Origin of the sequence: Mesorhizobium sp. B2-6-2 (assembly GCF_006440615.1) — a bacterium.
Classification (GTDB): Bacteria; Pseudomonadota; Alphaproteobacteria; order Rhizobiales; family Rhizobiaceae; genus Mesorhizobium.
Genome location: NZ_VFUG01000003.1, coordinates 110,851 through 167,564 on the forward strand (window position 1 = coordinate 110,851; position 56,714 = coordinate 167,564).

Annotated in this window: 52 protein-coding genes, 1 tRNA gene and 1 riboswitch (2 of these 54 only partly in view); of the genes, 31 read left to right on the plus strand and 22 right to left on the minus strand. The window is 64.7% G+C overall.

Features of this window, described 5'->3' with window-relative positions; genetic code table 11:
• The 4 genes in view from cobA to cbiE are tightly spaced (each overlapping or abutting the next) and all read right to left on the minus strand, a layout consistent with a single transcriptional unit that may run on beyond the window.
• Positions 1-271 carry the 5' portion of a uroporphyrinogen-III C-methyltransferase gene (gene cobA, locus FJ419_RS08615; RefSeq protein WP_140689713.1) on the minus strand. The gene continues 545 nt to the left of window position 1, outside the view, so the window shows 271 of its 816 coding nt (coding positions 1-271); its start codon is at positions 269-271; its stop codon lies off the left edge, out of view.
• Entirely contained in the window at positions 268-1,032 is a 765-nt protein-coding gene (gene cobM, locus FJ419_RS08620) for a precorrin-4 C(11)-methyltransferase (RefSeq protein WP_140689715.1), read from the minus strand. The genes cobA and cobM overlap by 4 nt, the downstream gene beginning before the upstream one ends.
• The gene (locus FJ419_RS31120; RefSeq protein ID WP_246679152.1) at positions 1,029-1,529 is read right to left on the minus strand and encodes a cobalamin biosynthesis protein; all 501 of its coding nucleotides are present in this window, start codon (positions 1,527-1,529) and stop codon (positions 1,029-1,031) included. Before FJ419_RS31120 ends, cobM begins: the two co-directional genes overlap by 4 nt.
• Positions 1,526-2,767: a precorrin-6y C5,15-methyltransferase (decarboxylating) subunit CbiE gene (gene cbiE, locus FJ419_RS08635; RefSeq protein ID WP_140689717.1), complete on the minus strand. Its 1,242-nt coding sequence runs from the start codon at positions 2,765-2,767 to the stop codon at positions 1,526-1,528. Before cbiE ends, FJ419_RS31120 begins: the two co-directional genes overlap by 4 nt.
• A 1-nt stretch (position 2,768) precedes the next feature.
• Between cbiE and FJ419_RS08640 the strand changes: the two genes are divergently transcribed.
• A complete protein-coding gene (locus FJ419_RS08640; protein ID WP_140689719.1) occupies positions 2,769-3,536 on the plus strand; it encodes a cobalt-precorrin-6A reductase in 768 nt (255 codons plus the stop codon).
• Here FJ419_RS08640 and FJ419_RS08645 read toward each other — a convergent pair.
• The 8 genes from FJ419_RS08645 to FJ419_RS08680 form a co-directional block, all read right to left on the minus strand.
• Entirely contained in the window at positions 3,500-4,264 is a 765-nt protein-coding gene (locus FJ419_RS08645) for a precorrin-3B C(17)-methyltransferase (RefSeq protein ID WP_140689722.1), read from the minus strand. The genes FJ419_RS08640 and FJ419_RS08645 overlap by 37 nt on opposite strands.
• Positions 4,261-5,010, minus strand: a complete 750-nt coding sequence (locus tag FJ419_RS08650; protein ID WP_140689724.1) for a precorrin-2 C(20)-methyltransferase — start codon at positions 5,008-5,010, stop codon at positions 4,261-4,263. Before FJ419_RS08650 ends, FJ419_RS08645 begins: the two co-directional genes overlap by 4 nt.
• Positions 5,007-5,639, minus strand: a complete 633-nt coding sequence (locus tag FJ419_RS08655; protein WP_140689726.1) for a precorrin-8X methylmutase — start codon at positions 5,637-5,639, stop codon at positions 5,007-5,009. Before FJ419_RS08655 ends, FJ419_RS08650 begins: the two co-directional genes overlap by 4 nt.
• The gene (gene cobG / locus FJ419_RS08660) at positions 5,640-7,127 is read right to left on the minus strand and encodes a precorrin-3B synthase (RefSeq protein WP_140689728.1); all 1,488 of its coding nucleotides are present in this window, start codon (positions 7,125-7,127) and stop codon (positions 5,640-5,642) included.
• A complete protein-coding gene (locus tag FJ419_RS08665) occupies positions 7,124-10,876 on the minus strand; it encodes a cobaltochelatase subunit CobN (RefSeq protein WP_140689730.1) in 3,753 nt (1,250 codons plus the stop codon). Before FJ419_RS08665 ends, cobG begins: the two co-directional genes overlap by 4 nt.
• 18 nt (positions 10,877-10,894) lie before the next feature.
• On the minus strand, positions 10,895-11,932 hold the full coding sequence (cobW, locus tag FJ419_RS08670; protein ID WP_140689732.1) for a cobalamin biosynthesis protein CobW: 1,038 nt from the start codon (positions 11,930-11,932) through the stop codon (positions 10,895-10,897).
• On the minus strand, positions 11,929-12,360 hold the full coding sequence (locus tag FJ419_RS08675) for a DUF1636 family protein (protein ID WP_140689734.1): 432 nt from the start codon (positions 12,358-12,360) through the stop codon (positions 11,929-11,931). The genes cobW and FJ419_RS08675 overlap by 4 nt, the downstream gene beginning before the upstream one ends.
• 39 nt (positions 12,361-12,399) lie before the next feature.
• Positions 12,400-12,603, minus strand: a riboswitch (cobalamin riboswitch).
• Between the two features lie 30 nt (positions 12,604-12,633).
• A complete protein-coding gene (locus tag FJ419_RS08680; RefSeq protein WP_140689736.1) occupies positions 12,634-13,833 on the minus strand; it encodes a winged helix-turn-helix domain-containing protein in 1,200 nt (399 codons plus the stop codon).
• Between the two features lie 333 nt (positions 13,834-14,166).
• Between FJ419_RS08680 and FJ419_RS08685 the strand changes: the two genes are divergently transcribed.
• The 23 genes from FJ419_RS08685 to FJ419_RS08795 all read left to right on the plus strand — a co-directional run bounded on the left by FJ419_RS08685 (position 14,167) and on the right by FJ419_RS08795 (position 39,253).
• Positions 14,167-14,532, plus strand: coding sequence for an NADH-quinone oxidoreductase subunit A (locus tag FJ419_RS08685; protein ID WP_042643187.1), 366 nt, complete (start codon positions 14,167-14,169; stop codon positions 14,530-14,532).
• Positions 14,523-15,104, plus strand: a complete 582-nt coding sequence (locus tag FJ419_RS08690) for an NADH-quinone oxidoreductase subunit B (RefSeq protein WP_015317338.1) — start codon at positions 14,523-14,525, stop codon at positions 15,102-15,104. The genes FJ419_RS08685 and FJ419_RS08690 overlap by 10 nt, the downstream gene beginning before the upstream one ends.
• A gap of 4 nt (positions 15,105-15,108) precedes the next feature.
• Entirely contained in the window at positions 15,109-15,711 is a 603-nt protein-coding gene (locus tag FJ419_RS08695; RefSeq protein WP_140689738.1) for an NADH-quinone oxidoreductase subunit C, read from the plus strand.
• An 8-nt stretch (positions 15,712-15,719) separates the two neighbouring features.
• On the plus strand, positions 15,720-16,910 hold the full coding sequence (locus tag FJ419_RS08700; protein WP_140545668.1) for an NADH-quinone oxidoreductase subunit D: 1,191 nt from the start codon (positions 15,720-15,722) through the stop codon (positions 16,908-16,910).
• Complete coding sequence (locus tag FJ419_RS08705; RefSeq protein ID WP_140689740.1) at positions 16,911-18,233, plus strand: NADH-quinone oxidoreductase subunit E; 1,323 nt, start codon at positions 16,911-16,913, stop codon at positions 18,231-18,233.
• 10 nt (positions 18,234-18,243) lie between these two features.
• On the plus strand, positions 18,244-19,548 hold the full coding sequence (nuoF, locus tag FJ419_RS08710; protein ID WP_140689742.1) for an NADH-quinone oxidoreductase subunit NuoF: 1,305 nt from the start codon (positions 18,244-18,246) through the stop codon (positions 19,546-19,548).
• Between the two features lie 75 nt (positions 19,549-19,623).
• Complete coding sequence (locus FJ419_RS08715) at positions 19,624-20,307, plus strand: NADH-ubiquinone dehydrogenase (RefSeq protein ID WP_140689744.1); 684 nt, start codon at positions 19,624-19,626, stop codon at positions 20,305-20,307.
• A gap of 74 nt (positions 20,308-20,381) precedes the next feature.
• Positions 20,382-22,463, plus strand: coding sequence for an NADH-quinone oxidoreductase subunit NuoG (gene nuoG, locus FJ419_RS08720; protein ID WP_140689745.1), 2,082 nt, complete (start codon positions 20,382-20,384; stop codon positions 22,461-22,463).
• A 2-nt stretch (positions 22,464-22,465) separates the two neighbouring features.
• Entirely contained in the window at positions 22,466-23,509 is a 1,044-nt protein-coding gene (gene nuoH, locus FJ419_RS08725) for an NADH-quinone oxidoreductase subunit NuoH (protein WP_140689747.1), read from the plus strand.
• Positions 23,509-24,000 carry an NADH-quinone oxidoreductase subunit NuoI gene (gene nuoI / locus FJ419_RS08730; protein WP_095764866.1) on the plus strand — a complete coding sequence of 164 codons (492 nt, stop codon included), beginning with the start codon at positions 23,509-23,511 and terminating at the stop codon, positions 23,998-24,000. The genes nuoH and nuoI overlap by 1 nt, the downstream gene beginning before the upstream one ends.
• A 230-nt stretch (positions 24,001-24,230) precedes the next feature.
• Positions 24,231-24,851, plus strand: coding sequence for an NADH-quinone oxidoreductase subunit J (locus FJ419_RS08735; RefSeq protein ID WP_140545674.1), 621 nt, complete (start codon positions 24,231-24,233; stop codon positions 24,849-24,851).
• A gap of 1 nt (position 24,852) precedes the next feature.
• Entirely contained in the window at positions 24,853-25,161 is a 309-nt protein-coding gene (nuoK, locus tag FJ419_RS08740) for an NADH-quinone oxidoreductase subunit NuoK (RefSeq protein WP_027168992.1), read from the plus strand.
• An 11-nt stretch (positions 25,162-25,172) separates the two neighbouring features.
• Positions 25,173-27,146 carry an NADH-quinone oxidoreductase subunit L gene (gene nuoL, locus FJ419_RS08745; protein WP_140689749.1) on the plus strand — a complete coding sequence of 658 codons (1,974 nt, stop codon included), beginning with the start codon at positions 25,173-25,175 and terminating at the stop codon, positions 27,144-27,146.
• Positions 27,146-28,651: an NADH-quinone oxidoreductase subunit M gene (locus FJ419_RS08750; RefSeq protein WP_140689752.1), complete on the plus strand. Its 1,506-nt coding sequence runs from the start codon at positions 27,146-27,148 to the stop codon at positions 28,649-28,651. The genes nuoL and FJ419_RS08750 overlap by 1 nt, the downstream gene beginning before the upstream one ends.
• A 14-nt stretch (positions 28,652-28,665) precedes the next feature.
• On the plus strand, positions 28,666-30,102 hold the full coding sequence (gene nuoN / locus FJ419_RS08755) for an NADH-quinone oxidoreductase subunit NuoN (protein ID WP_140689754.1): 1,437 nt from the start codon (positions 28,666-28,668) through the stop codon (positions 30,100-30,102).
• A 4-nt stretch (positions 30,103-30,106) separates the two neighbouring features.
• Positions 30,107-30,928 (plus strand): biotin--[acetyl-CoA-carboxylase] ligase, encoded by an 822-nt coding sequence (locus tag FJ419_RS08760; protein WP_140689756.1) that lies wholly within the window; start codon positions 30,107-30,109, stop codon positions 30,926-30,928.
• A 95-nt stretch (positions 30,929-31,023) separates the two neighbouring features.
• Positions 31,024-32,694 (plus strand): ribonuclease J, encoded by a 1,671-nt coding sequence (locus FJ419_RS08765; protein ID WP_140689758.1) that lies wholly within the window; start codon positions 31,024-31,026, stop codon positions 32,692-32,694.
• Between the two features lie 106 nt (positions 32,695-32,800).
• The gene (gene mce, locus FJ419_RS08770; protein WP_140542006.1) at positions 32,801-33,205 is read left to right on the plus strand and encodes a methylmalonyl-CoA epimerase; all 405 of its coding nucleotides are present in this window, start codon (positions 32,801-32,803) and stop codon (positions 33,203-33,205) included.
• Entirely contained in the window at positions 33,202-33,486 is a 285-nt protein-coding gene (locus FJ419_RS08775) for a DUF1467 family protein (protein ID WP_095764873.1), read from the plus strand. The genes mce and FJ419_RS08775 overlap by 4 nt, the downstream gene beginning before the upstream one ends.
• Positions 33,487-34,060: 574 nt before the next feature.
• Entirely contained in the window at positions 34,061-35,389 is a 1,329-nt protein-coding gene (proS, locus tag FJ419_RS08780; protein WP_140689761.1) for a proline--tRNA ligase, read from the plus strand.
• A complete protein-coding gene (locus FJ419_RS08785) occupies positions 35,386-36,672 on the plus strand; it encodes a lipoprotein-releasing ABC transporter permease subunit (protein WP_140689763.1) in 1,287 nt (428 codons plus the stop codon). Before proS ends, FJ419_RS08785 begins: the two co-directional genes overlap by 4 nt.
• On the plus strand, positions 36,669-37,352 hold the full coding sequence (locus tag FJ419_RS08790) for an ABC transporter ATP-binding protein (RefSeq protein WP_176476897.1): 684 nt from the start codon (positions 36,669-36,671) through the stop codon (positions 37,350-37,352). The genes FJ419_RS08785 and FJ419_RS08790 overlap by 4 nt, the downstream gene beginning before the upstream one ends.
• Positions 37,353-38,002: 650 nt before the next feature.
• Entirely contained in the window at positions 38,003-39,253 is a 1,251-nt protein-coding gene (locus tag FJ419_RS08795; protein WP_140689765.1) for an SRPBCC family protein, read from the plus strand.
• Positions 39,254-39,265: 12 nt separating this feature from the next.
• Here the strand turns inward: FJ419_RS08795 and lipB are convergent, their stop codons facing one another.
• Positions 39,266-40,009 carry a lipoyl(octanoyl) transferase LipB gene (gene lipB / locus FJ419_RS08800; protein WP_140691043.1) on the minus strand — a complete coding sequence of 248 codons (744 nt, stop codon included), beginning with the start codon at positions 40,007-40,009 and terminating at the stop codon, positions 39,266-39,268.
• Between the two features lie 295 nt (positions 40,010-40,304).
• Here lipB and FJ419_RS08805 point away from each other — a divergent pair.
• Positions 40,305-40,389 (plus strand) — tRNA-Leu (locus FJ419_RS08805).
• A 155-nt stretch (positions 40,390-40,544) separates the two neighbouring features.
• Here FJ419_RS08805 and FJ419_RS08810 read toward each other — a convergent pair.
• The 6 genes from FJ419_RS08810 to FJ419_RS08835 all read right to left on the minus strand — a co-directional run bounded on the left by FJ419_RS08810 (position 40,545) and on the right by FJ419_RS08835 (position 48,527).
• Positions 40,545-43,226: a phosphoenolpyruvate carboxylase gene (locus FJ419_RS08810; protein ID WP_140689768.1), complete on the minus strand. Its 2,682-nt coding sequence runs from the start codon at positions 43,224-43,226 to the stop codon at positions 40,545-40,547.
• A gap of 198 nt (positions 43,227-43,424) precedes the next feature.
• Positions 43,425-44,324, minus strand: a complete 900-nt coding sequence (gene sucD / locus FJ419_RS08815; protein WP_140689771.1) for a succinate--CoA ligase subunit alpha — start codon at positions 44,322-44,324, stop codon at positions 43,425-43,427.
• Positions 44,325-44,337: 13 nt separating this feature from the next.
• Entirely contained in the window at positions 44,338-45,525 is a 1,188-nt protein-coding gene (locus FJ419_RS08820; RefSeq protein WP_140689773.1) for a malate--CoA ligase subunit beta, read from the minus strand.
• Positions 45,526-45,543: 18 nt separating this feature from the next.
• Positions 45,544-46,521 (minus strand): CoA ester lyase, encoded by a 978-nt coding sequence (locus FJ419_RS08825; RefSeq protein WP_140541999.1) that lies wholly within the window; start codon positions 46,519-46,521, stop codon positions 45,544-45,546.
• A 10-nt stretch (positions 46,522-46,531) separates the two neighbouring features.
• Entirely contained in the window at positions 46,532-47,722 is a 1,191-nt protein-coding gene (locus FJ419_RS08830) for an aminotransferase class V-fold PLP-dependent enzyme (RefSeq protein WP_140689775.1), read from the minus strand.
• Positions 47,723-47,855: 133 nt separating this feature from the next.
• Entirely contained in the window at positions 47,856-48,527 is a 672-nt protein-coding gene (locus tag FJ419_RS08835) for a response regulator transcription factor (RefSeq protein ID WP_246679153.1), read from the minus strand.
• A gap of 356 nt (positions 48,528-48,883) precedes the next feature.
• On the opposite strand from FJ419_RS08835, the gene mgtE reads away from it, so the two are divergent.
• Together mgtE and FJ419_RS08845 are read left to right on the plus strand one after the other, a co-directional pair.
• Positions 48,884-50,302, plus strand: coding sequence for a magnesium transporter (gene mgtE, locus FJ419_RS08840; protein ID WP_140689779.1), 1,419 nt, complete (start codon positions 48,884-48,886; stop codon positions 50,300-50,302).
• Positions 50,303-50,443: 141 nt separating this feature from the next.
• Positions 50,444-50,830 (plus strand): MerR family DNA-binding transcriptional regulator, encoded by a 387-nt coding sequence (locus FJ419_RS08845; RefSeq protein WP_027168973.1) that lies wholly within the window; start codon positions 50,444-50,446, stop codon positions 50,828-50,830.
• A gap of 323 nt (positions 50,831-51,153) precedes the next feature.
• On the opposite strand, the gene FJ419_RS08850 is transcribed toward FJ419_RS08845, so the two are convergent.
• Positions 51,154-51,633, minus strand: coding sequence for an isoprenylcysteine carboxylmethyltransferase family protein (locus FJ419_RS08850; RefSeq protein ID WP_140689782.1), 480 nt, complete (start codon positions 51,631-51,633; stop codon positions 51,154-51,156).
• Entirely contained in the window at positions 51,630-52,631 is a 1,002-nt protein-coding gene (locus tag FJ419_RS08855) for a DUF1624 domain-containing protein (RefSeq protein ID WP_140689784.1), read from the minus strand. Before FJ419_RS08855 ends, FJ419_RS08850 begins: the two co-directional genes overlap by 4 nt.
• 227 nt (positions 52,632-52,858) lie before the next feature.
• Here FJ419_RS08855 and FJ419_RS08860 point away from each other — a divergent pair, with 227 nt between their 5' ends.
• Positions 52,859-54,058 carry an MFS transporter gene (locus FJ419_RS08860; RefSeq protein ID WP_140689786.1) on the plus strand — a complete coding sequence of 400 codons (1,200 nt, stop codon included), beginning with the start codon at positions 52,859-52,861 and terminating at the stop codon, positions 54,056-54,058.
• Here the strand turns inward: FJ419_RS08860 and FJ419_RS08865 are convergent.
• Positions 54,027-55,217: an aromatic ring-hydroxylating dioxygenase subunit alpha gene (locus FJ419_RS08865; protein WP_140689788.1), complete on the minus strand. Its 1,191-nt coding sequence runs from the start codon at positions 55,215-55,217 to the stop codon at positions 54,027-54,029. The genes FJ419_RS08860 and FJ419_RS08865 overlap by 32 nt on opposite strands.
• A gap of 103 nt (positions 55,218-55,320) precedes the next feature.
• Between FJ419_RS08865 and FJ419_RS08870 the strand changes: the two genes are divergently transcribed.
• From FJ419_RS08870 to cobO, 3 genes are all read left to right on the plus strand, one after another.
• Positions 55,321-56,007: a gamma-glutamylcyclotransferase gene (locus FJ419_RS08870; protein ID WP_140689790.1), complete on the plus strand. Its 687-nt coding sequence runs from the start codon at positions 55,321-55,323 to the stop codon at positions 56,005-56,007.
• 129 nt (positions 56,008-56,136) lie between these two features.
• Positions 56,137-56,682, plus strand: coding sequence for a bifunctional adenosylcobinamide kinase/adenosylcobinamide-phosphate guanylyltransferase (gene cobU / locus FJ419_RS08875; protein WP_140689793.1), 546 nt, complete (start codon positions 56,137-56,139; stop codon positions 56,680-56,682).
• Between the two features lies 1 nt (position 56,683).
• A protein-coding gene (gene cobO / locus FJ419_RS08880) for a cob(I)yrinic acid a,c-diamide adenosyltransferase (RefSeq protein WP_140689795.1) crosses the window boundary here: on the plus strand, positions 56,684-56,714 show its beginning. Its footprint extends 599 nt past the window's final position; only the first 31 of its 630 coding nucleotides appear in the window; the start codon lies at positions 56,684-56,686; its stop codon lies beyond the right edge, outside the window.

Consider the following 56,714-nt stretch of genomic DNA (forward strand, 5'->3'; position numbering starts at 1 on the left):
TCATCGAAGGCTGGCCGCCGCGTTTTCCGGCGTAGAAAAGCTCGGCACCTTGAGCGACCGCCACGACGTCGGGCGAGACCAGCGCGTCATAGACCAGCGCGTCGCATTGCCCGAGCGCGGCCAGCACTTCCAGCGTCAGGCAGCCGGGGTCGCCGGGGCCGGCGCCGGCCAGCCAGACATGGCCGGGTTCCAGCACGCGCGGCTTGAAGTTCAGCCGCGCCAGCGCCTGCTCCACATTTGCCCGTCCGTTCGTATTGGCGCTGCCGTTCACAATCCGTCCCGTCCGCGAAAACGCCGCTGGTAGTGGGCGTCGTACAATGAGCTTTCGCCGAAATCCTGCGCTGCGAGCGCGCTGCCGACGAAAATGATCGCCGTGCGCTCCATCGGGTTTTCCGCCAGCTGTGCTTCGATGGTGCCCAGCGTGCCGGTCAGAATGCGCTCGTCCGGCCAGGAGGCGCGAAAAACGACCGCGACCGGGCATTCGGCGCCGTAGAGCGGCGTCAGATCCGCGACTATGCGGTCGATGGCATGGATGGCAAGATGAATGGCAAGCGTGGCGCCGGTGCGGCCGAAGCCGGCCAGCGTCTCGCCCGGCGGCATTTTCGAGGCGCGGCCGGAGACGCGGGTCAGCACCAGGCTTTGCGCGAGCTCGGGAATGGTGAGCTCGCGGCGAAGTGCGGCCGCCGCCGCCGCGAAGGAGGGCACGCCAGGTGTCAGCGTGTAGGGGATGCCGTGCTTTTCCAGCCGCCTGATCTGTTCGGCCACCGCGCTCCACACCGAAAGGTCGCCGGAATGCAGGCGGGAGACATCCTGGCCGGCCTTGTGCGCGGCGACATATTCGGCCTCGATCTCGTCGAGCGACATCGGCGCGGTGTCGATCAATCTGGTGCCTGGCGCGCAATGCTCGAGCAGCTCCGGCGCGACGATCGAGCCGGCATAGAGGCACACCGGGCAGGATGCCAGCAGCCGGCTGCCGCGCAAGGTGATGAGGTCGGCCGCGCCCGGGCCGGCGCCGATGAAATGGACCGTCATGGCGCATCTCCGCTGATGGCGATGGCGCAGGTGACCGGACCGAGCACCGTGCGGGGCCCGAGCAGTCTCGCGCCGGCCCCGGCAACCGCGAGCGCCGACGCCTCCGAAACCGACGGTGTGCCGGCGAGTTCTTGCGAAAGGTTGCGTGAGGCGGCCCCCTCATCCGGCCCTTCGGGCCACCTTCTCCCCGGTGGGGAGAAGAGACTGGCGCCAGCGCTGGTAGCCTCCTCTCCCCTCGGGGAGAGGTCAGCCGAGCGAAGCGGAGGCTGGGTGAGGGGGAGCGGTGGTTCGGAGCCAGCGGCATCCACCACTATCACCGGGAGGCTGAGCCTACGACCGGCGGCAAAAATGGCTTCTTCGTTGCGTTTGAATTCGGTTGTCGCCAAGGCGGACAATGCCGTTATGGTCAGGCCATGCGCTTCGAGCGCGGTCTCGATCGCCGCCAGCACTTCTTCGACGCTCACGCCTTTGCGGCTACCGATGCCTGCGACCATCATGGCTTGACCCAGCTCCACTGCGTGACCGGCATGGCCGGTCGCCATGCCTGCATCGAGCCGACAGGCGCTGCGCGCGACAGCGCAATTCGGGTGAGGTCGCCGCCACGCCTGTTGTGCTGGTCGAGCAACAGCGCCTCCATCTCCAGCGTTACCGCATTGGCGACCAGCCGGCCGTCGGGACGCAGCGCCTTGATCGCCTTCTCCAGCACGCCGGCATCGCTGCCGCCGCCGCCGATGAAGATCGCATCGGGCGTCTCCAATTTTGCCAGCGCCTTCGGCGCGGCTCCTTCGATCACGACGAGGCCGGGCACGCCGCAATGCGCGGCGTTGCGGTGGATGCGGGCGGCGCGCTCGCTATTGGCTTCGATGGCGATGGCGCGCAGGGAGGAATGAGCCAGCATCCACTCGATGCCGATCGAGCCGGAACCGGCGCCGATGTCCCACAGCAGCTCGCCGCGCCGCGGCGCCAGCGCCGACAGCGTGATGGCGCGGATCTCGCGCTTGGTGATCTGGCCGTCATGCTCGAACAGATGATCGGCAAGGCCGGCGGTCAGAGGCAGGACGCGGGCATCCGGTGTCGATTCAATTTCAATCGCCAGCACGTTGAGCGGGTTGACGTTTTCGAGATCGAAGGCTTCGGCGCGAACGGTGCGGCGTGCCTCATCCATACCGCCGAGCGCTTCGAGGACCGTCAACCGCGAAGGGCCGAAACCGAGCTCGTCGAGCAGTGCAGCGATAGCCGCCGGAGTGTCGGCGTCGGAGGTGAGCGCCAGGATGCGCGCGCCGGGATGGAGCAGGGGCCGGATCAGGTCGATCGAATGGCCGTGCAGCGAGATGGTCTCCACGTCCTGCAAAGCCCAGCCGAGGCGGGAGGCGGCCAGCGACAGAGACGAGGGCGCCGGCAGGACGAGCATTTGCTCCGGCTTGACCTTGCGGGCCAGCGTTACGCCGACACCATGGAAAAATGGGTCGCCGGACGCGAGCACGCAGATTTTTTTACCCTTGAGTGCCAGCACGTCGCGCATTTCAGCATCGAAGGGCGTCGGCCACGGGCGCGCTTCGCCCTTGGCCAGCGACGCAACAAGGCCGAGATGCCGCTTGCCGCCGAAGACGATCTCGGCCTCGGCAATCCGCTGCTTGGCCTCGTCGCCGAGACCCGCTACACCGTCCTCGCCGATGCCGACGATGGTGAGCCATTTTGAGGCTGGCTTGGCGGCGCGCGGACCCTTAGCAGGCATGATGACCCACCGTATCCTGATCCTCGGCGGAACGACGGAAGCCCGGCAGCTGGCCGGGAAGCTCGTCCGTCGCTCGGATTTGTCGGTCACACTGTCGCTTGCCGGCCGCACTGAAAGCCCGGTCGCGCAAAGCGTGCCGGTGCGTGTCGGCGGCTTTGGCGGTGCCGACGGGCTGGCTGCCTATCTTCGCGAAGAACACGTCGATCTGCTGATCGACGCCACGCATCCATACGCCGCGCGTATTTCGGCCAATGCCGCCGAAGCGGCAACGAAATCCGGCGTGCCGATCCTTGTGCTGCGCCGTCCCGGCTGGGAGCCCGTGGCCGGCGATCGCTGGACGCTGGTGGACAATGTCACCGAGGCGGCACGTGCGCTCGGCACGGCGCCGCGCCGCGTTTTCCTGGCGATCGGCCGGCAGGAGGCAGGCGGCTTCGAAGCCGCTCCGCAGCACCGCTACATCATCCGCAGCGTGGATCCGGTCGAGCCGAAGCTTGGCGTGCCCGATGCGTTTTACCTCCTGGCGCGCGGACCGTTTCCGGAAGCGGATGAACGGGCGCTGCTCGAAAAATACGGCATCGATGTCGTCGTTTCCAAGAACAGCGGCGGCCAGGCGACCTATGGCAAGATCGCCGCTGCGCGGGCGCTCGGCATCGACGTGGTCATGATCCGCCGACCGCCTTTGCCGGACGTTCCTTCGGCCGAAACCGTCGATGCGCTGGCGGCAAAAGTCGATCATCTTTTCGACCCCGTTGCCGAACGCGGCGTGTAGACCAGCGCGGGTTTTTCGCCGCGCTTGATGATGCGGGTCTCGGGCGAGCCGATGATGATGCAGGTCGCCATGTCGGCCTTTGCCGCATCGGCATCTGCCAGCAGGAAAACCTCGATACGCTCGTCGGGCCGGCCGGCGGCGCGGCCGAAGATCACCGGCGTGGTGCCGGGCAGGATCGCCTTCAGGCATTCGAAGGCGCGGCCGAGCTGCCAGGGGCGAGCCTTGCTGATGGGATTGTAGAGCGCGATGACGAAGCCGGCCCCGGCCGCCGCCAACAGGCGCAGCTCGATCAGCTCCCAAGGCTTCAGATTGTCGGAGAGCGAGATGGCGCAGAAATCATGGCCGAGCGGCGCGCCGATGCGGGCGGCAACAGCAAGCATGGCGGTGACGCCGGGGACGACCGACAGGTCGATGGCGCGCCATTCGGCCGGGCCTGCTTCGATCGCCTCGCAAACCGCCGCCGCCATGGCGAAGACGCCGGGATCGCCGCCGGAAACGACGGCGACATTGTGGCCCTCGGCCGCCTTGGCCAGCGCTTCGTTGGAGCGGGCGAGCTCCTCGCGATTGTCCGAAGCGATGCGGGTCTGGTCCGGCCGCAGCTCCAGCCGGTCGAGATAGGGCTTGTAGCCATAGAAGAAGGAAGCCTCGGCCACAGCATTGGCAGCCTGCGGCGTGACCTGGTCGGCATTGCCGGGTCCGAGACCGATGACGGTAAGACGGCCGCTCATGCCTTGGCACCCGGGCGAGCCGACCAGCCGGCAACCAGCACGATGGCGAAATAGGGCGCCTTGTCGTCCAATTTTTCGGCCAGCCGCATCGAGACGCTGCCCGGCATGGTGCCGCGCTCGACATAGACGGCCTTCGCCAGCTTGCCGGTCGCTTCCAGCGCGCGGCGGATTTTTGGCAGGTTGCGGCCGACCTTCATGATGACGGCGGCGTCGGTGTCGGCCAGCCGACGCGTCAGCTCGAACTCGCTCATGGTGCCCGGCAGCACACTCAGCACGTCGTCACCCTGGACGATCGGCAGGCCCGTGCTCGACCAGCAGCCCGACATGGCGGTGATGCCAGGAATGACCTCGGTCGGGAAGCGGTGCGCCAGGCGCACATGCAGATGCATGTAGGAGCCATAGAACAGCGGGTCGCCCTCCGACAGCACCGCCACCATCCTGCCGGCGCCGAGATGCCCGGCGACCTGTTCGGCCGATTGCTCGTAGAAATCGGCGATCTGCGCGCGGTAGTCGTCGTGATCTTTGTCGATCTCCGTCGTCACCGGATAGAGCAGCGGCAGCTCGATCATGTCCGGCCGGAAGCGCGCCTCGACGATGGCACGCGCGTTGCTGTTGTTGCCGCGCTTGGCGAAATACGCGACGACGTCGGCCTCGGCCAGCACGCGCGCCGCCTTCAGCGTCAGAAGCTCCGGATCGCCAGGGCCGGTGCCGACGCCGACGAGACGGCCTTTCATGATCGCGTTCACAGGCCGGGCCTCGCCAAAGAATTGAGCGCGGCGGCGGTCATGGCGCTGCCGCCGAGCCTGCCGCGCACGATGGCATAGGGCACACCATAGGAATTCTCGGCCAGCGCATCCTTGGATTCGGCAGCACCGACGAAACCCACAGGCATGCCGATGATCGCGGCCGGCTTCGGCGCGCCGTCGCGCAGCTTCTCCAAGAGATAGAAGAGCGCGGTCGGCGCATTGCCGATGGCGACGACAGAGCCGGCCATGCGCTCGCCCCAGAGGTCGATCGCGGCAGCCGAACGGGTGTTGCCGATTTCCCTGGCGATGTCGTGCGTGCGCGGATCGCGCAGCGTGCATATCACCTCGTTGCCGGCCGGCAGCCGGGCGCGGGTGACGCCGTGCGCCACCATCTCGGCATCGCAGAAGATCGGCGCGCCAGCGGCGAGCGCGGTCCGGGCGGCGGCAACGAAATTGTTCGAGAAGACGAAATGGCTGGCGGCTTCGACCTGGCCGCAGGCATGGATCATGCGGATCGCGACATCGGCCTCCGCTTCCGAGAAGCGAGACAGGTCCGCCTCGGCGCGGATGATGGCGAAAGAGCGCTCGTAGATCGCCGTCCCGTCGTGGATATAGTCGTAGGCGGCCATTCACTGGTTCCGTCGATAGAGTTCGGCGATGCCGGCAGCGCCAAGCCTTGCCAGGCAGGCGGCGGCGGTTTCGCCCTGATGTCGTCCGTCGCGGATCGCGGCAAGGATGCCGGCGACCCCGCGCGCGGCGTCATAGCCCGGCCTGTACGCGGCAGGAAGAGCCTTCGCAGTCCCGTCCACGACAAGTCCGGCTCCGTTTTCGCCGCCGACCAGGGTGAGCGCGGCGGTGCCGGGATGCGCGCAGCCCTTGGCGCAGCCGGAGATGTGCAGGGTCAGCGAGGTGTCGAGAAGGTCCGCGCTTTCCTTTGCGATGGTTTCGGCGATGGCGCGGGTGGCGATGCGGCCGGACGCGCAAGCCGGCGTGCCGGGGCAGGCGGCTATGCGGGTGCGCGGATCGGCGGGGTCGGTGACGAAGCCGAGAGCGGCGGCTGAGGATTGAAGCGAGGAGGGCACGGAGAGGCCGAGGAAGAGCAAGGCGCGGCCTGGGGCAAGGCGGATTTCGGAGGCGCCGAGGTTTGCGGCTTGGGTGGCGAGATCGATGAGGGACTGCGCCGGCATGCTGCCGTAGGGCAGGGCGATGCCTAGGGTCTGGCCGACGTTCATTTTGAAAAATCCAATCGGCAAGCGAGGGCGCTCTACGGCGCCCCCCTCTGTCCTACCGGACATCTCCCCCACAAGGGGGGAGATTGGCAGCTCCGCCGATGGCGCCCTGCCTGCAACCTTGCTGCTCGGCTCGACCTTGATGATTGGTGAAACCGGCGGCGACGGCTCAATCTCCCCCCTTGTGGGGGAGATGTCCGGCAGGACAGAGGGGGGCGCGAAGGAATGCCAGCCTGCGAGAGAGGCCAACTGCCGCTCCGACAAATCTCTTGTGTGAGCCTCACGACCTCGCTCAGCGACCATCCTCAACGCTGCAACAGCGATATCACGTGCAGCATCCGCATCGACTGTCGCAAGCCACCTTGCACTGCGTCCGTCGTCGGCAACCGATACGCCCCAACGAACATCCTCGCCGGCCCGCATCGCTTTCAGCCGAACGTCGGCCGTCAGCGCATTCATCGTCAGCTGCCCACCTCCATCGACTACCACCGACACCTTCGGTCCCACCCTTGTCGTCAGCCCGGCCGCTTCAATCGCCGCGCTTATCCGCTCAGCCAGCGGACGCGGATCGGCGTTCTCTTCCGGATCGATCCCAGCCAACGGCCCCGTCTCGACCGGCACCCCCGTCCGTACTTCGATGCCCAGCGCATCCACTTCGTCCGCCAGCAGCCGGGCGCTTTCGGCCGTCAGCCCGCGGATCTGCAGGCTGCCGCGCGCCGTCACCTCCATGATGCCGTTGCCGTGGCGCAAGGCGGATTCGCCGAGTCCGATCAGCGACTTGGGCGCGAGTCCTCCTGCGACCGGATTGAGCCGCACGAGCAGCCCGTCGCCGGTCTGCATCGGCGCGCTGAGGGCCGGGCAGGCGCCGCGCCGCGAGAAGGCGTTCATGCCGCCACCTCGCTTGCCTGGGCCTCGGCGATCAAGGCCGCGAGATCGTCGTCGATGGAATTCCTGAGCGGATGCCAGAGACCGCGCCGACGCGCGGCGAGGAACCGTTCGGCGATGACCTTGGCAGCCGCCGGATTCTCGCGCAGCAGGAAGGCACGGACGTCCGGGTCGCCAACATAGGCATCATGGACAGCCTCGATCAGCGCGCCCGGAATGGCATGGGTGGTTTCGGCGAAGCCGACCAGACGGTCGACCGTTTCGGCGAATTCGGAGGCGCCGCGCGGTCCGTGGCGCATCTGACCGGCGATGAAGCGCGGGTTGACCGCGCGGGCGCGAACCACACGGGACACGGCTTCGCCGACCGAACGCGGCTTTGGCTTCTTCGGGTCGGTCGTGTCGAGCACGATGACGTCGGCATTCCGGCCAAGTGCTGCAAGGGCGGCCGAAAAGCCGCCGATGAAGGCGACGTCGGCCGAGCCTTCGAGGATGTCGCGGCCCGGATCGTCGCCGGTGTGAACGAGAAGATCGGCTTCGGCGATCCGGCCTTCGAAAGCGCCGGGCGCCGAGATCGCTTCGCCATCGGCGCCGCCATAGGCATGGGAGGTGGCGTCGAGATAGGCGCGGCCGATCTCTTCGCGCGCGCCCCATTCACCGCGCGACAGCAAGTCCTCGACGCCGGCGCCATAAGTTCCCGGCGAGGTGCCGAAAATGCGAGGTCCGACCTTGCCCTCCGCGCGGGTCGCCGCGGCGAGCGGGTTCTCGGTATCGTCCTCGTCGCGACTGGCGACCGCGTTGGCAGCGGCGTCGATCAACGCGATCTGGGTCGGAAACATGTCGCGGAACAGGCCTGAGATGCGCCAGGTGACGTCGACGCGCGGGCGGCCGAGCGCGGCCGGCGGCAGCACCTCGATGCCGGTGACGCGGCCGGTGGCACCATCCCATTGCGGCCGGCAGCCCATCAGCGCCAGGCCTTGCGCGATTTCCTCGCCGCCGGTGCGTAGCGAGGCCGAGCCCCAAAGGTCGATGACCAGCGAGCGCGGCCAGTCGCCATGGCTTTGCATATAGCTGCGCACCACTTCCTCCGCCGCCGCCTGGCCGAGGTCATAGGCGGTCGGTGTCGGCATGGCGCGCGGATCGGAGGTGAAGAGATTGCGGCCGGTGGGCAGCACATCGGAGCGGCCGCGCGCCGGCGCACCGGCAGGTCCTGCCTTGACGTGACGGCCGTCGAGCGCGGCAAGCAGAGCTGCCCGTTCCGCCTCGGCGCTTTGCCGGCGCAGCGGATCGGCCTCGCCCTCCGGCGCGCGGCCATAGACATGCAGCCCGTCCTTGACGGCGAAATCCTTGAGGTCGCAGAGCCAGGCGTCGATGCGGCGCAGCGCTTCGTCCGGAGCGTCTGTGCCGGCAACGCCGGCTTCGGAGGCAAGGCCGGTCTTTTGCGCTGTCTCGACAATCAGCTTTGCAAGCTGGTCGCGGCGGCGGCGGTCGAGGCCGTCGGCCTGAGCATATTCGTCGACCAGCCTTTCGAGCTTTTGTTGCGCCTCGTCGAGGCCGGCGCCGGTCAGCGGCGGCGGCAGATGGCCGAGGGTGACGGCCGAAATGCGGCGCTTGGCCTGCGCCGCCTCGCCCGGATTGGAGACGATGAAGGGATAGATGACGGGCAGCGATCCGGTGACGATCTCGGGGAAGCAGGTTCCGGAGAGGGCCACCGTCTTGCCCGGTAGCCATTCGAGCGTGCCATGCGCGCCGACATGGATGATGGCGTGGACGCCGAGCGATTTTTGCAGCCAGAGGCCGAAAGCGATCAACTCGTGGCGCGGGGGCAGCGTCGGGTCGTGGTAGTCGGCGCGGCGGTCGGCGGAGCGGCCGCGGTCGGGTGCCAGCGCCACGGTGACGTTGCCGAAGGTGGCGGCGCGGAAGGGGAAGGTTGTTTCGCCCGCTAGCTGCGAAGGCTGGCGTTCTGTCGCGCCCCCCTCTGTCCTACCGGACATCTCCCCCGCTAGGGGGGAGATTGGCAGTTCGGGCGCCGGCGCTCCACCTGCAACGCTGGCGATTGGCGAAAGCGGTGGCGACAGGGCAATCTCCCCCCCTGAGGGGGAGATGTCCGGCAGGACAGAGAGGGGGGGCTCGCGCAGCCCTATCTCGTCACCCCATGCGGCCTTTACGGCATCGCGCGCTCCCTCGGGCAGATCTGCCGAAAGGGCGAGATAATCCATCAAGGCAAGGCCAAGCCCACCCACCTCCAGCGCATCCAGCAATCTCCGCGGCGATTGCGGAATCCCCTCAACCGCATAGCCCTGTTCCTTCAGGTCATGCAGCATCGCAAGCACACTGGAGGGCACATCGAGCCCAACGGCGTAACCGGTTCGCCCTGGCGCGCTCGGATAATCAGGGATCAGGATGGCAAGCTTGCGTTTGGCCCGCTCGGTACGCTGCAGGCGGACAAACGCCGCCACCCGCTTGGCGACCTGCGCGACGCGGTCCGCCTCCGGCCGGTTGGCGAAGGCGCGGAAGGCGAGCGCCGGATCGGTCTCGACCTCGCCCTTGAACGAGATCGCGCCGGCCAGGATGCGGCCGTCGAGCTCGGGCAGGACCACATGCATGGCAAGGTCGGCAGGAGCCAGGCCGCGCTGGTTCTTTTGCCAGACCTCGCGCCTGGTGGTGGCGACGATGACCTGGAAGACGGGCACGCCGGCGCGGTCGAAGAGGGTTTCGGCGCCGGGTTCCGCACCGGAGGCGAAAGCCGTGGCGGTGACGATGGCGGCCGGGTTCAGGGAGCTGAGGGCGTTTTCTACGAAGGCCAGGGATGCCGCGTCTTTGAGGCTGGACACGAAGATCGGTACCGGGGTGAGCCCTTGCAGCTTCAACGCTTCCACGAGAACGTCGATCGGCGCCACGTCGGCGGCCAGCAGCATCGAGCGGTAGAAGAGGATGGGAATAACCGGGGCGCTGAAGTTGGTGGCGTCGAGTTCTGTCGCCCCCCCCTCTGTCCTGCCGGACATCTCCCCCTCAAGGGGGGAGATTGAGCTGCCGTCGATGGTTTCGCCAATCGCGGATGCTGCGAGGTGTTCTATTGCTGAGTTAGCGGAAGAGGCGCCAGGGTCGATGACGGCTGATCTCCCCCCTTGCGGGGGCCGGCAGGACAGAGGGGGGGGCGACGGAACGCCGACCTTTAAAAGGTTCGGCTTCTCGACGACGCCAACTCTAGGCAGATAATACCCCGCCTTCGGTACGCTGACCGGTTCGGCCACGGCCGCATCCGATCCGGCCAGCTTTGCCAGCCTCTGCACCAGGGCAGCCATATTCTCAGGTCCGCCTTCGCGGAAATAGCCGAGCAGGGCGTCGAGCTCGGCGCGCGGCAGGGTCGAGGCTTCGATCAGCCGCAGGTCCTCGTCATGGCTTTCGCCGGGCAGCAGCGCCAGCTTGATGCCGCGCTCGCGCGCGACCGCGGCGAGTTGGTCGCAGCCGTAGCGCCACCAGTCATAGCCGCCGAGGATGCGCACCAGCACCACCCTGGCGTGGCGGGCGACGCTGTCGATCCACAGGTCCACCGACATCGGGTGGCGAAGGTCGCGCAGCGCCGCCAGCCGCATCGATGGCAGCCGCTCCGCATCGGCCTTCCAGGCGGTGGCCAGGCCGGCGAGATCGCTGTCAGTGAAGGACAGTGCCACGACATCCGCAGGCGCCTGCCTGAGGTCGATCGGCTCGGCGAGATCGTCGAGCGAAGCGGATGTGGTGGCGAGGATGTGCATCGCTTTTTCGTGTTGGCCTCAGCCGGCGAGGATACGCTCGATCGCCGGGCGGTTCAGCCCCTTGAGGCCGATGACGACCAGCCGCGAGCGGCGATCGTCCTCGGCCGTCCAGGCGCGGTCGTAATAGTGATTGACGCGCGGGCCGACGGCTTGGAGCAGGAGCCGCATCGGCTTGCCGCCGACCTCGACGAAGCCTTTGACGCGCAGCACGTTTTCCTGCTCGGCGGCAATGGCGACGCGCTTGGCCAACTCGTCGGGATTGGCGATCGAGGGGATATCGATGACGAAGGAATCGAAATCGTCATGCTCGTGGTCGAGCTCGTCGTCATGATGGGTCTTGCGGTTCTCAATGTCGTCCTCCACCGCAAGGCCAAGGCCGAGCAACACGGAGGGATCGACCTTGCCCTGCGCTGTCGGCACGATCTTAACGGCACGCGCGACATGATCGCCGATGACGGTGTTGGCACGGGCGGAGCCTGCCGCATCCATCAGGTCGCTCTTCGACAGGATGATCAGGTCGGCGCAGGCGATCTGGTCCTCGAACACCTCCTCGACCGGATCGTCATGGTCAAGGGAATCGTCCGCCGCACGCTGCGCCTGCAGCGCATCCATATCGGAAGCGACCCGGCCGTCGGCGAGCGCCGGGCCGTCGACCACGGCGATGACGCCATCGACGGTGACGCGGCTCTTCACGCTCGGCCACTGGAATGCCTGCACCAGCGGCTTCGGCAGAGCGAGGCCCGAGGTCTCGATCAGAATGTGGTCGACCTTCGGGTTGAGCGACAGAATCCGGTCGAGCGCCGGCACGAAATCGTCGGCGACGGTGCAGCAGATGCAGCCATTGGCGAGCTCGACGATGTTCTCCTCCGGACAAGAGTCGATGCCGCAACCTTTGAGAATCTCGCCGTCTATGCCGACATCGCCGAACTCGTTGACGATGATCGCCAGCCGCTTGCCCTTGGCGTTCTCGAGTAGGTTGCGGATCAGCGTCGTCTTGCCGGCGCCGAGGAAGCCGGTGACGACGGTGCAGGGCACACGGGAAACGGATGCGTTCATGGTCGGTCCTTCAGCATGTCGAGAGGAGGGATGCGGGCAACCAGGCCGCGCTTGAGGGAATCGGGCCGGCCGCGCCAGGGGATCAGGCCATCGGTCGAGGTGGCGAAGAGTTTCGCGCCGGCGACGAGATCGGCGCCGCTGGCGGTGTCCAGATCGCCGAAGACGTAGCTCCAGCAGCCGTCGCGCAGCAGCGCCGCGCTTAGCCGGCGCTTGCAGTTGCCGAGGCATTCGACAGTACGGATGTCGATCTTTTCGCCGCAAGCCGCCCGACGCGTGTCTTCGGCAAGCAGCGCGCCGGCGCGCGGATGCCCATCCGACCCGGTCTCGTCGCGGCAGGATGAGCAGACGATGACGGTGATGCCGGCCAAAGCGTCGGGCTCGGACGGAACGTCCGCACTGTTTGCCGGGAAACTGCCGTTGCGATCCAAAACCACGCTCCTTGCCCGGAAAACCCGCCGGGCATTCGGATACTTAAAGTCTCAGACGGCAGGTCTCCTGGCTCGCGGGTCGTCGCCCTGAATGCCGCCTTCCCGGGAACATCCCAGTGGTTTTCGGCAGAGGCTCGTCGCTTACAGTTGCGGGGACAGCCGCGGATTTGGGTTTTGGCCCGCACCGCATTCCCTCTTGGCTCCTCCCTTTGCCGGGAGAAGACCGTCTGGGTCAGGATTTAGGCTTACGGCTAGTTCCCTGTCAACGCGCAGCTACGACACCGCGATGTCGGCCAGCGCCGGTCCGAGGTCGCCGGCCGGCGTCACTTCGATCGCCTCCAGGCCGAGCCAGGCCTGCATCTGCTTCAACTCATCGAAGAGCTGGGCGGCCGTTTCAGGCGGGGCGCCGGCCTCGGCATAGGTGGCGTGGACGCGCAAGATGCTGGCCGGGCGGTCAGCTCTCAGATCGACGCGGGCGACGATCCGGTCGCCGAGCAGGAAGGGCAGCACGTAGTAGCCATATTGGCGTTTCTCGGCCGGCGTGTAGATCTCGATGCGGTAGCGGAAATCGAAAAGCTTTTCCGTCCGGGTGCGCTCGAAGACGACCGGATCGAAGGGGGCAAGCAGGGCGCGCGCCTCGATCCGGCGCGGGGAACGGGCGTCCTTGTGGAGATAGGCTGTCCTGTCCCAGCCTTCGACCTTCACCGGCAGCAATTCGCCGGCATCGACCAGTTCCTCGATGCGATCCTTCGTGTCGCCCGGCGCGAGACGAAAATAGTCGCGCAGGTCGCCATAGGTGGCAATGCCATGGGCGCGGGCGGAAATGCGCAGCAATTCGCGATGCGCGTCCTCGACCGAGGGTACGGGCAGGTCGAGCACCGCCTGCGGCAAAACGCGCTCGGGCAGGTCGTAATAGCGTTCGAAGCCGCGGCGGTAGGCGGTGGTGATGCGCCCGGCCCAGAACAGCCATTCGAACGCGTGCTTGGCCTCGCTCCAGCCCCACCAGCCGCCATTGCCCTTGTGGCCTTCGATATCAGACGCGGCGATCGGACCGCGATCGGCGACCTCTCTATATATCTCGTCGATCATTTCCTTGCGTTCACGGCCCCATTTCGCCAGGCCGAGATACATCTCGTCGCCCTGCTCGGCGCGCTGCATGCGCCAGCGCATCAGCGGGTACGTCTCAACGGGCAGGAACGACGCCTCATGCGCCCAGTACTCGAACACGGCGCGCTTGCGGGTGACCGCGGCATTGTCGAGCAGCGTAAGCGGATAGGGGCCGAGGCGCGAATAGAGCGGCATGTAATGCGCGCGCACCACCGCGCTCACGGAATCGATCTGCAAGAGGCCGGTTCGCGAAAGTACCCGCGCAAGGTGGCGGCGATCCGGAACACCACTGGGCCTGGGGTCGTTGAACCCTTGCGCGCCGAGCGCAATACGCCTCGCCATGGCCAGCGAAATCTTGTCCTTCATCAGGTGTCCTTGCCCGATCGTCTGCTGGATTTTTAGCCGGTGATTCCTGTCATGCTAGCAGGCAAATGGCGGGAGATATGTCAGGAGAGAAAAGTGGAGTGAAAGCTGAAGGAAATCAAACAGGAGCGGATCGGACCAGTTTCTTCCGATAAGGCGTCCAGGGCCGCGATTTGAACAACGTTTGACTTGCGTCACCGAAACCGCTGCGCTAACCCTCGCCGCGTTGCAGCATGGGCCTCCTAAAACGGTTCAGCGGTTAAACTGTCACGCTTCCGCATTAGAGTTCGTTGCTGTAATCAAAGTGAACTGCCCCCGCCGAAGGAAAGTCGCCGCATGAGCGCACTCCTAAGTTCGTACCTGCCTATCGTGCTGTTCATCGCCGTGGCGATGATCGTCGGTCTGGCGCTCATCATCGCTCCGTTCCTTGTGGCCTACCGCAATCCCGACCCGGAAAAGCTTTCCGCCTATGAATGCGGGTTCAACTCGTTCGACGACGCCCGCATGAAGTTCGACATCCGCTTCTACCTGGTGTCGATCCTGTTCATCATCTTCGATCTCGAGGTCGCCTTCCTGTTCCCGTGGGCGGTGTCCTTCTCGAAGCTCGGCATGCTCGGCTTCTGGTCGATGATGGTGTTCCTGGCGGTGCTGACCATCGGTTTTGCCTATGAATGGAAAAAAGGAGCGCTGGAATGGGATTGAACGACAGTTCAGGCACCCTCGTCGCGCCGAAGCCCAAGGGCATCATCGACCCCAACACCGGCAGGCCGGTGGGGGAGGACGATCCCTTCTTCCTCGAAATCAACAATGAGCTGGCCGACAAGGGTTTTCTCGTCACCTCGACCGAGGCGCTGATCACCTGGGCGCGCAGCGGCTCGCTGATGTTCATGACTTTCGGCCTCGCCTGCTGCGCGGTCGAGATGATCCACACCTCGATGCCGCGCTATGACTCGGAGCGCTTCGGCGTCGCCCCGCGCGCGTCGCCGCGCCAGTCCGACATCATGATCGTCGCCGGCACGCTGACCAACAAGATGGCGCCGGCGCTGCGCAAGGTCTACGACCAGATGCCGGAGCCGCGCTACGTCATCTCGATGGGCTCCTGCGCCAATGGCGGCGGCTACTACCACTATTCCTATTCGGTGGTGCGCGGCTGCGACCGCGTCGTGCCGGTCGACATTTATGTGCCCGGCTGCCCGCCGAGCGCGGAAGCACTGCTCTACGGCATTCTCCTTCTGCAGAAGAAGATCCGCCGCACCGGCACGATCGAACGGTGAGCCGATGACCCTGGCGTTGAATGAACTCTCCACCTATCTCGGCGAGAAGCTCTCCGGCCGCATCGGCCACGCCGTGATTGCGTATGGCGAGCTGACGGTTTCGGTGGAACCGGGCAATCTGATCGAGGTGGCGACCTTCCTGCGCGACGATCCGCGCTGCCAGTTCATCTCGATCATCGATGTTTGCGGAGCGGACTATCCGTCGCGCGCCAGGCGCTTCGACGTCGTCTATCACCTATTGTCGCCGAAGCAGAATGCACGCGTCCGGCTCAAGGTCCAGGCCGACGAGGAGACGCTGGTGCCGTCGCTGACCGGCGTCTATCCGGGCGCCGACTGGTTCGAGCGCGAGACCTACGACCTTTACGGCGTGCTGTTCTCGGGCCATCCGGACCTGCGCCGCATTCTCACCGACTATGGTTTCGAAGGCCATCCGCTGCGCAAGGATTTCCCGCTGACCGGCTTCGTCGAGGTGCGTTACGACGACGAGGCCAAGCGGGTGATTTACGAGCCGGTCGAGCTCAAGCAGGAATTCCGCAATTTCGATTTTCTTTCTCCCTGGGAAGGGACGGACTACGTCCTGCCGGGGGATGAGAAGGCGAAGCAGTAGGGCGAGCCATGGCTGAAACCTCCGTCCGCAATTTTAATATCAACTTTGGGCCTCAACACCCTGCGGCACACGGCGTTTTGCGCCTGGTGCTGGAGCTGGACGGCGAGGTGGTCGACCGCGTCGATCCGCATATCGGCCTGCTGCATCGCGGCACCGAGAAGCTGATCGAGGCCAAGACCTATCTCCAGGCCGTGCCCTATCTCGACCGGCTCGACTATTGCGCGCCGATGAACCAGGAGCATGCCTTCGCGCTCGCGGCCGAGCGCCTGCTCGGCATCGAAGTGCCGAAGCGGGGCCAACTGATCCGCGTGCTCTATTCCGAGATGGGCCGCATCATGTCGCACATCTTGAATGTGACGACGCAAGCCATGGACGTCGGCGCGCTGACGCCGCCGCTGTGGGGCTTCGTCGAGCGCGAAAAGCTGATGGTGTTCTATGAGCGCGCCAGCGGCTCGCGCATGCATGCGGCCTATTTCCGGCCGGGCGGCGTGCACCAGGACCTGCCGCAGAAGCTGGTCGAGGACATCGGCAAGTGGATCGACCCGTTCCTGAAGTCGATCGACGATCTCGACGCGCTCTTGACCGGCAACCGCATCTTCAAGCAGCGCAATGTCGATATCGGCATCGTGTCGCTGGCCGATGCCTGGGCCTGGGGCTTTTCGGGCGTGATGGTGCGCGGCTCGGGGGCTGCCTGGGACCTGCGCAAATCGCAGCCCTATGAATGCTATTCGGAGATGGATTTCGACATTCCGATCGGCAAGAACGGCGACTGCTACGACCGTTATCTGGTGCGTATGGAAGAGATGCGCCAGTCGGCCAGGATCATGCGCCAATGCGTCGATCTCTTGCTCGGCAAGGAAAGCGCCGGCCCGGTGTCGAACCTCGACGGCAAGGTCGTGCCGCCGAAGCGCGCCGCGATGAAGCGCTCGATGGAAGCGCTGATCCATCATTTCAAGCTCTATACCGAGGGCTACCGCGTGCCGGCCGGCGAGGTTTATGCGGCCGTCGAGGCGCCGAAGGGCGAATTCGGCGTCTACCTGGTCTCCGACGGCACCAACAAGCCCTATCGCTGCAAGCTGCGCGCGCCTGGTTTTGCGCATCTGCAAGCCATGGATTTCCTGTGCCGCGGCCACATGCTCGCCGACGTTACGGCCGTGCTTGGCTCCCTCGACATCGTGTTTGGTGAGGTCGATCGCTAAATGTCAGTCCGCCGTCTTGCAGAAGCTAGCCTCCAGCCCGCCACCTTCGCCTTCAACAAGGAGAACGCGGCAGCGGCACAGCAGTGGATCGCCAAATATCCGAAGGGGCGCGAGCAGTCGGCGATCATCCCGTTGCTGATGATCGCGCAGGAGCAGGAAGGCTGGGTCACCAAGGCGGCGATCGAGACGATCTCCGACATGCTCGGCATGCCGCGCATCCGCGGCCTCGAGGTCGCGACCTTCTACACGCAGTACCAGCTCAATCCGGTCGGCACGCGCGCCCATATCCAGGTCTGCGGCACCACGCCCTGCATGCTGCGCGGCTCGGAAGCGCTGATGGATGTGTGCCGGTCGAAAATCCATCACGACCAATTCCACACCAACGACAAGGGCACTCTGTCGTGGGAGGAGGTCGAATGCCTTGGCGCCTGCGTCAACGCCCCGATGGTCATGATCTTCAAGGACACTTTCGAGGACCTGACGCCAGAGCGGCTGGCCGAGATCATCGATCTCTACGACGCCGGCAAGGGCGCCGAGGTGAAGCCTGGTCCGCAGAACGGCCGCCACGGGTCCGAGCCGGCTACCGGGCTGACGACGCTGACCAGCGAAAAGGCGATCCTGAAGTCGACGCGCGACAAGGAAGCCAGGGCGGCGGCGAAAGCGGCCAAGGAAGCTCTCGCGTCGGCGCCGCCTGCAACTCCCGCCGCAGCCCCGGCACCCGCTGCGCAGGCAAGTTCGGCGACGGCTCCGGCCGTCTTGGGCCCCGTTGGGCCGTCGAAATCCAGCAAGCCGAAGACCCATGCGGCTGAAACCAGCCCGGCGCTCAACACGCCGTCGCCGGTCAAGGTCGCCCCGGCCACCGAGAACGGCGCCAGCGTCAGGGCGCCGCGCCATTCGGCCGCCAACGCCAATCAGGCTTCTCCGGAGGTCGAGGCCGTTTCCAAGCCGCGCAGCGGGCCGAAGACGAAGGCCGAACCGGCCACGGCTTTCAAGGCGCCGGAAACCAAGCAGCCGGTCGCCAAGACGGCGAAACCTTCGCTCGACGACAAGAACCGGCCGGCCGGCATCGAGCGCCCGGCAACGGTCGACGATCTCAAGCTGATCTCAGGCGTCGGCCCGAAGATCGAAGGCACCCTGCATTCGCTGGGCATCTACACTTTCGCGCAGGTCGCCGCCTGGAAGAAGGCCGAGCGCGAATGGGTCGACGGCTATCTCAATTTCCGCGGCCGCATCGAGCGCGACGACTGGGTGAAGCAGGCCAAGGCGCTCGCCAAGGGCGGCGTCGCCGAATACATCCGCGTCTTCGGCAAGAAGCCGGTCTGAGGGACGAAAAATGCTTCAGGACAAAGACCGCATCTTCACCAACATCTACGGCCTGTTCGACAAGTCGCTGGCCGGCGCGCAGTCGCGCGGCATCTGGGACGATACGCCAGGCCTCGTCGCCAAGGGGCGCGACTGGATCGTCAACGAGATGAAGGCGTCCGGCCTGCGCGGCCGTGGCGGCGCCGGCTTCCCGACCGGGTTGAAATGGTCGTTCATGCCCAAGCAGAGCGATGGACGGCCGAGCTATCTCGTCATCAACGCCGACGAATCCGAGCCGGGCACCTGCAAGGACCGCGATATACTGCGCAACGATCCGCACACGCTGGTCGAGGGCGCGCTGGTCGCCGGCTTCGCCATGGGCGCGATCGCAGCCTACATCTATGTGCGCGGCGAGTTCATCCGCGAACGCGAGGCGCTGCAGCGCGCCATCGACGAGGCTTACGCAGCCAAGCTGATCGGCAAGAACAACACGTCCGGCTATGACTTCGACATCTACATGCATCATGGCGCCGGCGCCTATATCTGCGGCGAGGAGACGGCGCTGCTCGAAAGCCTGGAAGGCAAGAAGGGCCAGCCGCGGCTGAAGCCGCCATTCCCGGCCAATGTCGGCCTCTATGGCTGCCCGACCACCGTCAACAACGTCGAATCGATCGCGGTGGCGCCGACCATCCTGCGCCGGGGCGCCGCCTGGTTCTCGTCCTTCGGCCGTCCGAACAATGCAGGCACCAAGCTGTTCTGCGTGTCCGGCCACGTCAACAATCCGTGCACCTTCGAAGAAGCGATGTCGATCCCGTTCCGCGAGCTGATCGAGACGCATTGCGGCGGCATCCGCGGCGGCTGGGACAATCTGCTCGCGGTCATTCCGGGCGGCGCTTCGGTGCCGCTGGTGCCGGCCGAGCAGATCATGGACGCGCCGATGGATTTCGACGCGCTGCGCGACCTGAAATCCGGCCTCGGCACGGCCGCCGTCATCGTCATGGACAAGTCGACGGATATCGTGAAGGCGATCGCCAGGCTTTCCTATTTCTACAAGCATGAGAGCTGCGGCCAGTGCACGCCGTGCCGCGAAGGCACCGGCTGGATGTGGCGGGTGATGGAACGGTTGGTGCGCGGCGAGGCGCAGAAGCGCGAGATCGATATGCTGCTCGACGTCACCAAGCAGGTCGAGGGCCACACGATCTGCGCGCTGGGCGACGCGGCTGCCTGGCCGATCCAGGGCCTGATGCGGCATTTCCGCGGCGAGGTGGAACGCCGCATCGACGAGTTTTCGCGCAACGCGCACCGGGTCGAGCCGGTGATGGTGGCGGCGGAATAAGACTACGAAATACGGGCTTGGCCCGAAGACTAAAAAACTGGGGCGGGCATACGAAGAAACGACCAGGAGATCTCTATGGCGCCGTATTCGATACCCTATCCGTTCGTGCCTGATTTGGACCAACTCGAGAAGATGAACCAGGACCTGACCAAGATGATGCCGAAGGAGATGGCCAGCGCCGTCAACCTTCTGGCGCATCCAGTCGCGGGTGCCGCCGCGATGTCGGCGCTCAGCATCGGTCTGGCCAACCACGCCGTCGGCATGTGGATGGGCGCGTTCACCGGCGCGCTGGAGGCTTCGCAGCGCATGTTCCAGCCTTTCCTCGACGATCTCGAGGCGCAGCACGAAGCGGCCGCCAACGCCTCCAAGGCGCGCAAGGCGACCGAGACGTTGATCGCCAGGGCTCAGACCTTCGCCCAGGATGTGACCGACATAGCGGCGAACGCGACCGAGAAGGCGCTCGACGCGACCGGGGCAGATATTGTCGCCCAACCGGCCGCAACGGGGCTGATGCCCGAGGATTTCAGGCAGCCGAAGGCCGTCGACAAGCCGGCGAAGCCGTCGGACCTGAAGGCGATTTCGGGTGTCGGGCCGAAGCTGGAAAAGGTGCTCAACGGTCTCGGCATCTGGACCTATGGCCAGATCGCCGCCTGGACGTCGGAAGAGATCGCCTGGGTGGAAGATTACCTGTCGCTCGCCGGCCGTATCGGCCGCGACAACTGGACTGCCCAGGCCGCGGCGCTCGCCGCGAAAAAGTGAATTGAAATGCCGGGCGCGGCTTCAGTCGCGCCCGGAAGGATAGATTGCGGGACATCCGCAGAGGTTTGAGGCGAATGGCAAAGCTAAAGGTCGACGGGAAAGAGATCACGGTACCCGACCATTACACGCTGCTGCAGGCGGCCGAGGACGCCGGCGCGGAAGTGCCGCGCTTCTGCTTCCACGAGCGGCTGTCGATCGCCGGCAATTGCCGCATGTGCCTGATCGAGGTAAAGGGCGGTCCGCCCAAGCCACAGGCCTCCTGCGCCATGGGCGTGCGCGACCTGCGTCCCGGCCCGAATGGCGAGCCGCCGGAAATCTTCACCAACACGCCGATGGTCAAGAAGGCCCGCGAAGGCGTGATGGAATTCCTGCTGATCAACCATCCGCTCGATTGCCCGATCTGCGACCAGGGCGGCGAATGCGACCTGCAGGACCAGGCGATGGCCTTCGGCGTCGATTCCTCGCGCTATCACGAGAACAAGCGCGCGGTCGAAGACAAGTATATCGGCCCGCTGGTCAAGACCGTGATGAACCGCTGCATCCATTGCACGCGCTGCGTCCGCTTCACCACCGAGGTCGCCGGCATTTCCGAGCTCGGCCTGATCGGCCGCGGCGAGGATGCCGAGATCACCACCTATCTCGAACAGGCGATGACGTCGGAGCTGCAGGGCAACGTCATCGATCTGTGCCCGGTCGGCGCGCTGACCTCCAAGCCGTTCGCCTTCCAGGCACGGCCGTGGGAGCTGACGAAGACGGAATCGATCGACGTCATGGACGCCGTCGGCTCGGCGATCCGCGTCGACAGCCGCGGTCGCGAAGTGATGCGCATTCTGCCGCGCGTCAACGAGGCGGTGAACGAGGAGTGGATCTCCGACAAGACGCGCTTCATCTGGGACGGCCTGCGCACGCAGCGCCTCGATCGCCCTTACGTGCGCAAGAACGGCAGGCTCGTTTCGGCGAGCTGGGCGGAAGCCTTCGCAGCGATCAAGGACGAGGTTGCAAAGACCGCGCCCGAGCGGATCGGTGCCATCGCCGGCGATCTCGCCGCGGTCGAGGAAATCTACGCGCTCAAGCTGCTGATGGCCGCGCTCGGCTCGAAGAACGTCGACTGCCGCCAGGACGGCGCCGCGCTCGATCCCTCGCTCGGCCGCGCCAGCTACATCTTCAACCCGACCATCGAAGGCATCGAGCAGGCCGATGCGGTGCTGATCATCGGCGCCAATCCGCGCTTCGAGGCCTCGGTGCTCAACGCCCGCATCCGCAAGCGCTGGCGCGTCGGCAATCTGCCGGTCGGCGTCATCGGCGAGATCGGCGACACACGCTACGACTATGAGCTGATCGGCGCCGGCCCGGAATCGCTCAAGGACCTTGCCGAAGGCAACGGCAAGTTCTTCGAGGTGCTGAGCAAGGCCACGCATCCGCTGATCATTGTGGGCCAGGGCGCGCTGGCGCGCACCGACGGCGCAGCGGTGCTCGGCCAGGCAGCCAGGCTCGCGGCTGCCGTCAACGCGGTCACGGCCGAATGGAACGGCTTTGCGGTGCTGCACAACGCAGCGGCAAGAGTCGGCGGCCTCGATGTCGGCTTTGTGCCGGGCGAGGGCGGCAAGAACGTCGCCGGCATGCTGGGCGAGACCGATGTGCTCTTCCTGCTCGGCGCCGACGAGATCGACATGGCCAAGACCGGCGGCGCCTTCGTTGTCTATATCGGCACGCATGGCGATGCCGGCGCGCACCGCGCCAATGTCATCCTGCCGGCCGCGGCCTACACCGAGAAGTCGGGCACCTATGTCAACACGGAAGGCCGCGTGCAGCAGACCAACCGCGCCGGCTTCGCCCCTGGCGAGGCGCGCGAGGACTGGGCGATCCTGCGGGCGCTCTCCGACGTGCTCGGCAAGAAGCTGCCCTTCGATTCGCTGGCGCAGCTGCGTGCCAAGCTCTATGGCGAATTCCCGCACCTCGCCCGCATCGACCAGGTGCAGGCGGGCAGCGGCGACGACATCGCCAAGGTGGCGAAGCTCGGCGGCCGGCTTAACAAGGGCACCTTCACCTCGCCGGTGAAGGATTTTTATCTGACCAACCCGATCGCGCGGGCGTCGGCCGTGATGGCCGAATGCTCGGCGCTGGCCAAGAGCGGCTTCAAGCAGGCGGCGGAATAAACATGGACACCTTCTTCTCCTTCTATGTGCTGCCGACGCTGCTGATCCTGTTGAAGTCGGTCGTGCTGATCGTCGTGCTTCTGATCGGCGTCGCTTATCTGCTTTATGCCGACCGCAAGATCTGGGCGGCGGTGCAATTGCGGCGTGGGCCGAACGTCGTCGGTCCGTGGGGAACGCTGCAGGCCTTTGCCGACCTTCTGAAATTTGTCTTCAAGGAGCCGGTGATCCCGTCGGGCGCCAACAAGGGCGTGTTCCTTCTGGCGCCGCTGGTCTCGGCGGTGCTGGCGATTTCGGCCTGGGCGGTCATTCCGGTCAATGAGGGCTGGGCGATCGCCAACATCAATGTCGGCATCCTTTATGTCTTCGCCATCTCCTCGCTCGAGGTCTATGGCGTGATCATGGGCGGCTGGGCGTCCAACTCGAAATATCCGTTCCTCGGCGCGTTGCGCTCGGCCGCGCAGATGGTGTCCTACGAAGTCTCGATCGGCTTCGTCATCGTCACCGTGCTGCTCACCGTCGGCTCGCTCAACCTCTCCGACATCGTCATGTCGCAGCAGGACGGTCTCGGCACGCGGCTCGGCCTGCCCAACACCTTCCTCGACTGGCATTGGCTGTCGCTGTTGCCGATGTTCGTGGTGTTCTTCATCTCCGCGCTTGCCGAGACGAACCGCCCGCCCTTCGATCTCGTCGAGGCTGAGTCGGAACTGGTCGCCGGCCATATGGTCGAATACTCGTCGACGCCGTTCCTGCTCTTCTTCCTCGGCGAATATGTCGCCGTCGTCCTGATGTGCGCGCTGGCGACCATCCTGTTCCTCGGCGGCTGGCTGCCGCCGTTCAACTTCGCGCCTTTCACCTGGGTGCCGGGGGTGATCTGGTTCGTGCTGAAGATCTGCCTGATGTTCTTCATGTTCTCCATGGTGAAGGCTTTCGTGCCGCGCTACCGCTACGACCAGCTGATGCGGCTGGGCTGGAAGGTGTTCCTGCCGATCTCGCTGTTCATGGTCGTCGCCACCGCGGCCTTCCTCAAGATCACGGGGTTTGCGTGATGTCCGCTCTGGCCCAGGCCGCAAAATCGCTGCTGCTGAAGGATTTCGTCAGCGCCTTCTTCCTGTCGATGCGCCAGTTTTTCGCGCCGAAGGAAACGATCAACTATCCGCATGAGAAGGGGCCGATCAGCCCGCGTTTCCGCGGCGAGCATGCGCTGCGCCGCTATCCGAACGGCGAGGAACGCTGCATCGCCTGCAAGCTCTGCGAGGCGATCTGCCCAGCGCAGGCGATCACCATCGAGGCCGGCCCGCGCCGCAATGACGGCACGCGCCGCACCGTGCGCTACGATATCGACATGGTGAAGTGCATTTATTGCGGCTTCTGCCAGGAAGCCTGCCCGGTCGACGCCATCGTCGAAGGGCCGAATTTCGAATTCGCGACCGAGACGCGCGAGGAGCTCTACTACAACAAGGAAAAGCTGCTCGCGAACGGCGATCGCTGGGAGCGTGAGCTGGCGCGCAACATCGCGCTGGATGCGCCGTATAGGTGATTAGCGTGCTTCTCCCCGTTTACGGGGAGAAGATGCCGGCAGGCAGATGAGGGGCGGCGCCAGCTTCTGGAAACTTGGCGTACCCCTCATCCGGCCCTTCGGGCCACCTTCTCCCCGTAAACGGGGAGAAGGAACAAGAAAGTGGACGGCGCAACGCCGTCCGTCTAAGGAACACGCGGTTTCGAACCGGAGGCGGGTCGGAGTCGGAATTTGGAACCCCGGGGGAACCCATGCTGAGTGGACTAGAGGCGGCCTTTTTCTACCTCTTCGCCTTTATCGCCGTGGCGTCGGCCTTCATGGTCATTTCGTCGCGCAACCCCGTGCATTCCGTGCTGTTCCTGATCCTCACCTTCTTCAACGCCGCGGGGCTGTTCATGCTGACCGGCGCCGAGTTCCTGGCGATGATCCTGCTGGTCGTCTATGTCGGCGCGGTTATGGTGCTGTTCCTGTTCGTCGTCATGATGCTCGACGTCGACTTCGCCGAGATGAAAGAGGGCGCGCTGCAATACGCGCCGATCGGCGCGCTGGTCGGGCTGATCCTGGCGGCGGAGCTGATCGTCGTGCTCGGCGGCTACACATTCGCCCCGCAGCTCGCCTCGACGGTCGCCAAGGCAACGCCGGATCTCGCCACGCGCTCCAACACGGCGGCGCTCGGCGACATCCTCTACACGGACTACCTCTATTATTTCCAGATTTCCGGCCTGGTGCTGCTGGTCGCCATGATCGGCGCCATCGTCTTGACGCTGCGCCACAAGGAGGGCGTCAAGCGGCAGTCGATCGCCGCGCAGGTCGCCCGCACGCCGGCGACGGGCATGGAAATCCGCAAGGTCAAATCGGGCGAGGGCATCTGAGATGGTCGTCGGCATTGCACATTACCTGACCGTATCGGCGATCCTGTTCACGCTCGGCGTGTTCGGCATCTTCCTGAACCGCCGCAACATCATCGTCATCCTGATGTCGATTGAGCTCATCCTGCTTGCAGTCAACATCAATTTCGTCGCTTTCTCGGCGGCGCTGCATGACCTCGTCGGACAGGTCTTTGCCCTGTTCGTGCTGACGGTCGCAGCCGCTGAAGCCGCGATCGGACTTGCCATTCTTGTCGTCTTCTTCCGCAACCGCGGCTCGATCGCGGTCGAAGACGTGAGCGCGATGAAGGGTTGACGGGAACCATCATGTATCAGGCTATCGTCTTCCTTCCGCTGCTTGGCTTCCTGATTGTCGGCCTGTTCGGCAATTCGCTCGGCGCCAAGGCTTCCGAATACATTACCTCCGGCTTCCTGGTGATCGCGGCGGTGCTGTCGTGGGTTGCCTTCTTCACCGTCGGCTTCGGCCATGGCGAAGTGTTCACCGTGCCGGTGCTGCGCTGGATCCAGTCGGGCGGCATCGACGCCTCCTGGGCGCTTAGGATCGACACGCTGACGGTGGTTATGCTGGTCGTCGTCAACACCGTGTCGGCGCTGGTCCATATCTACTCGATCGGCTACATGCACTACGATCCGAACCGGCCGCGTTTCTTCGCCTATCTGTCGCTGTTCACCTTCGCGATGCTGATGCTGGTGACGGCCGACAACCTCATCCAGATGTTCTTCGGCTGGGAGGGCGTCGGTCTCGCCTCCTATCTCTTGATCGGCTTCTGGTACAAGAAGCCGTCGGCCAATGCCGCCGCCATCAAGGCTTTCGTCGTCAACCGCGTCGGCGACTTCGGCTTCGCGCTCGGCATCTTCGGCGTGTTCGTACTGTTCGGCTCGGTCAATCTGAGTACCGTGTTCGCCAATGCCGCATCCTTCCTGCCGGCCGAAGGTGCGCCGGCGGGTGCCGCCGTGCTCACCTTCCTCGGCCAAGCGCTCGACAAGCAGACGGCATTGACGGTGGTCTGCCTGCTGCTCTTCATGGGCGCCATGGGCAAGTCGGCGCAGGTGCCGCTGCACACCTGGCTGCCGGACGCCATGGAAGGCCCGACGCCTGTGTCCGCGCTCATCCACGCGGCAACCATGGTGACCGCCGGCGTGTTCATGCTGGCGAGGCTTTCGCCGCTGTTCGAGCTGTCGCATTCGGCGCTGACCGTCGTCACTTTCATCGGCGCATTCACCGCCTTCTTCGCGGCGACCGTCGGCCTCGTCCAGAACGACATCAAGCGCGTCATCGCCTATTCGACCTGCTCGCAGCTCGGCTATATGTTCGTGGCGCTCGGCGTCGGCGCTTATGGCGCGGCGATCTTCCACCTTTTCACGCACGCCTTCTTCAAGGCGCTGCTGTTCCTCGGCTCCGGCTCGGTCATCCATGCTGTGTCCGACGAGCAGGACATGCGCAAGATGGGCGGCCTGCGCAAGCTGATCCCGGCGACCTACTGGATGATGGTTGTCGGCACGCTGGCGCTGACCGGCGTCGGCATTCCGGCAACGGTGATCGGCACTGCCGGCTTCTTCTCGAAGGACGCCATCATCGCGACCTCCTTCGCCAGCCACAATGCCGTGGCCGGCTTCGCCTTTATCCTGCTGGTGGTCGCCGCCTGCTTCACCAGCTTCTATTCCTGGCGGCTGATCTTCATGACCTTCCACGGCGAGCCGCGCGCCAGCCACGAGGTCATGCACCATGTCCACGAATCGCCGCCGGTGATGCTGGTGCCGCTCTATGTGCTGGCCGCCGGCGCGCTGTTTGCCGGTATCATCTTCCACGGCGCCTTCATCGGCGAGGGTTACGCCGAATTCTGGAAGGCTTCGCTGTTCACGCTGCCGGAAAACCACATCCTGCATGAGATCCACGAATTGCCGCTCTGGGTCGAGCTCGCCCCGTTCGTCGCCATGCTGATCGGCCTCGCGGTGGCCTGGAAATTCTATATTCGCTCGCCGGAACTTCCCCGAAGCGTCGCCGCCAATCATCGCCTGCTTTATGGATTCCTGCTCAACAAGTGGTATTTCGACGAGCTCTACGACTTCCTGTTCGTGCGGCCGGCGAAGCGCCTCGGCAGGTTCCTGTGGAAGACCGGAGACGGCGCCGTCATTGACGGCCTCGGCCCCGACGGCATCTCGGCGCGCGTCGTCGACGTCACCAACAGGGTCGTCAAGCTGCAGACCGGCTATCTCTATCACTATGCCTTCGCCATGCTGATCGGCGTGGCCGCTCTCGTCACCTGGATGATGCTCTGATGACCGACTGGCCAATCCTCTCGCTGGTCACCTTCCTGCCGCTGGTTGGTGTTCTGCTCATCCTGTTCATCAGCGACGACAGCGAAAACGCGCGCCGCAACATTCGCGCGATCGCATTCATCACGACGGCGTTCACCTTCGTCATCTCGCTGTTCATCTGGACGGGCTTCGACAATTCGCAGGCCGGCTTCCAGTTCGTCGAGAAGCACGCTTGGCTGGATTCGGGCATTTCCTACCATATGGGCGTCGACGGCATCTCGATGCTGTTCGTCATCCTGACCACCTTCCTGATGCCGCTTTGCATACTGGCCTCCTGGGATGCGATCGAGAAGCGGGTCAAGGCCTATATGATCGCCTTCCTGATCCTCGAGACGCTGATGATCGGCGTGTTCTGCGCGCTCGACATCGTGCTGTTCTACGTCTTCTTCGAGGCCGGCCTGATCCCGATGTTCATCATCATCGGCGTCTGGGGCGGCAAGCGGCGCGTCTATGCCTCGTTCAAGTTCTTCCTCTACACGCTCGCCGGCTCGGTGCTGATGCTGCTCGCCATCATGGCGATGTTCTTCCAGTCAGGCACCACCGACATTCCGACGCTTCTGACGCATAATTTCCCGGCCAACATGCAGACCTGGCTGTGGCTCGCCTTCTTCGCCTCCTTCGCGGTGAAGATGCCGATGTGGCCGGTGCATACCTGGCTGCCCGACGCGCATGTCGAGGCGCCGACCGCGGGCTCCGTCATCCTGGCCGGCATCCTGCTGAAGATGGGCGGGTACGGCTTTCTGCGCTTCTCCCTGCCGATGTTCCCGGAGGCGTCGGCGATGTTCGCGCCGCTGGTGTTCACGCTCTCGGTCGTCGCCATCATCTACACCTCGCTGGTGGCGCTGATGCAGGAGGACATGAAGAAGCTGATCGCCTATTCGTCGGTCGCCCATATGGGCTTCGTCACCATGGGCATCTTCGCGATGAACCAGGAAGGCGTGCAGGGCGCGATCTTCCAGATGCTCAGCCACGGCCTCGTCTCGGGCGCGCTGTTCCTGTGCGTCGGCGTCATCTACGACCGCATGCACACGCGCGAGATCGACGCCTATGGCGGTCTGGTCAACAACATGCCGAAATACGCCACCGTGTTCATGATCTTCACCATGGCCAATGTCGGCCTTCCCGGCACCAGCGGCTTCATCGGCGAGTTCCTGACCATGCTCGGCGTGTTCAAGGTCAACACCTGGGTGGCGTTCTTCGCCGCCACCGGCGTCATCCTGTCAGCGGCCTACGCGCTGTGGCTCTATCGCCGGGTGATCTTCGGCGCGCTGACCAAGGACAGCCTGAAGAACCTGCTCGACCTTTCGCCGCGTGAGAAGGCGATCGTCTACCCGCTGGTGGCGCTGGTCATCTTCTTCGGCGTCTATCCGGCGCCGGTGTTCGACGCGACGGCCCAGTCGGTCAAGACGCTCGTCACCAACGTCACCGCATCCATCAATTCCGCGCAGACCGCGGCGGCGAACTGACTGGGGAATAGACCATGACGCCGGACCTTCTCTCCAGCTTTTCGCTCTCGACGCCGGAACTGATCCTCGCCGTCGGCGCGCTGGCGCTCCTGATGATCGGGGCCTATTCGCGCTCCAACAGCACCATGACCGTGACCGGGCTGGCCGTCCTCGTGCTGGTGGTGGCCGGACTGTGGCTTGCCTTCTCCGGCATGCAGGGCTCAGCCTATGGCGGCGCCTTCGTGCAGGATCCCTTCAGCGCCTTCATGAAGATGCTGTCGCTGATCGGCTCGGCGGTGACGCTGGTCATGTCGATGCGCTTCGCGCGCCAGGAACATTTCGACAAGTTCGAATTCCCGGTTCTTATCCTGCTCTGCACGCTGGGCATGCTGTTGATGATTTCGGCCAACGGCATGATCGGGCTCTATCTCGGGCTCGAGCTGCAGTCGCTGGCGATCTACGTGCTGGCGGCGATCAACCGCGACAATCTGCGCTCGACCGAAGCCGGCCTGAAATACTTCGTCCTCGGCGCGCTGTCGTCGGGCATGCTGCTCTACGGCATCAGCCTCGTTTACGGCTACACCGGCAATACCGGCTTCCAGGAAATCGCGGCTGCGCTTGACAGCGGCGAGCGTCAGCTCGGCCTCGTCTTCGGCCTGGTGTTCGTGCTTGCCGGTCTCGCCTTCAAGATCTCGGCCGTGCCGTTCCACATGTGGACGCCGGACGTCTACGAGGGCGCGCCGACGCCGATCACCGCCTTCCTGGCAGCCGCCCCGAAGATGGCGGCGATGGCGCTGATCGTGCGCGTCACCATGGGCGCCTTCAAGCCGATCGCCTCGGACTGGCAGCAGATCGTCGTCTTCATCTCGATTGCCTCGATGGCGCTCGGCGCTTTCGCGGCCATCGGCCAGACCAACATCAAGCGCCTGATGGCCTATTCCTCGATCGGCCATATGGGCTATGCGCTGGTCGGCCTTGCCGCCAACAGCCAGGCCGGCGTGCGCGGCGTCGCCATCTACATGCTGATCTATCTGGTGATGACGCTGGGCACCTTCGCCTTCATTCTGGCCATGCGGCGCAAGGAAGGCAATGTCGAGCAGATCAGCGATCTTTCCGGTCTCGCCTCGACCAACCCGTTCATGGCCACCATCCTCACCATCCTGATGTTCTCGCTTGCCGGCATTCCGCCGCTCGCCGGCTTCTGGGGGAAGTGGTACGTGTTCCTCGCCGCCATCAACGCGCATCTCTACGCGCTGGCGATCATCGGCGTGCTGGCCTCGGTGGTGGGCGCCTACTATTATCTGCGCATCATCAAGATCATGTGGTTCGACGAGCCGGTCGGCGGCTTCGTGCCGATGGCCAGCGAGCTGCGCCTCGTGCTCGGCGTCAGCGGCGCCTTCGTGCTGTTCTATGTGCTGATCGGCGGGCCGATCGGCAGCTATGCCGAAGCCGCCGCCAAGACCTTCTTCTGACGGGATGGCATTTCGGCTGGCTCCAACCGCGGCGTCGGAGGGGTTCCGGCTCGAGGCGCATGACAGCGTCGGCTCGACCAACGGGCTGGCGCTGGAACACGCGCGCGCCGGCGATCCCGGCAAGCTCTGGGTCGTTTCGAAGAAGCAGGAAAGCGGCCGCGGCCGCCGCGGCCGTGTCTGGGCAACGCCCGAAGGCAATCTCGCGGCGACGCTGCTTCTGGTTCCGGGCGGCGAGCTTCGGCTGGCCGCGACGCTCGGCTTTGTCGCGGGGCTTGCGCTGGCCGACGCGCTCGACGCGGTCGTGCCGAAGGGCCGGATCGCCGTCGCCTTGGATGGCGCAAGCCAGGGCCGCAACCGCTTCGAATTGAAATGGCCGAACGACGTGCTGGCTTCGGGCGCCAAGCTTGCCGGCATCCTGTTGGAGTCGGCGATGCTCGATGGCGGCCGCTTTGCCGTCGCTATCGGCATCGGCGTCAATGTCGTGGCTTACCCTGAGGATTTGCCTTATCCAGCGACATCGCTGCAGGCGCTGGGCGCGACTTGCGACGCCGAAACGCTGTTCCTGGCGCTCTCGGATGCCTGGAGCGAGAATGCCCGGATGTGGGATGACGGACGCGGGCTCGATGCCATCAGAAAGCGCTGGCTTGCCCGCGCGGCAGGGCTCGGCGGCGAGGTTGCTGTCAGAATTGACGGCAATGTGGTGCGCGGCGTCTTCGAAACCATTGACGAGGACTGCCGTTTCGTGATCCGCGACGATGAGGGATCGGTTTTGACGATTGCGGCCGGCGACGTGCATTTCGGCGCGGTCGCCTCGGCCCGCGTATAATTTTGTTTTTGCGCAATTCCGGGCGGAAAGCCGTGACACGCTTTCCCGGAATTGCGCCAACGGCTTGGCCAAAGCGGCCAGGAAGGAAAGAATTGATGGCGAATAGACAAAACGCCGAACTCGTCTTCGCGCCGCTGGGCGGCGTCGGCGAGATCGGCATGAACTTCGCCCTTTACGGCTATGGGCCTGCCGACGCGCGCGAATGGATCATCGTCGATGTCGGCGTCACCTTTCCGGACTCGGCACATCCCGGCGTTGATCTCATCCTGCCCGATACGCGCTTCATCGAGGAGAATATCGGCGGCCTGCGCGGCATCGTCATCACCCACGCGCATGAGGATCATTACGGCGCGCTGCTCGACATCTGGCCGAAGCTTAAAGTCCCGGTCTGGATGACGCCGTTCACCGCCGGCCTGCTCGAGGCCAAGCGGCAGGGCGAGCAGGGCGCGCCGAAGATTCCGGCGTCGATCTACCGGGCCGGAGAGAAATTCACCATCGGACCTTTCGAGATCGAGGCCATTCCGGTGGCGCATTCGATTCCCGAGCCGATGTCGTTGGCGATCACCACGCCCGCCGGCACCGTCATCCACACCGGCGACTGGAAGATAGACCCGGCGCCGACGATCGGCCCGAAGACCGACGAGGCACGCTTCCGCGCCTATGGCGACAAGGGCGTGCTGGCGCTGATCTGCGATTCCACCAACGCGCTGAGGGAAGGGGAGTCACCGTCGGAAGTCGCTGTCGGGGAAGGCCTCAAGGGCGTCATCGAGAGTGCGAAGGGGCGCGTCGCGGTCACGACCTTCTCCTCCAATGTCGGGCGCATCGTCTCGATCGCCAAGGCGGCACGCGATGCCGGCCGGCAATGCCTCGTGCTCGGTCGATCGCTGAAGCGCGTTATCGATGTGGCGGGCGAGCTCGGCTACATGGACGGGCTGCCGGAGTTCATCGCCGAGGAGGACTATGGCTATATCCCGCGCGAGAACCTGGTGATCATCTGCACCGGCAGCCAGGGCGAGCCGCTGGCTGCCCTTGCCAAGCTTTCGCGCGACGAGATGAAGTCGGTGGCGCTGACGGCCGGCGATACGGTGGTGTTTTCCTCGCGCACCATTCCGGGCAACGAAAAGGGAATTCTCGAGATCAAAAACCGGCTGATCGATCTCGGCATGAAGATCATCGAGGACGGCGACGCGCTGGTGCATGTCTCCGGCCACCCGCGCCGCAGCGAATTGCGCAAGATGTATGAATGGGTGCGGCCGCAGATCGGCGTTCCCGTGCATGGCGAGGCGGCGCATCTGGTGGCGCAGGGCTCGCTGATGTCGATGTCGGGGATCGGCCAGGTGGCGCAGGTGCGCGACGGCGACATGCTGAGGCTCTGGCCTGGCCCGGCGACGATCATCGACCAGGTGCCGTTCGGGCGGCTCTACAAGGATGGCTCGCTGATCGGCACCGACCAGGCGATGGGCATACGCGACCGTCGCAAGCTTTCCTTCGCCGGGCATGTCGCGGTCAATGTCGTGCTCGACGACAAATATGAGCTTGCCGGCGACCCCGACCTGGTGGCGATCGGCGTCGCCGAAGCGGATGCCCGCGGCGAGACACTGGAGGACCTGATGCTCGATGCGGCAATCGGCGCGGTGGACTCCATTCCGCGTCAGCGCCGAAAAGACCTCGACCTGGTGCAGGAGGCGGTGCGCCGCGCAGTGCGCGGCGCCGCCAACGAAGCCTGGGGCAAGAAGCCGCTGGTGACGGTGTTTGTTACGAGATGAGGGAGTAGGGATTAGGCAGTAGGCAATAGGAAAGGCAATTGCTTTTTAGCTCGCCAAATTTGCTTCTTCTCTTCTGCCTACTGCCTACTGCCTGAGGAAACCGCCAATGCTTGGACGCCTGAACCATGTCGCGCTTGCCGTGCCGGATCTGGCCGCGGCAATGGCCGCCTATCGCGATACGCTGGGCGCGCGGCTGAGCGAACCGCAGGCGCTTCCGGAGCATGGTGTGAGCGTGGCGTTCGTCGATGTCGGCAACACCAAGATCGAGTTGCTGGAACCGCTGGGCGAGGCATCGCCCATCGCCGCGTTCCTCGAGAAGAACCCTTCGGGCGGCATGCATCACGTCTGCTACGAGGTCGACGATATTCTGGCCGCTCGCGATCATTTGAAGCAAAGCGGCGCGCGCGTGCTTGGCGATGGCAATCCGAAGATCGGCGCGCATGGCAAGCCGGTGCTGTTCCTGCATCCCAAGGATTTCTTCGGCACGCTGGTCGAACTGGAGCAGGCATGAACTGGATCCTGTTCGCCGCGCTGTTCTTCGTCACCTGGTGGCTGGTGCTGTTCGTCGTTCTTCCGTTCAGCCTGCGCACCCAGGACGACGACCAGGATGTCACGCTTGGCACCGTTTCCAGCGCGCCGCGCGGCCCGCACATGCTGCGCGCCTTCGCCCGCGCGACGATCGTGACGGTGGTCGTGATGGGCATTCTCTACGGCCTGACGATGGGCCTCGGATTCAGCTTCGACGATATCATGCGGATCATGCCGGACTTTAGTCCGAATGCCCATCACTGAGGCTGAAGATACAGTCTCCCCAAGTATTAAGCAGCATACGCGCGCCAAGGTTGAATTCGGAAGCCGGCTTCCGAATTCGGCGGCTAACCGTGGCTGACGCCGTTTGGCAGATGATCGCGCTAAGCAGATGATTGCACAAAAAAAATGCAAGGCACAAGGCCTTGCAATTTAAACGCGTCCGATCCGTTTCCGGTGTCCGGCGGCAGCGAGTTACCGCGCCTAGATCGCATCCTCCCAAGACTTTGACCGCGTAGGAGAGCAGATTTTTCTCCGCCCTCTCGGTTATCGGCGCACACTAGACCAAGGCAGGTGAAAATGTCACGAAGAATTTTGCCTCGAAACAGGCAATATCGTGCTGCACTGCACAATAGTGCGGCAGGGCTTGCTTGTGAATCGATCAAAAAGCCATTTGCGGCACTTTGCAGCCAAAATCGCCTTTTTGGTAAGGTGCAGAAGGCCCGATACTTTGGGGCACTCGGGTTTCCATTCGGCCATGAAATGGCTATGAAGCCCGGGCAAGCAGCCTCGGTTGCGCCGATTCCCCGCGCCGCCATTTTCACTCACGGACCAGTCCATGCGTTTGTCGCGCTATTTCCTGCCCATTCTCAAAGAAAATCCCCGCGAGGCCGAGATCGTCTCGCATCGGCTGATGCTGCGCGCAGGCATGATCCGCCAGCAGGGGCAGGGCAGCTTTTCGTGGCTGCCATTGGGCAAGCGCGTGCTGGACAAGGTCTGCCGGATCATCCGTGAGGAACAGAACCGCGCCGGCGCGCTGGAAATCCTGATGCCGACCATCCAGTCGGCGGATCTGTGGCGCGAAAGCGGCCGTTACAACGATTACGGCAAGGAGATGCTGCGCATCAAGGACCGCCAGGACCGCGACATGCTCTACGGGCCGACCAACGAAGAGATGGTCACCGAGATTTTCCGCGCCTACGTGAAGTCCTACAAGGACCTGCCGCTCAACCTCTACCATATCCAGTGGAAGTTCCGCGACGAGGTGCGCCCGCGCTTCGGCGTCATGCGCAGCAGAGAATTCCTGATGAAGGACGCCTATTCGTTCGACCTCGATTTCGAGGGCGCCAAGGCCGCCTACAACCGTATGTTCGTCTCATATCTCAGGACGTTCACACGCATGGGCCTGCAGGCCATTCCAATGCGCGCCGACACCGGTCCGATCGGCGGCGATCTCAGCCATGAGTTCATCATCCTGGCCGAAACCGGCGAGAGCCAGGTGTTCTGCGACCGCGCCTATCTCACGCTCGACGTGCCGGGCGCCGGCACGAACTTCTCAAACGACGCCGAGATCGGCGATATCGTGAAGAAGTGGACGACGCCTTATGCCGCCACCGACGAGATGCATGACGAGGCGGCCTGGGCGAACGTTCCGCCCAACGAGCAGGTCTCGGCGCGCGGCATCGAGGTCGGCCACATCTTCCACTTCGGCGAGAAATACTCCAAGCCCATGGGCGCCAAGGTGACCGGACCCGACGGCAAGGATCACTTCGCCTCTGGCGGCTCCTACGGCATCGGTCCATCGCGCCTGGTCGCGGCGATCATCGAGGCCAGCCATGACGAGAACGGCATCATCTGGCCGGAAGCGGTGGCGCCCTTCGACATCGGCCTGATCAACATGAAGGTCGGCGACGGCGAATGCGACCGCGTCTGCGACGAGCTCTATGCGGCTCTGACTTCGGCGGGCAAGGACGTGCTTTATGACGACACCGACCAGCGTCCCGGCGGCAAATTCGCCACCGCCGACCTGATCGGGCTGCCGTGGCAGGTGATCGTCGGCCCGCGCGGCGTGGCCGCCGGCGAGGTCGAGATCAAGAGCCGCAAATCGGGCGAGCGCGCGACGCTGCCGATCGCCGAGGCCAAGAAACGCCTGGGTATCGCCGCATGAACGAGGCGGCGGCAGCGGCCAGGTCAGCGGCGGGCGCTTTCTCCGGCTTCGAGCGCATGGTGGCGTGGCGCTATCTGCGATCGCGCCGCAAGGAGACGGTGATCTCGGTCATCGCCTCGATCTCCTTTCTCGGCATCATGCTCGGAGTCGCGACGTTGATCGTCGTCATGGCCGTGATGAACGGTTTCCGCGCCGAATTGCTGACCCGCATCCTCGGCGTCAACGGCCATCTCATCGTGCAGCCGCTCGATTCGCCGCTGGAGGACTACGCCCAGGTGGCGAGCCGCATCAACGGTGTTTCGGGCGTCAAATACGCCATCCCGCTGATCGACGGCCAGGTCCTGGCGCAAGGCAATGTCGGCGGCGGCACGGGCGCCCTGGTGCGCGGCATCCGCGGCGAGGACCTCGGCAAGATTTCGATCGTCGCCAGCAACATCAAGCAGGGCACGCTCGACGGCTTCGATACCGGCGACGGCGTGGCGATCGGCAAGCGCATGGCCGAAAGCCTCGGACTGGTGCTCGGCGACACCATCACGCTGATCTCGCCGGACGGCGACGTGACGCCGCTCGGCACCACACCGCGCATGAAGGGCTACAAGGTGGCGGCGATCTTCGAGGTCGGCATGTCGGAATATGACAACTCGATCGTCTATATGCCGTTCTCGGAAGCGCAGCTCTATTTCAACATGGACGGGCGCGCGCAGACCATCGAGATCTATGTCGACAACCCCGACAATGTCGACGCGTTGAAGCCGCTGGTCGAGCAGGCGGCGCAGCGGCCGGTCGACCTCGTCGACTGGCGCCAGCGCAACGAGACCTTCTTCTCGGCGCTGCAGGTCGAGCGCAACGTCATGTTCATGATCCTGACGCTGATCGTGCTGGTGGCGGCGCTCAACATCATTTCCGGCCTCATCATGCTGGTGAAGGACAAGGGACACGACATCGCCATCCTGCGCACGATGGGCGCCTCGCGCGGCGCGATCCTGCGCATCTTCCTGATGACCGGCGCGGCGATCGGCGTCACCGGCACCATCGCCGGCGTGCTGCTCGGCGTCGTCATCTGCCTCAACATCGAATCGATCCGCCAGTTCTTCTCCTGGATGACCGGCAGGATCCTGTTCAATCCCGAGCTCTATTTCCTCAGCCAGCTGCCGGCGAAGATGGATCCGCGCGAGACCACCTATGTCGTCATCATGGCGCTTGGCCTGTCGTTCCTCGCGACGGTGTTCCCCGCCTGGCGGGCCGCCCGGCTCGATCCCGTCGAAGCCTTGAGGTACGAATGATGGCCGAGGCCATTATCGAGTTGAAGGGCGTCGAGCGGCACTACGTCCAGGGGCCTCGCAAGCTCACCATTTTGAACGGCGCCGACTTTTCGCTCAGGCGCGGCGAGATGGTGGCGCTGGTGGCGCCGTCGGGCACCGGCAAGTCGACGCTTTTGCACACGGCGGGGCTATTGGAGCGGCCCGACGCGGGCGACGTGATCCTCGCCGGCCGTGCGTGCGGCCGGCTGTCGGACGAGGAGCGCACCGCGATCCGCCGCAACGACGTCGGCTTCGTCTATCAATTCCATCATTTGCTGCCGGAGTTCTCCGCGCTCGAGAACATCATGATGCCGCAACTGATCAAGGGGCTCGGCCGCAAGGAAGCATCCGAGCGCGCGGCGCAGCTCCTCGACTATATGCAGATCGGCAAGCGCGCGCAGCACCGGCCGGCCGAGCTTTCCGGCGGCGAGCAGCAGCGCGTCGCCATTGCCCGCGCGGTCGCCAATGCCCCGCTGGTGCTGCTGGCCGACGAGCCGACCGGCAATCTCGATCCGGTCACCGCCTCCTACGTCTTCGATGCGCTGGAGGCTCTGGTCAGGCAGTCGGGCCTTGCGGCGCTGATCGCCACCCACAACCACGAGCTTGCCTCGCGCATGGACAGGCGGGTGACGCTGGCCGAGGGCAAGGTCGTGCCGCTGTAGGCCCCAATGTCGTCATCCTAGGGCGAAGCTCCGCGAAGCGGAGCGAAGACCCTAGGATCCATTCCGTTACCTCTGCCGAAGAATGCGACGCCGCAGAGGGGGCAGCAGAGAGCGGCTCTTGAGAAGCCTCGTTCTGCACCGCAGCGAAGCATCGACGCCACGGCATGGATTCTAGGGTCTGCGCGCGTCGCTTCGCTCCTTGCTTCGCCCTAGAATGACGAAGTGATGGGCGTGCTAGCCAATCGCCAAGGCTACGCCTGCCCACGCAGCGCCCACCGTCAACCTTTCCTTAACCCTGCCCAAACGGACCGGGCGGATTCGCTCCAACGCGCCTCAGACGGTCGTTGACATTCGAACAAAATTAGAACAAATTATGAACATAGCAACAACAGGAGAGAGTTATGAGCGATCTTGTTCAGGACGTCGTTTCACTGGTTTGCATGAGCACTTTCCTCGTTTCAATGGCGATCTGGATCGGCGCCATGTGATCGGGCGGCTTCGCCGCTGTACAGGACGGGCAAATGCCCGCCCGTTGTTGGGGCGGGCAAGAAGCCCGCCCACGGGACGGGCAAGAGCCCACCCATTGTTGTTAAGTCTTTCTTGGCTGCGTCGCCGCTAGGCTGCTCCTTCAAGACAGGGAGCCAAGGCAAGTGTCGGTCATCGTCACGGTCACGCTCGTGGCCGGCAATCTCGGACTGATCTTTCTTTTGATGACCGTGCCGCTCGGACTGCGCACGGTGACGGTCAGCCGCGTGATCAAGGCCGACCGCAATCGCCTTTGGCAGGCGCTGTGGCCGTTCGGCGGCGACGCCGGCTGGTCGGGCGAAATCCTTGCCGCCGAACCCCTGGATAGCGAAGGGACGGCGCTGATCCGGCTCTCCTGGGAAGGACGGGACGGCCGGCCGATCGACCGCAAGGCGCGGCTCGAGGATGTGAGGGAGGGGAGCTGCTTCTCGATGACGGTCCTCGAGGATACGGCGCTCGATCCATCATTCTGGGTGAACTATCGCGAGACCGCCGAACTCGTACCGGAAGGTGATGCCACGCGGGTGACGCTCAGCCAGACAGATCGCTATCGCGGTGTCGCGTTCCTGATCTTCCGCTTCTTCGCCATGCGCCGTGAGCTCCGCAAGCTGGACGTGTGGGCGGCTACCGGCACGTATCGCAGGGGCGGCTGGTTCGAGCATCCGCTGAGCCAGGTCGGCTTCGCCGTGCTTTCGGCCCTGATCCTGTGGCCGTTCTTCGGGCTCAATCTTGGCGGCCTGGCGCTGGCGGCGATCCTCACCTCGGTGGTCGCCCTGCACGAGCTTGGCCATATGGCCGCCTTCCGCCTGACGGGGCATCGCCGCGCCCGGATGATCTTCATTCCGCTGCTGGGCGGCATCGCCATCGGCGGCAGGCCCTATGACAGCCGCTTTGAGGTCGCCTTCGTGGCGCTTATGGGCGCCGGCTTCTCCGCCTTCCTGGTGCCGGTGCTGATCGCCGCCAGCGGCTTCGCCAATGGCGAAGGACATCGGCTGGCCGCCATGCTTTTGGCCACGCTTGCCGGCTGCGCGTCGCTGTTCAACATCGCCAATCTGGTGCCGGTGTGGAAATTCGACGGCGGCCAAGTGCTGCGCCAGATCTGCCCGGGGCCGGCCGCACTTGCGCTGGCGTCCTTCCTGCTGCTCTCGGCGCTTCTGGCGCTCGGCTGGCGGGCTGGTTTCTCGCCAAGCTTCCTGCTTATCGCCGGCGCGGTGTTCGCGATGCTGAGCCTGATAACCATGGGCAGCGGCGTGAAGCCGCGTCACGAGTTGAAGCCGATCAAGACCTTCGATCGGCTGGTCATGGCCGGCGCGCTGCTCGCCGTCTTTGCCATCCATGGCTATGGCATGCTGTGGGCATCCGCGCAGCTAATGTAGCGAGAGGGCGGCTCAGCCGACCTTGCGAGCAGGCTCCGCAGCTGGAACGGCGGCAGGTCCGAACACATCCTCGAACGCAGCTTTCAGCGCGAGGTCGAGGTCGGCCATGGTGACCGGCAGCCCAAGATCGACGAGGCTGGTCACGCCATGGTCCGAGACGCCGCAGGGCACGATGCCGCTGAAATGGCCGAGATCCGGTTCGACATTGATGGCGATGCCGTGGAAGCTCACCCAGCGCCGCAGCCGGATGCCGATGGCCGCGATCTTGTCTTCGGCGGGCGTGCCGTCGGTCAGGGCCGGCCGGTCCGGCCGCACCACCCAGACGCCGACGCGGTCCTCGCGCCGCTCGCCGCGCACGTTGAAGGCGGCGAGCGTGGCGATGATCCATTGCTCGAGCGCCGCGACGAAGGCGCGCACATCCTCGCGCCGGCGCTTCAGGTCAAGCATCACATAGGCCACGCGCTGGCCGGGACCGTGATAGGTATATTCGCCGCCGCGGCCTGCGGCAAAGACCGGAAAGCGGTCGGCATCGATCAGGTCTTCAATTCGCGCGCTGGTTCCCGCGGTGTAGAGCGGCGGATGCTCGACCAGCCAGACCATCTCGCCGGCAGCACCGCTGCGGATCGCCTCCGCGCGCGCTTCCATGAAGGCCAGCGCGTCCGGATAAGAGGTGAGGCCGGGTTCGATCACCCATTCCACCGGCGCCGAACCAGGCAGGGGAACGAACGACGTGGCGATCTGGCTGCGTTCTGTCATGGAACTTTCGATCTTCGACTTGTGCATGCCGTTATCCCAAAACCGCCTTACACTTTTGGGCGACATGCATTTGCCTCTCATATGGCGGCAATCGGCCAAAACGTCCAGTTCCGCCAGTGTGAAGCCGAGCCGCGGAGGCTTGTGCCAGCCGCTTTGCCTGATGCACGTCGTCCTCCCAAAACCTCTGCGCACTTGTGGGCGATACGCATTCGCGAATATTCCGCTCGGCGCACTTGTTTCGCCGGAAACGATTTGCTACAGGCCCCGGGCCGGTCGGTTCCGGCTCCTACCACGTGCGGTCGTGGCGGAATTGGTAGACGCGCAGCGTTGAGGTCGCTGTGGGGCAACCCGTGGAAGTTCGAGTCTTCTCGACCGCACCATTCTCCCCAAAAGCCTGTCGAATTTGGCATCGGCGAGCGATCGTTCTCGTCGCTGCCGGCGGTTTCCTGGACCAAAGTGAAGCGGCGGCGGGCCATGAGACCACACCGCCGCTGATGCTTGACGCGAGGCGATTCCGGCAACCGGCAAAGCGAGCCTACCCCGTCCACCCCAAGCCGGCCGAGATGCAGTTGATCGAGACGAGCAGGGCGTCGGTCGCCCGCCTTTGATCTGCGCCTGTGCCTGCCCGAACTTCGCGCAGCAGATTGACCTGTAGCCGGTGGATGTCGTCCATCTGCCGGCGCAGATTGTCGAAACGCCTTTTGAACATCGGGAAGCGCGCGGAAAGGTCGCCTCCCGTAAGGTCGCCGATCAGGCGCCGCGTCAGCTCGTATTCGGCCGCGATGCGGACATGAATTCTTGCCGCCGCATCGCTGTCGGACACCAGGTCGGCATAGAGCCGTGCGATCTCCATGTCGGACTGGTAGAGCGTCTTTTCGGCCTCGTCGACGACCAGGCGGAAAAAGCGCGAGTGCTCGAACATGCGGGCCAGAAGCTCGCGCCCAGCCTCGCCACGCACCGTGATGAACGCGCTCAGCGCGCTGCCGATGCCGTACCAGCCGGTCAACAGATGTCGGTTCTGGCTCCACGCGAACACCCACGGAATGGCGCGCAGGTCGGCAATGCCGCTGGCGCCGAAGCGACGATCCGGCCGTGAGCCCATTTTCAAGAGCGCCAGTTCGGCAACCGGGCTCGCCTGGTTGAAATAGTCGAGGAAGCGCGGCTCGGCCATCAATCCGGCGTAGGACGCTTGCGATATACCCGCCAGCGCTTCCAGCGCTTCGTCGAACTCCGGCGTCTCCTTAGGCTTATCACCGCCCGTGGATCGGACACCGTGCGCCAGCACGGCGGCGGCGAGCACCTCAAGCTGGTTAAGGCCAGTGCCGCGATTGGCGAATTTCGACGACACGACCTCGCCCTGCTCGGTCACCCGCATGGATCCGGCGACGGTGCCTTGCGGCTGCGCCGCGATCGCGCGGCCTGTCGGCGCGCCGCCCCGGCTGACGGAGCCGCCGCGGCCGTGAAAGAAACCGATCCTGACCTTATGCTTGCGGCCGATGGCGGCGAGGCGCTTCTGCGCCTTTGCCAGTTCCCAATTCGAAGCGAGGAATCCGCCATCCTTGTTGGAGTCCGAATAGCCAAGCATGATTTCCTGGCGCGCGCCGAAATCGCGCACCGTCCGCCGCACCAGCGAGACGCCGAGCAGTTCGTTCAGGATGGCAGGGGCTGCCTGCAGATCGGCGATGGTCTCAAACAACGGCACGATCCGCAGCCTGATCGTGGCGTCGCCGCCGGGCGCGGTGGAGAGCCCGCAATATTGCGCCAGCAGATAGACCGCGAGCAGGTCGTCGGCCGAGCGGGTCATGCTGAGCACGAAAGAGCCGACGGCGTCGGCATCCGCGCTGGATATTTGTTCGCGGATGACAGCGAATGTCGACAGCAGTTCACCTGCCTCCGGCGAGAGTTGGCTTGCGTCGATCTGCAGCCGCTCGCCCTGGCTGAGCGCCGCGCGAATGCGCGCCGACCATTGCGACGTGCCGGAGGCGACGGGATCGGCCGGATCTGTCAGCGCGAACAGCTCGGCCAGCACCCGGTTGACAACTGTGGAGTTCTGCCGGATGTCGAGCGAGACCGTGCGGAAGCCAAAGCTTCCGACCTGCCAAAGCAGCGGCTGGATGAAACGCCTGGCGACCGCGCGGCCGCCGATCGCTTCGAGGGCTGAAGAGAGGGCATTGAGATCGGCGCGAAACGCCTCCGCCGAGCGGTAGGCCGCCTTGCCGCCCTCACGCGTGGCGAGCAAGCGGGCCAGCAGGGCCGAAGCGAACTGGCGCAGCGGTTCGTCCGGGTTGCGGGCGGCTATCTCTTGCGCCTCTCCACTCTTATCCAGCGCTGTTTGCAGCACCGGCCTGAAGCCGGTCGGCAGGTCGATGACGTTGGAACTGGCGCTGAGCACCGTCACCAGCCGCTGCGCCTGCGCCAGATACCAGCCTATGGCGGTGTTGCGGTATTCGGCCATGGCATGGGCCGTGACCGCAGCCGTCACGTTCGGATTGCCGTCGCGGTCGCCACCGATCCAGGAGGCATAGCGCATGAAGGAAGGAATTCGGATCGGCTCGCCCGGATAGTGGCGCTCGCAGGCGCTCTGAAGCTTGCCATAGAGCTGCGGCGTTGCCTCGAAGATGACTTCGCGGAAGAAATGAAGTCCCCAGGCGATCTCGCGCTCGACCGTCGGGCGCTCCAGCCGCAGCTCGCCCGTCATCCACAAAAGCTCGATCTCGCTTTCCAGGTCGGCGATCAAGAGATCGCGTTCGCGCGGCGCCCAGCGCGGCTGGTCGAGCTCGGTCAGCTTGCGATAGATGCGGCGGTGGATCTCCAGCACGGTGACGCGTTTTGCCTCCGTCGGATGCGCGGTCATGGTCGGGCCGACGCAAAATTCGTCGAGCGCCGACTGGGCTTCCGCCGCCGAGTGGCCGCTCGCCGCCATCTCGGCAATCACGCTGGCGAAGGAGCCGGGCACTTCGTCGGCGCCCGCGCCTTGCTCGAGCTCGCGCCGCGCCCGCATCGCCAGCAACTCGTCGACAATCGTCAGCAACTGGAACCACACGCCGCTCGCCTGGAGCGCCGGGATGCGCTGCTCGGGAGCCAGCGAGACGAGGGATCTGCGTCCGTTCAGGACCGCGGCGATCTCGGGCTCACGCGCGCTCGCGACCTGAAGCAGCAGACGTAACAGCAGGCTGCGCTCGTCTTCACGAAACTTGAAGGGTTTGCTCTGTTCCAAAGCCGCTTTCCCGATCGTCAGCCGATTTGCCGCTGCGCTGCTAAGCAGTTGTCTTCAGGCAATCCCGGACGGCCGCAGCGCACATTTCCTGGAATTGCCCTTTATAGGGGCAGCGCCGAGCGCACAGGCCGACCACTATCGAGGAGGCCGGCCCGGGACAGCTTTCACATCCTGTCGCGATTCTCGCCTGGTTGGCCGTCAAGCAGCCTTCTTCGTCCGCGCCAGCGTGTCGGCCACGACCTCGCCGAAGGAGGCGGGGGTCGGCACGATGACGACGCCGGCTTCCTTCAGGATCTCGACCTTTTCCTGCGCCGACTCGCCGAAGGCGGAGATGATCGCGCCGGCGTGGCCCATACGGCGGCCCTTCGGGGCTGAGAGGCCGGCGATGTAGGCGATCAGCGGCTTCCTCATATTGTCGCGCGCCCAGATCGCGGCTTCGGCTTCCTGCGGGCCGCCGATCTCGCCGATCATCACCACGGCGTCGGTGTCTTCGTCGCGCTCGAAGAGCTGCAGGATGTCCTTGAAGGACGAGCCGTTGATCGGATCGCCGCCGATGCCGACGCTGGTCGACACGCCGATGCCCAGCGCCTTCATCTGCGAGGCCGCCTCGTAGCCCAGCGTCCCGGAGCGGCCGACGATGCCGACTCGTCCGGGCAGATAGATGCTGCCCGGCATGATGCCCATCAACGCCTGTCCGGGCGTAATGACGCCGGCGCAGTTCGGGCCGACCAGGCGCATGCGGTCCTCGAAGCGGTAGCGGCGCATGTAGCGCTTGACCTGCATCATGTCCTGCGACGGGATGCCGTCGGTGATGCAGACGCAAAGCTTGATGCCGGCGTCGGCGGCTTCCATGATCGAATCGGCGGCGAAGGGAGGCGGCACGAAGACGATGCTCGCCTCGGCACGGGTCTCGCGCACGGCGCCCTTGACAGTGTTGAAAACGGGCAGGCCGAGATGCGTCTGGCCGCCCTTGCCGGGGGTGACGCCGCCGACCAGCTTGGTTCCATAGCGCTTCATGTCGTCGGCATGGAAGCTGCCGATCTTGCCGGTGAAACCTTGCACGATGACGCGCGTGCTGCGGTTGAGCAGGATTGCCATTTCTCGACCTTCCTCAGGCTGCTTTTTTGTTCTTGGCGGCTGCGCGCCAGGCGGCGACGGCCTTTTCGGCGGCTTCGGCCAGCGTGTCGGCGACGATCACCTTCTCGCCGGAATCGGCCAGGATCTTGCGTCCTTCCTCGACCTTGGTGCCGGATAGGCGCACCACCAGGGGGACGTCGACGCCGACCTCGCGGATCGCCTTGATGACGCCTTCGGCCACCCAGTCGCAGCGGTTGATGCCGGCGAAGATGTTGACCAGGATTGCCTCGACATTCTTGTCGCCGAGCACGGCGCGGAAGGACTTTGCTACCCGCTCCGGCGAGGCGCCGCCGCCGATGTCGAGGAAATTGGCCGGCTCGCCGCCGGCGATCTTGATCATGTCCATCGTCGCCATGGCGAGGCCTGCGCCGTTGATGATGCAGCCGATATTGCCCTCGAGCCCGACATAGGAGAGGCCGCGGTCGCTGGCGAAGGTTTCGCGCGGGTCCTCCTGGCTCTTGTCGCGCAACTCGGAGATTTCCGGCCGGCGGAACAACGCGTTCTCGTCGAACGACATTTTTGCGTCGAGCGCGACGAGGCTGCCGTCACGCGTCACCACCAGCGGATTGATCTCCAGCATCGAGGCGTCGTAGTCGCGGAACACCTGATAGCAGCCGAGGATGGTTTCGGTCGCCTTGCCGATCAGGTTGCTTTCGAGGCCAAGTCCGAAGGCGATTTCGCGCGCCTGGAAGCCTTGCATCCCGACGCCCGGATCGACGGTGGCGCGGATGATGGAGTCCGGCTTCTTCTCCGAGATGTCCTCGATCTCCATGCCGCCGGCGGCCGATGCCACGATCATGACGCGCTCTTCCTTACGGTCGAGCACGAAGCCGAGATAGAGCTCCTGCGCGATGTCGACGGCCTCCTCGAGATAGAGGCGCGAGATCAGCTTGCCGCGCGGGCCGGTCTGCTGCGTCACCAGCTTGCGCCCGAGCATGGCTTCTGCCGCGTTCGAGATCTCCTCGTCGTTCGAGCAGAGTTTTATCCCGCCGGCCTTGCCGCGCGCCCCGGAATGGACCTGCGCCTTCAGCACCCATTTGGCGCCGCCGATTTCCCTGGCACGATAGGTCGCCTGTTCGGGGCTGTAGGCGAGGCCGCCGCGCGGCACGTGCACGCCGTGGCGGGCAAGCAGTTCCTTGGCCTGGTATTCGTGAATGTCCATCATGTCCTCCCGGTATGTCTATTGCGCGGCTTGCGGCTTTTGTTCGCTGGCAAGATGGCCGGCGCGCTCGATCGCCTCGTTCACCACCAGCACATTGCGCGCCATGCGCTCCGACGCCGCGTCGATCATCTTGCCGTCGAGGGCCGCCGCGCCTTTGCCCAGCGCCTCTGCTTCCTTCAGCACTTCCAGGATGCGGCGGGCACGCGTGACTTCTTTTTCCGGCGGCGAGAACACATCGTTTGCCAGGGCGATCTGCGAAGGGTGGATCGCCCATTTGCCTTCGATGCCGAGCGCAGCGGCACGCCTCGCGGCCGCCTTGTAGCCCTCCGGATCGGAGAAATCGCCGAATGGACCGTCGATCGCACGCAGGCCGTAGGCGCGGCAGGCGACCGTCATGCGCGACAGGGCGAAATGCCACTGGTCGCCGGGATAGTCGGGATTGAGGCCGCCGATGTTGACGGTGCGCGCCTTGTTTGAGGCGGCATAGTCGGCGACGCCGAAATGCATGGCTTCCAGCCGGCCCGGCGTGGCGGCGATCGCCTCGACATTAGCCATGCCCAGCGCCGTCTCGATCAACGCCTCGAGGCCGACACGGGTCTTGAAACCCTTGGCCATCTCGATCTGGTTGACCATGGCCTCGACCATATAGAGGTCGGCCGGCACGCCGACCTTCGGCACCAGGATCGTGTCGAGCCGGTCGCCGGCCTGTTCCATGACGTCGACGACGTCGCGGTACATGTAATGCGTGTCGAGACCGTTGATGCGCACCGAGACGGTCTTGCCCTTGGCGCGCCAGTCGATGTCGTTCAGCGCCTGGATGATGTTCTTGCGGGCGCGTTCCTTGTCGGGCGGCGCCACCGCGTCCTCGATGTCGAGGAAGACGAAGTCGGCGGCGCTGTTGGCCGCCTTGTCGATCATCTCCGGGCTGGAGCCCGGCACGGCGAGCTCGCTGCGCTGGAGCCGCAGTTTCTTCAGATGGTTGATGGTGTGGCTCATGGTGCGCTCCTCACGCCGCTCTGGCGACCGGCACGTCGGCCGTGCGGCGGAAATGCTCGATCGCCGCCGCCACGCCCGAGCCGGTGGCCAGGCGCACGCCGCAATCGAGCAGCGCCATTTCGGCGGCCGACAGCGAGGCCAGCACCATCACCTCGTTCAGCCAGCCGAGATGGCCGATGCGGAAGACCTTGCCGGCCACCTTGTTGAGGCCGCCGCCGAGAGAGGTATTGTATTGCTGGTAGGCGCGCTTGACGACATTCGCGCTGTCGATGCCTTCCGGCACCAGGATGGCGCTGACCGTGTTGGAGTGCCATTGCGCTGTCTTGGCGCACAGCTTCAGGCCCCAGGCGTCGACGGCCTTGCGCACGCCCTCGGCAAGGCGATGGTGGCGGACGAAGATGTTCTCCAACCCTTCCTCGGCAATCAGGTCGAGCGAGGCGCGCAGGCCGCGCAGCAGCTGGGTCGCCGGTGTGTAAGGGAAATAGCCGGCATCATTGGCGCGGATCATATCCTCGAAGGAGAAGTAGCAGTGCCGGTGTGTCGCCACCCGCGAAGCGGCCAATGCCTTCTTGCTGACCGACAGGAAGCCGAGGCCGGCCGGCAGCATGAAGCCTTTCTGTGAGCCGCTGACGGCGCAGTCGACGCCCCATTCCTCCTGGCGGAAGTCGATCGAGCCGATCGAGGAAACGCCGTCGACGAAGAGAAGGGCAGGATGGTGCGCCGCGTCGAGCGCCGCGCGGCAGCCGGCGACGTCGCTGGTGACACCGGTCGCGGTCTCGTTCTGGGTGCAGAAGACAGCCTTGATGCGGTGCGCCTTGTCGGCCCGAAGCTTCTCGGCATAGAGCTCGAGCGGAACGCCGGTGCCCCACTCGCAGTCGATGACGTCGACCTCGAAGCCGAGCCGCTCGGCCATGTCGACCCACAGATGCGAGAACTGGCCGAAGCGCGACATCAGCACCTTGTCGCCGGGGCTGAGCACATTGGTCATCGCCGCTTCCCAGGCGCCGGTGCCGGAAGACGGGTAGATGAAGACGCGGCCGGTCTCGTTCTTGAAGACCCTTTTGATGTCCTCGAACAGCGGCAGCGTCAGGTTGGGGAAGGAGGAGGCGCGCATATCCTCCATCGGCAGGTTCATGGCTTGCCGGACCTGCTCGGGAATGTTGGTGGGCCCCGGGATGAAAAGATGCGTGAACCCAGCCATGCGCGAAACTCCTCCGATCGTTGGATTGTGGAGGCAGTTTCGTTTCGATGACGCCTTGCAACAACACCTTGCCGGGTAAGTTGTTGGCCCTTGCGGGTGGGATGGTCCTACCCGGTTGGCCTACCCGGTGGGCCTAACCTGTAGGTGATTTGGAGGTGCGGCGTTTCTCGCTCGAATAGAGCGCGACGGCCATGGCGCGGTTGCGGACGTCCAGCTTGTCGTAGAGATTCTTCAGGTGATACTTCACCGTGTTCTCGGAAATCCCCGTCCGCGTTGCGATCTGCAAATTGGTCCAGCCGTCGGAAAGCACCGCCAGCAACTCGCGCTCGCGCACGGTGAGCCTGGACAACGGCGTGTCGTTGACCTTGTTGATGTCGATGTAGGGGATGCAGATGCGGCCATGCGCGACCGCCAGGATCGTCTCGAAGATCACCGGCGGATCGTCGAACTGGAAGCAGTACCCTTGAGCGCCGAGGCGCACGCATTGCTTCAGGATGCCGATGTCGTGGTCGTTGGAGAAGATCGCGATGCGCACGCCAAGCTCGCGGCTCTGGACTTCCGTAAGCACATCGGCGCCGTCCATGTCGGCCAGCTTCCAGCCGATGACGGCGACATCGAATGTCGTGGCGGCGGCCAGTTCCAGGAATTGCGCGCCGCTGTGCACGACACCGAGCAGATCGAAGCGGCCGTCGCATTCCAGCATCTCGCGCAGCGCCGAAACGACGAACGGATTGCGCTCGGCAACGACCACGCGAACGCGCCGCTCGGCATTCCCCTCGTTCGTCTTTGCGGACTTGATGTTCAAGGCCAGCGTTTGTCCTCGGAGCATTTGGCGATGCGCTGATCTCTGGATCATGCATCATGACAATTCTGCCTCAATAGGGAAGGGGTGCTCTTTCCCCAGCGACATGCGCTGTCGCGCCGGCTGAAGCGATTGTCGCCCGCGACGCGCGTGCCGCGCGCTGCTTCCGAGAAGCGCGAGGCGAAGGCTACCGTCACATTTCCTTGGCTATTCCACGAGCTAGAGCGACATCTTTCCAAGACGAATCCTATTGCCGCGCTATCTGCCGCACAGGGTTTGGATTTCCCGAAAAGCGGTTTCCCCTTTTCGGGATCATGCACTAGACCTCGTTTGGGGATTCCTCGTTGCGGGAGGCGCTGGTGGAAGGCCAGGACAGACAGACGACCGGCGCCGCGCCCGCCGAGGAGCGCCACGCCGACATCTATGGCGAGGACGGCGCGGTGCGCGCCTCCTTCCTTGCCCAGATCGGCGCGGCGATCGCCGACCGCGACACGATCACCCTCAAGCGCGAGGTAGACGACCTGCACCAGTCGGAGCTCGGCGACGTGCTGGAGGCGCTTCATCCCGAACAGCGCCGGGCTTTGGTCGAACTGCTCGGCTCCGATTTCGACTTCTCCGCGCTGACCGAGGTCGACGAGGCGATCCGCCTCGACATCGTCGACAATCTGCCCAACGCGCAGATCGCGCAGGCGGTGCAGGAGCTCGATTCCGACGACGCCGTCTACATCCTCGAGGACCTCGAGAAGGAAGACCAGGACGAGATCCTGTCGCAACTGCCTTTCACCGAGCGCATCAGGCTCAGGCGCGCGCTCGACTATCCGGAAGAGACCGCCGGCCGGCGCATGCAGACGGAGTTTGTCGCCGTGCCGCCGTTCTGGACCATCGGCCAGACCATCGACTACATGCGCGAGGACAGAAACCTGCCCGAGCGCTTCAGCCAGATCTTTGTCATCGATCCTAGCTTCAAGCTGCTCGGCGCCATCGATCTCGACCAGATCCTGCGCAACAAGCGCGCGGTCAAGGTCGAGGACGTCATGCATGAGACCCTGCATGCGATCTCGGCCACGATGGACCAGGAAGAGGCGGCGCGCGAGTTCGAGCAGTACAATTTGCTCTCCGCCGCCGTGGTCGACGAGAACGGGCGGCTGGTCGGCGTGCTGACCATCGACGACGTGGTCGACGTCATCCAGGAAGAGGCGGAAGAGGACCTTTTGCGCATGGGCGGCGTCGGCGACGAAGAACTGTCCGACACGGTGCTCGCCACCTCGCGCTCGCGCGTGCCCTGGCTGCTGGTCAACCTTGTGACCGCCTTCCTTGCTGCCTCGGTCATCGGCCTGTTCGACCGCACGATCGAGCATATCGTGGCGTTGGCGGTGCTGATGCCGATCGTCGCCGGCATGGGCGGCAACGCCGGCTCGCAGACCATGACCGTCACCGTGCGCGCACTGGCGACCAGGGACCTCGATATCTACAACGCCGCCCGCATCATCCGTCGCGAGGTCGGTGTGGGCTTCATCAACGGCATCGTCTTCGCTACGCTGATAGGCATCGTGGCCGCAGTCTGGTTCCGCGATCCCAATCTGGGCGGCATCATCGCGGCGGCGATGATCATCAACATGTTCGCGGCTGCCTTGGCCGGGATTTTCATCCCGCTGCTGCTTGACCGTTTCAAGATCGATCCGGCCGTGGCCTCCGCCGTCTTCGTCACCACCGTCACCGACGTCGTCGGCTTCTTTGCTTTCCTTGGCTTGGCTACCTGGTGGTTCAGCATTCGCTAAAGCAATAAGGCGCCGTTAATTGACTTTTACGTAAATGCCGTGCGAGGTTGCCGCGGGGTAGTGCCGATTCCGGCGCTGGATGGGTATCATCGGAGGGAAGGGCGACGCTTCAAGCGGCGATGCCCGGGGCTGGGAGCGCGAATGCGGGAATATTACACGATCACCGAGCTGACGCGCGAGTTCGACGTATCGACGCGGACATTGCGGTTTTACGAGGACGAGGGGCTGGTGCAGCCGGTAAGGCGAGGCCGCACGCGGCTGTTTCGGCCGTCTGACCGGCATCTCATCCGCCAGATCATGCGGGGAAAAAGGCTCGGCTTCTCGATCAACGAGATCCGCGAGATCATCCAGATGTACAAGGAGCCGCCAGGCGAGGTCGGCCAGCTCAAGCTGATGATCAAGCGCATCGAGGAAAAACGCGAGGACCTGCGCCAGAAGCGGCGCGACCTGGAAGAGACGCTGGCGGAATTGGACCAGGCGGAGGAGTCCTGCGTGGAGCGGCTGGCCGAGCTGGGTGTGAATACGTAGCCCGCTGACAGGCGAAGACCAACTGGGGCGAACGTTCGAGATTAGCCGGTGCCTCCCGAAGTTCGTCATCCACGGGCGAAGCGGACGCGTAGACCCGAGGATCCATTCCGTTACCTCGATCGAAGGGCGCGGCGGAGCAGAAGTCTGCACCGTTGCAACGCCTTGATGTCACGGAATGGATTCTATGGTCTGCGCGCGTCGCTTCGCTCCTTGCTTCGCCATAGAATGACGACGGGAGAGGCGCTGCGGCTAGCTAAAGGCGAAGCACGCTAGCCCACCCGCTAAGGACGCCTAACCCCGCGACCGATCCGAGCGAAGCAGCCTCAAATCCAGCGCCGCACCCTTTTTGCGTAATCGCGGTATTTCTTGCCGAACTTCGCCGCCAGGATCTTTTCTTCCTTCTCGATCGCCAGTTTCTGCGTCGCGAAGGCGGCGAGGAAGGCAAAGAGCAGGAACCAGGCGATGCCGGTGATGAAGGCGACGCCGATCAACAGCAGCGAGTTGGCGAGATATATCGGGTTGCGGGTGATGCCGAAGGGGCCGGACGTCACCAGATGATCGGGCTCGGCGTTGGGGTCGAATGTCGTCTTGGCCCGCATCATGACGCGGATGGCCGTGATCCAGAGCATGGCGACGCCGAACAGCGCCACCCAGCCGACGCCGAACAGGAGATCGCCGAAGATGTCGCCGATCCAGGGCAGCGGGTAGAGCATGCCGAGGACGACGCTCGCCGCAATCGCCACGACATAGATCACCGGCGGCCAGGGAATGATCCCGTGTCTGGGCTTTACGATGCCCGTCATTGCTGCCCTCCCTCCATCTGGTCCTGCGTCGCGGCGGTGCAGGTCTCCGCCATGTCGGCCAGATGCGATTTCCAGACGCTGGACTGATCGTTGGCGTAGAGCTTGTCGAGAGACCCTTCGCCCTTCAGCGTGTCCAGCATGCAGCCACAATAGCTCGTACAGAACTTGCTGTCGCGCTGCTGTTCGCACTGCGCCTGGCAAGCCGGCAGGAAGCCGGCTTCCCTATCCTGAGGGGCGGCGGGCATGACCTGCGAAAACAGCCACACCGAGCCGAACAGAAGCGGCTGGTGAATGAGGTAGAAGGCGAGGCTGTGCCGGCCGATGAAGGTCAGCGGCTTCGACCAGCGGCCGGGCAGCCATGTTCCCAGCCGGGCGAGCAAGCCCGATGCGGAAGCGAGCTTCACCGTTGCGATGCCCGCAAGCACCGCGCCGAACCACGGGAAAAGCGGCACATAATCGTTGGAACGCGGGTTGGTGGCGGAAAGGCCCACCCACCACAGCGCCGGATGGTCGAAGAACTCCGACCGCAGATAGTAAGGCGCGGCAATGACCGCCGCGGCGATGATCGCCGTCACCAACCAGGGCAGCCTTAGAAAGGCGAGGCCGAGCAGGCTCGCCAGCGCGATCTCATGCAGGATGCCGAAGAAGATGAACCCGTCCGGGGTGACGATGTAGGTGACTGCCGAGATGGCGGCCGCTGCGATGCCCACCATGGCAAAGCGCTTCCAGAAGCCTGGCCAGCGGATATGACGGCCGTGGGCAAGGAAGAGGCTGACGCCGACGAGCAACAGGAAGGTCGAGGCAATGCAGCGCGCATAGAATTTCCACCAGCCGAAGGCGGTGAGGGCGGGCGCGGTGTAGCCGAAGTTTTCGAGGTCCCAGGTGAAGTGGTAGCTCGCCATCGCGATCAGCGCGATGCCGCGCAGGATGTCGATGGCCTGGATGCGGCCGTGCTTTGGCGCGTCCTGAACAGGGCCGCTGGTCGTTTGAAGGCTCATCATCTCGATCCGATTCAGTCGTGCCAAACGACTATCACGGTTCAAGTGGACGACAGAAGCAGGCGGCCATCAATGCGGTTCATGGCAGCCATGAAATTTCGCTTTAGGCCAGAGCTGGAAAGCCTTTGGCAGGCTTCGCTTTTCGGCCTCTCGGAGTCGGTTTCCTGCTACTGGCCGATGGCTGGCCCGGCCAGAGTTGACGGACGATTTCACGTCCCGGAGGGCCGATGTCCACCCATGTGCGCCATCCGATCTGGCTTCCGGCTTTGCGGCCGGCGGACGCGCGCACCTTCGCCTCGCTCAATGCGGTTGAATCCTTCGCCCGCGCCACGATCTCCAGCGTGATCCCGATCCAGGCCTACGAGATCCTGCACAATGAGCGGATCGTCTCGATCCTCTACACGATCGTGTCCCTGATGGGCCTTTCGGTCACGCTGTTCATGCCTGTGCTCATCCGCCGCTTCGCGCGGCGCTGGGTCTACACGGCCGGCTGCATGCTGCTGGCGCTCGGCTCCTCCTTCTTCGTCACCCACTCGCTGACCGGCCAGATTGCCGGCATGCTGTGCCGCGTCATGGGGGCGAGCGCGCTGTCGATCACGCTCAACCTCTACATCATGGATCACATCCGCAAGACCGACTTCATGCAGGCAGAATCCCTGCGCATGGCGTGGTCGATGTTCGCCTGGACGGGCGGGCCGACGCTCGGCATCTTCCTCTACACCCATTTCGGCATCTATGCCGCGCATGGCGCGGTCGTCGTGTTTGCGTTCGCGCTGCTTTGCCTGTTCTGGTTCTATCGGCTGAGCGACAACCAGTCGATCCGGCCCGGCAAGTCGCGGCCCGCCAATCCACTTGCCAATATCGGCCGCTTCGTGAAACAGCCAAGGCTCAGGCTTGCCTGGCTGATCGCCTTCGGCCGCTCCTGCTTCTGGACGACGTTCTTCGTCTACGGCCCGCTGTTCATGGTGATCACCGGCCAGGGCGAGCTCGCCGGCGGCTTGCTGGTTTCGGCCGGCAACGCGCTCCTGTTCGCGGCGATCTTCTGGGGCAGGGCCGGCAAGCGCTTCGGCGGGCGCAGGGTCATGACTTTCGCCTATTTCGCCATGTCGGCCATGTTGTTTGCCGCGGGCGGAATCGGCGAAGCGGCGCCGTTGCTCACCGGCGCGCTGCTGCTCTGCGGCGCGCTCTTCACTATCGCGCTCGATGCGCTCGGCTCGACCGTCTTCATGCGCTCGGTGCGCGCTTACGAGAAGGCGCAGATGGCAGCGGTCTACCGAACCTATCTCGATTTCTCCGAGCTGACGCCGCCGCTCGTCTATTCGGTGGTGCTGGCCTTCTTCGGCCTCGGATCGGTGTTCATCACGCTCGGCATCTTGGCCGCCTTCTGCGGCTTCATCACCTGGCGGTATCTGCCGAAGGCGTTCTGAACGCTGCGTGACGGCCGCGCACCCAATCGTGGAAGCGGTGCAGATCGTATTCCTCCGGCATCAGCACACCGGCCTGATGGCGCATCGAGCGCAGGCCTCGCTGGTTGACCTCGCAGATCGCGGCGTCTTCTTCGAGCACCTGGGTGCCGAAGGCGACGATGTTGTCGATATCGGTCTTTCCCAGCGCATCCGGCGCGAACAGCCATTCGGCGGTGAGCTCGGTCTGCTCCGGGCCGAGCGGCGCCAGCCGCACGGTGCGCATGTAATCGATATGGCCGACGATGAACATCGAGGGCAGCGAGGTGGCGTAGGTCTGGCCGGCGGCGCGCTCGGCCGGCGTCAGGCCGGAAAAGACAGGGCCATGGACATGGCCATCCTTGGACCAGGTTTCGGCGCCGGCGCGCAGCCGGCCGGAGAATTCCGGCGCGTCATTGTCGGCGTGGCGGGCCCATTCGGGATCGTCATGCCTGGCCATCAGGCCGCGGCCATAGATCGGCACCAGTCGCGACAAGTCCTTATGCACGCCCGGGCAGTGCAGGCATTCGTTGAAGTTCTCCCAGAAGACCTTCCAGTTGCAGTTCATCACCTTGGTGAGCCGGTGACCGGTGACGAGCGTCTCCAGCGGCCAGTTGGAAAGAGCGCCGGAGGCCCGATCGAACGAGCTTTCCGCCGAGCCGTCGGGATGCTCGGCGAGGTTGACGAAGATGAAACCGCGCCAAACCGAGAGCGCCACGCGGTAGAGCGGATAATCGGCCTTGTCGAAGCCCTCGGGCAGCGATTTCGACGGCACGCGCACGAGATCGCCGCGCAGCGAATAGGACCAGGCGTGGTAGGGGCAGGTGAGCAGCCTGGCCTTCAGCCGCCCGACGCTTTCCTGGCAAAGCTGCGAGCCGCGATGCCTGCAGGTGTTGTGGAAGGCGCGCAAGGCGCCGGTCTCGTCGCGCAGCACGACGATCTCCTGGCTGCCGATGCGCACCGTCCGGAAGGCGAGGGGGTCGGCGATATCGGCCTCGCGGCAGACCATCAGCCAGCTTCGGTACCAGATCGCCTCCAGATCGCGCCGATACTCGTCGGCGTCCCAATAGGCGGCGGACGGCAAGGTCGGCTGAAGGCTGGTCAGGCCGTTGTAAGGGGCGCTCTCGCTCGGACCGGGCAACATCGGCTTCTCCGTGGCTGCCAACAGCCGACACCCGGGCCTAGGAGTTGTCAATCGCGAGGCGCCCGCATTGTTTCGGTCGCGCAGGAATCTTAAAGTCGCGCGCATGCTGCCAAGAACCATGTCGCTAACCGAGGAACTGGTCGCCCGCTGCTTCCGCGCGGTCGAGGATGCAGGACCGGATCCCGATGCGTCACATCTGGATGACAGCGACTATGCGGCGATGACGCGTGAGCTGGAAGCTCAACTCCTGGCCAACGAACCGCTCTGGCTGTTTGGCTACGGATCTCTGATCTGGAAGCCCGAGATCGAGCATGTCGAGGAGCGCGTGGCTCTGCTGCGAGGTTGGCACAGATCCTTCTGCATGAAGATGACACGCTGGCGCGGCACCAAGGAAAGTCCGGGCCTTATGATGGCGCTGGACCGTGGCGGACAATGCAAGGGCGTCGCCTTTCGGCTCGGCGACGGCAACAGGCGCGAGCAGCTCGACAAGATCCTGCGGCGAGAGGTGACGCTGAAGCCGACCAGCTACCACCCGCGCCTGCTCAATATGACGAGCGATGGCGGCCCGCTGCGGGCGCTGGCCTTCGTCATCAACCGCCAGGGCACCACCTATGCCGGGCCATTAAGCGAGGAAGCGATTGTCGAAAGATTGGCGACCTCCTGCGGCCATTGGGGCTCGGGCGCCGACTATCTCTACAACACAGTCAAGAATCTCGAGCAGCGCGGCATCCACGATACGCATTTGTGGCGGCTGCAGCAGCTGGTCGCGGCGCGGATTGCCGGCTCGTAGCGCCGCAAGTCATGCCGCAATCGCGCCGTGCGGTGGCGGAATTGGGTTTGCCGGTGGTTGCGCTTCTGCCTAAGGTTCGCGCACCCTCGGCCTCTGGGCCGCGACACGATTCCAACCTGGAAGGCAAGAATGACCGGCGCGACAGCCGCGAGCGGCAATAGAGCTTCCGATGGGAAGCTGACCTTCATCCTGGGCGGTGCCCGTTCGGGCAAGAGCACGCATGCCGAGGCGCTGACAACCGCCCATCCATCGCCCTGGACCTACATTGCCACGGCGCAGGCCTATGACGACGAGATGCGCGAGCGCATCGCGCTGCATCGGTCGCGGCGCAGCGAAGGCTGGGTCACCGTCGATGCGCCGCTCGATCTGGCAGGCACAATCGAGGCATTGCCGACCCACCAACCTGTGCTGATCGACTGCCTGACATTGTGGCTCACCAACCACATGCTGGCCGAACATGATATCGAGGCCGAATGCCGGCGGCTCAAGGATGCGCTGTCGCGGCCGCGCGGGCCATGGTTCGTGGTCTCAAACGAAGTCGGCCTGGGCATCGTGCCCGACAACGCGCTGGCGCGCCGGTTCCGCGACGCCGCGGGCCGGCTCAACCAGCAGGTGGCGGCGATAGCCGACAGCGTTCTCATGATGGTGGCGGGATTGCCACTCAAGGTGAAGTGACATGGCCGAAATCGAAGACAAGACCATCGACG

Coding starts and splice junctions, on each gene's coding strand:
- cobM (WP_140689715.1), bottom strand. CDS start 1,032: ATGACGGTCCATTTCATCGGCGCCGGCCCGGGCGCGGCCGACCTCATC.
- FJ419_RS31120 (WP_246679152.1), bottom strand. CDS start 1,529: ATGATGGTCGCAGGCATCGGTAGCCGCAAAGGCGTGAGCGTCGAAGAA.
- cbiE (WP_140689717.1), bottom strand. CDS start 2,767: ATGCCTGCTAAGGGTCCGCGCGCCGCCAAGCCAGCCTCAAAATGGCTC.
- FJ419_RS08640 (WP_140689719.1), top strand. CDS start 2,769: ATGACCCACCGTATCCTGATCCTCGGCGGAACGACGGAAGCCCGGCAG.
- FJ419_RS08645 (WP_140689722.1), bottom strand. CDS start 4,264: ATGAGCGGCCGTCTTACCGTCATCGGTCTCGGACCCGGCAATGCCGAC.
- FJ419_RS08655 (WP_140689726.1), bottom strand. CDS start 5,639: ATGGCCGCCTACGACTATATCCACGACGGGACGGCGATCTACGAGCGC.
- cobG (WP_140689728.1), bottom strand. CDS start 7,127: ATGAACGCCTTCTCGCGGCGCGGCGCCTGCCCGGCCCTCAGCGCGCCG.
- FJ419_RS08665 (WP_140689730.1), bottom strand. CDS start 10,876: ATGCACATCCTCGCCACCACATCCGCTTCGCTCGACGATCTCGCCGAG.
- cobW (WP_140689732.1), bottom strand. CDS start 11,932: ATGAACGCATCCGTTTCCCGTGTGCCCTGCACCGTCGTCACCGGCTTC.
- FJ419_RS08680 (WP_140689736.1), bottom strand. CDS start 13,833: ATGAAGGACAAGATTTCGCTGGCCATGGCGAGGCGTATTGCGCTCGGC.
- FJ419_RS08685 (WP_042643187.1), top strand. CDS start 14,167: ATGAGCGCACTCCTAAGTTCGTACCTGCCTATCGTGCTGTTCATCGCC.
- FJ419_RS08690 (WP_015317338.1), top strand. CDS start 14,523: ATGGGATTGAACGACAGTTCAGGCACCCTCGTCGCGCCGAAGCCCAAG.
- FJ419_RS08695 (WP_140689738.1), top strand. CDS start 15,109: ATGACCCTGGCGTTGAATGAACTCTCCACCTATCTCGGCGAGAAGCTC.
- FJ419_RS08700 (WP_140545668.1), top strand. CDS start 15,720: ATGGCTGAAACCTCCGTCCGCAATTTTAATATCAACTTTGGGCCTCAA.
- FJ419_RS08705 (WP_140689740.1), top strand. CDS start 16,911: ATGTCAGTCCGCCGTCTTGCAGAAGCTAGCCTCCAGCCCGCCACCTTC.
- nuoF (WP_140689742.1), top strand. CDS start 18,244: ATGCTTCAGGACAAAGACCGCATCTTCACCAACATCTACGGCCTGTTC.
- FJ419_RS08715 (WP_140689744.1), top strand. CDS start 19,624: ATGGCGCCGTATTCGATACCCTATCCGTTCGTGCCTGATTTGGACCAA.
- nuoG (WP_140689745.1), top strand. CDS start 20,382: ATGGCAAAGCTAAAGGTCGACGGGAAAGAGATCACGGTACCCGACCAT.
- nuoH (WP_140689747.1), top strand. CDS start 22,466: ATGGACACCTTCTTCTCCTTCTATGTGCTGCCGACGCTGCTGATCCTG.
- nuoI (WP_095764866.1), top strand. CDS start 23,509: ATGTCCGCTCTGGCCCAGGCCGCAAAATCGCTGCTGCTGAAGGATTTC.
- FJ419_RS08735 (WP_140545674.1), top strand. CDS start 24,231: ATGCTGAGTGGACTAGAGGCGGCCTTTTTCTACCTCTTCGCCTTTATC.
- nuoK (WP_027168992.1), top strand. CDS start 24,853: ATGGTCGTCGGCATTGCACATTACCTGACCGTATCGGCGATCCTGTTC.
- nuoL (WP_140689749.1), top strand. CDS start 25,173: ATGTATCAGGCTATCGTCTTCCTTCCGCTGCTTGGCTTCCTGATTGTC.
- FJ419_RS08750 (WP_140689752.1), top strand. CDS start 27,146: ATGACCGACTGGCCAATCCTCTCGCTGGTCACCTTCCTGCCGCTGGTT.
- nuoN (WP_140689754.1), top strand. CDS start 28,666: ATGACGCCGGACCTTCTCTCCAGCTTTTCGCTCTCGACGCCGGAACTG.
- FJ419_RS08760 (WP_140689756.1), top strand. CDS start 30,107: ATGGCATTTCGGCTGGCTCCAACCGCGGCGTCGGAGGGGTTCCGGCTC.
- FJ419_RS08765 (WP_140689758.1), top strand. CDS start 31,024: ATGGCGAATAGACAAAACGCCGAACTCGTCTTCGCGCCGCTGGGCGGC.
- mce (WP_140542006.1), top strand. CDS start 32,801: ATGCTTGGACGCCTGAACCATGTCGCGCTTGCCGTGCCGGATCTGGCC.
- FJ419_RS08775 (WP_095764873.1), top strand. CDS start 33,202: ATGAACTGGATCCTGTTCGCCGCGCTGTTCTTCGTCACCTGGTGGCTG.
- proS (WP_140689761.1), top strand. CDS start 34,061: ATGCGTTTGTCGCGCTATTTCCTGCCCATTCTCAAAGAAAATCCCCGC.
- FJ419_RS08785 (WP_140689763.1), top strand. CDS start 35,386: ATGAACGAGGCGGCGGCAGCGGCCAGGTCAGCGGCGGGCGCTTTCTCC.
- FJ419_RS08790 (WP_176476897.1), top strand. CDS start 36,669: ATGATGGCCGAGGCCATTATCGAGTTGAAGGGCGTCGAGCGGCACTAC.
- lipB (WP_140691043.1), bottom strand. CDS start 40,009: ATGACAGAACGCAGCCAGATCGCCACGTCGTTCGTTCCCCTGCCTGGT.
- sucD (WP_140689771.1), bottom strand. CDS start 44,324: ATGGCAATCCTGCTCAACCGCAGCACGCGCGTCATCGTGCAAGGTTTC.
- FJ419_RS08820 (WP_140689773.1), bottom strand. CDS start 45,525: ATGGACATTCACGAATACCAGGCCAAGGAACTGCTTGCCCGCCACGGC.
- FJ419_RS08825 (WP_140541999.1), bottom strand. CDS start 46,521: ATGAGCCACACCATCAACCATCTGAAGAAACTGCGGCTCCAGCGCAGC.
- FJ419_RS08830 (WP_140689775.1), bottom strand. CDS start 47,722: ATGGCTGGGTTCACGCATCTTTTCATCCCGGGGCCCACCAACATTCCC.
- FJ419_RS08845 (WP_027168973.1), top strand. CDS start 50,444: ATGCGGGAATATTACACGATCACCGAGCTGACGCGCGAGTTCGACGTA.
- FJ419_RS08850 (WP_140689782.1), bottom strand. CDS start 51,633: ATGACGGGCATCGTAAAGCCCAGACACGGGATCATTCCCTGGCCGCCG.
- FJ419_RS08855 (WP_140689784.1), bottom strand. CDS start 52,631: ATGAGCCTTCAAACGACCAGCGGCCCTGTTCAGGACGCGCCAAAGCAC.
- FJ419_RS08860 (WP_140689786.1), top strand. CDS start 52,859: ATGTCCACCCATGTGCGCCATCCGATCTGGCTTCCGGCTTTGCGGCCG.
- FJ419_RS08865 (WP_140689788.1), bottom strand. CDS start 55,217: ATGTTGCCCGGTCCGAGCGAGAGCGCCCCTTACAACGGCCTGACCAGC.
- FJ419_RS08870 (WP_140689790.1), top strand. CDS start 55,321: ATGCTGCCAAGAACCATGTCGCTAACCGAGGAACTGGTCGCCCGCTGC.
- cobU (WP_140689793.1), top strand. CDS start 56,137: ATGACCGGCGCGACAGCCGCGAGCGGCAATAGAGCTTCCGATGGGAAG.